Origin of the sequence: Nitratireductor pacificus pht-3B, from assembly GCF_000300335.1 — a bacterium.
Classification (GTDB): domain Bacteria; phylum Pseudomonadota; class Alphaproteobacteria; order Rhizobiales; family Rhizobiaceae; genus Nitratireductor; species Nitratireductor pacificus.
Genome location: NZ_AMRM01000003.1, coordinates 1 through 56,136, shown reverse-complemented (window position 1 = coordinate 56,136; position 56,136 = coordinate 1). Strand labels below are relative to the sequence as shown.

Below are 56,136 nucleotides of genomic sequence, written 5' to 3'. Positions count from 1 at the left end.
GGTGATGTCGGCGTGATCGTAGGCCGGGGCCACTTCGACCACATCCGCGCCGACCATGCGCAGCGCGCCGAGCTGGCGCAGAACGGAGAGCATTTTCGCGCTCGACGGGCCGCCCGCCACCGGGGTGCCCGTACCGGGTGCGAAGGCCGGGTCGAGGCAGTCGATGTCGAAGGTCACATAGGCTGGCCGGTCGCCGACGCGGGCGATGATGGCTTCGGCGATCTCGGCGGCCCGCATCTCCTCGACGGCATGCCCGTGCAGGATCGCGATGCCGCAATCCTCCGGCGCATGGGTGCGGATGCCGACCTGGATCGAGTGCGCCGGGTCGATCACCCCGTCGCGCACGGCGCGGCCGACGAAGGAACCGTGGTCGATGCGCCGCCCGTCGTCGAACCAGGTGTCCTGATGCGCGTCGAACTGCACCAGCGCCAGCGGACCGTGCAGCGCCGCATGCGCCTTTAGAAGCGGCCAGGTGACGAAATGATCGCCCCCGAGCGACAGGAGGAAGGCGCCCGATCTGAGGATTTTTGCCGCTTCCCGCTCGATCGTCGCCGGCGTCTTCTGGTGATTGCCGTAATCGAGCAGGCAGTCGCCATAGTCAATCACCGACAGCGCGGCGAAGAGATCGCGGTCGAAGGGGTATTGCGGATCATTGTCGAAGATCGCTGAGGCGCGCCTGATCGCCTGCGGGCCGAAGCGCGCGCCGGGCCGGTTGGAGACCGCCGCGTCGAAGGGAATGCCCCAGACGACGGCATCGGCGCCCTTGAGGTTCTTGGTGTATTTCCGCCGCATGAAGGAGAGCGCGCCCGCATAGGTCGGGTCGCTGGCCGCGCCGGTCAGGCTGCGGGCGGTGAAGGCGTGGTCGATGGCGTTCGACGGCATGGCGCTCGATCTTCTTGTTCTCCGCATTTGCGCGGACGTCGGGTGATCCACCGGACTGCAGAATGCTATGGCGTGTGCCCAATGGGTAGGGTGAACAACAGGCTTCGCGCAACAAAAAAGCGGACCCGAGGGCCCGCTTCTTCGTTCGGTCTTGTTCCGAAGCTTAGCGCTTCGAGAACTGGAACGAGCGGCGGGCCTTGGCCTTGCCGTACTTCTTACGCTCGACCACGCGGCTGTCGCGGGTCAGGAAACCACCCTTCTTGAGCACGGCGCGCAGGGCCGGCTCGTAATGGGTCAGCGCCTTGGAGATGCCGTGGCGCACAGCGCCCGCCTGGCCCGAAAGGCCGCCGCCGACGACGGTCGCGACGATGTCGTACTGACCGTTGCGGCTCGCCGCGATGATCGGCTGCTGCAGGATCATCTGCAGGACCGGACGGGCGAAATAGGCGTTGAACTCCTTGTCGTTGACCGTGATCTTGCCGGAGCCCGGCTTGACCCAGACACGGGCGATGGCGTTCTTGCGCTTGCCGGTCGCGTAGGCGCGGCCCTGGGCGTCGAGCTTCTGGACGTGGACGGGAGCCTGCTGCTCGCTCGTCTGCGCGGCGGTCGCCGCACCCAGCTCTTCGAGGGAATTGATTTCGGCCATGTTACTGGGCCCTCACATTCTTCTTGCTCATGGCGGCGACGTCCAGCGTCTCCGGGTTCTGCGCCGTGTGCGGATGCTCGGCGCCGGCATAGACGCGCAGATTCTTCATCTGGCGGCGGCCAAGCGGCCCGCGCGGGATCATGCGCTCGACGGCCTTCTCGAGCAGGCGCTCGGGGAAGCGGCCCTCGATCAGCTGGCGCGCGGTGCGCTCCTTGATGCCGCCGGGATGGCCCGTATGCCAGTAGTACTTCTTGTCGGTGTACTTCTTGCCGGTCAGCACGACCTTCTCGGCATTGATGATGATGACGTTGTCGCCATCGTCCACATGCGGGGTGAAGGTGGGCTTGTGCTTGCCGCGCAGGCGGTTGGCGACGATGGTGGCGAGACGGCCGACGACGAGACCTTCGGCGTCGATCAGAACCCACTTCTTCGTCACCTCCGCAGGCTTCTGCGAAAATGTCTTCATGGTCTTTTCCACTTACTGGACCCGGCCACAGGGCAGGGCGTTTCTTGTTGCTTGTCTTGCGGGCTTTCAGGGCGCGCAAGCGTCCGCGACGACACGCCGCCGCAGGCTCGTGCTGTCTACAGGGGTTGCAAGGCGCCGTCAAGCACAGGTATTGCGCAGTATCGAAAAATAACAAAGCAAAAACAGTGGTTTATATTTGCGGTATTTAGATACCGTATCTGCAAGTCGCTTTCCAGGAGTATTCCCAGCCGAAGCGGGATCGTTCCGGCCTCGGACAACGCGGAAAGAACAAGATCCAGCGCGTTCCCGATGCACCTGCTTTTACCGGAGATGTGCTACAGCGCCGCGCGTCTTGTAAGACGCGCGGCGCTGTAGCACTTTGAAACGATGCATGTTCGTTGTCTTTCAAATGAACTCACTTGAAAGCGACATGCATTAGGCGCCGCCGGTGGGCGGCAGCGAATAGGTGCCGGTCGCGTGGGCGACCGTTGCCTGCTTCTCACCGCTGAAAAGCTCGGCCTCGAACACCATCAGGCGCCTGCCGAGCTTGAGGATGCGACAGTGCCCGTCGACCGGCCCGGCCGTGGCCTTGCGCATGAAGTTGATGTTGAGATTGGTGGTGACGGCTAGCGCCTCGGGGCCGATATGCGAGAGGGCGCAGACATAGCCGCCGATATCGGCCAGCGCGAACAGCGACGGGCCGGAGACCGTGTCGCCCGGACGCAGGTGCTGGAAGCCGGCCTCTAGCCGCACGTGGCAGCCACCGGGCCAGATATCGAGCGCGCGGTAGTCGGGCGGTTCCCCGCCGCAGGCCTGCGGGAAGACTTCGCGCAGAAAGGCGTTCACCTCGCGGGCCTGCATGAGCGGCCGATAGGTTTCCGCTGCGCGTCTGGCATCCATCCCGGCAATCCTCCGCTGCTTGGTCCCGCGCGCGATGTCGCGCAGTCGAAACAATTGCCGGATTGCCGCGCGAAGACAAGCCGAACTATGCTGGCACCCCGATCGTGCATCAACCAGGACAGGAGAAGGCACATGGCCGAGGCCGCTGCAGGCATCGAAGAACCCGTAAGGGCGCCCGTGACGGCGGCGAGCGCCGGCGGCATCCTGACGCTGACGCTGTCCAGTCCGCCGGCCAATGCGCTGTCGATCGCCGTGATGCGGGCGCTGAAGGGAGCGCTCGACCGGGCGCGCGACGACGCCGGCGTGCGCGTCATCGTCCTGCGCTCGTCGGAAAAGGTGTTTTCTGCCGGCCACGACCTGAAGGAGCTGACCGCCCATCGCGGCGACGCGGACCGGGGGCGGGGATTCTTCGAGACGACGATGCAGTTGTGCGCCGAACTGATGCAGGCGGTGGTGCGCCATCCGAAACCGGTGATCGCCGAGGTGGACGGCGTGGCGACGGCGGCGGGCTGCCAGCTCGTCGCGTCCTGCGATCTGGCCGTGGCGAGCGAAACGGCCCGGTTTGCGACGCCGGGCGTGAACATCGGCCTGTTCTGCTCGACGCCGATGGTGGCGCTGTCGCGCAACGTCGCGCGCAAGCACGCCATGGAAATGCTGCTGACCGGCGAGATGATTGACGCGGAGACGGCGCACGGCATGGGTCTCGTCAACCGCGTGGTGCCGCGTGACGCGTTGAATCAGACTGTCGCCAAACTGGCGCAAACCATTGCTTCAAAATCGTCTTTGACGGTGAAGATCGGCAAGGAGGCGTTTTACGCGCAGGCGGAGATGGGCCTGTCGCAGGCCTATGACTATGCCGCCCGGGTGATGGTCGAGAACATGCTCGCCCGCGACGCCGAGGAGGGCATCGGCGCTTTCATCGAGAAGCGTTCGCCGGAATGGAAGGATGCCTAAGACATTGTTTAGTCCGGTGAAGGGAGACAGGCCTGACGGCCTGTCTCTGGCGGACCGGGAAGCCGCCGGTCGGAGGCGAGGCGCGCTCAGTCGTCGTTCCTGATCGCACAGACGAAGACCCGGCAGTTCGCGGTGTCCGCCGCCGGGATCGACCGCGGGACCCTGCTGTAGCCGGGCATGCAGGCTGCCCCCCGGGTCACGAAGCGATCATAGAGCGTCATCCCGGAGCCGGTCGGCGAGGGATACCGTATCGTGGCGCCGCGCGGCGCCGCGGCCTGCGCCTGGATCTGCCCGCAGCTCGGAGCTGCTGCGGCAGGGAGGGTGGGCAGGGCAAGGGCAAGCGCGCTCAGCGCAATAAGGGAACGTGTCGGCATGGGTTGTCCTTTCTTCTCTGCATGCTGGTTAGGCCGCATCAAGACCGCGCCCGGAGCCGTTCTCCGGGGTGCGGCAGGACATATACGCAGGGGTCCGTTTGCATAAAAAGCGCATGTTTATGCAAACAAACGATGATGAATACGATTAGTTTATTCTAGTTTTCCGGGCGTTGCGCGATTCGTTCGCTGGATGATGCATCAGTCGCCGAACAGCCAGAAACGCCGGTTCGAACGGTCGCGCATTTCGGGCTTGCAGTGAAGGACCGGGCAGGAGGCGCGGTCGGCGGTGGGGATATGGCTGCGCACCGCGCGATGGCCGGCGGGACAGAGATAGCCGTGCGCGACATAGCGGTCGTAGAGCGTCAGGCTGGGATTGCGCTGGGACCGGTAGCGCATGATGGCCGCGCCTTCCGCGGCGATCCTCCCTTGCACCGCGGCGCAGCTCATGGCAGTTGAATTGTAGCGAGAGATGGCCTCGGCCTGGCCCGTGAAGGCAAGGACGCCGGTGACAAGGACACCAAGGATCGGGGCGGCATATCGCAACATGATCGAGCACTTCGCTTTCGGCTTGCAACGCTGCGAAAGCATATCACGAACACGCGCCCGCCGATACAGTCCGGCGACCGCGGCGCGGCTTCCCGGGACCGGCAATGAATCACGATACCTATGACGACGCGTATATCTCCGCGATCCTGAACACGGTGAAGAGTGTCGCCATCGTCGGGGCCTCGGCAAACGAAGTCCGGCCGAGCTTCTTCGTCACCAAGTACCTGATCGACAAGGGCTATGCGGTGTATCCGGTCAATCCGGGCCAGGCGGGCAAGACGATCCTCGGCCGGCCGGTGGTGGCGCGGCTCGCCGACCTGCCGGAGCCGGTCGACATGATCGACGTGTTCCGCCCCTCCGCCGCCGTTCCCGGCGTCGCCGACGAGGTGCTCGCGATGGATCCGCTGCCGAAAGTCGTGTGGATGCAGCTCACCGTTCGCGACGACGCATCGGCGCGGCGCCTGGAGGAAGCCGGTATCCAGGTGGTGATGAACCGCTGCCCCAAGATCGAATATGCGCGCCTGTCCGGTGAGATCGGCTGGAACGGCATCAACAGCCGGGTCATCTCGTCGAAGAAGCCGCTGATGCGCAAGGGTTTCCAGAGTTTCGGCATCCGCCAGCGGTGATTTTTCCGCATGCGCCGCTGCCGTGGGGTCAAATCTCCTTTGCCTCGGTGGGTGACCCTCTGTATTGATGCCGGCACACCGAGTGAAACATGCCGAAATGCACGGAGGAAATAGCATGAGCGAGCGCACGCCTGGTTTCAACACGCTGGCCGTCCACGCCGGAGCCCAGCCGGATCCCGCCACCGGCGCGCGCGCCACGCCGATCTACCAGACAACTTCCTACGTGTTCGACGATGCCGATCACGCGGCGTCCCTGTTCGGCCTGAAGGCCTTCGGCAACATCTACACCCGCATCATGAACCCGACCCAGGCGGTGCTCGAGGAGCGCGTCGCCGCCCTCGAGGGCGGCACGGCCGCCGTCGCCACCGCTTCGGGCCATGCCGCGCAGCTCCTGACGTTCCATTCGCTGATGCGGCCGGGTGCGAACTTCATCGCCGCGAAGAAACTCTACGGCGGCTCGATCAACCAGTTCGGCCACGCCTTCAAGAATTTCGACTGGCATGTCCGCTGGGCCGATCCGGAGGATCTTTCGACCTTCGAAAGCCAGATCGACGACCAGACGCAGGCGATCTTCGTCGAAAGCCTCGCCAATCCGGGCGGCACCTTCGTCGACCTGGAGAAGATCGGCGATATCGCCCGCAAGCACGGGCTGCCCTTCGTCGTCGACAACACCATGGCCTCGCCCTATCTGGTCCGCCCGATCGAGCATGGCGCCGATCTGGTGCTGCATTCGCTGACGAAGTTCATGGGCGGTCACGGCAATTCGGTCGGCGGCGTTCTGGTCGACGGCGGCACGTTCGACTGGTCGAAGTCGGGCAAGTATCCGATGCTGTCGGAGCCGCGCCCCGAATATGGCGGCATGGTGCTGCACGAGACGTTCGGCAATTTCGCCTTCGCCATCGCGGCGCGCGTGCTGGGGCTGCGCGATTTCGGCCCGGCCATCTCGCCGTTCAACGCGTTCCAGATATTGACCGGCATCGAGACGCTGCCGCTCAGGATGCAGCGCCACTGCGACAACGCGCTGAAGGTCGCCGAGTGGCTGCGCGGGCACGAGGCCGTGTCCTGGGTCTCCTATCCGGGTCTGCCGGAAGATCCGAACCACGGGCTGATGCAGAAGTATGCGCCGAACGGTGCGGGCGCGGTGTTCACCTTCGGCCTGAAGGGCGGCTACGACGCCGGCATCAAGGTCGTGGAGGGCGTCGAGCTCTTCTCGCACCTGGCCAATATCGGCGACACGAAATCGCTGATCATCCATCCGGCGTCGACCACGCACCGCCAGCTCTCCGACGATCAGAAGGCGGCGGCGGGCGCCGGTGTCGACGTCATCCGCCTGTCGATCGGCATCGAGGACGCCGAAGACATCATCGCCGACCTGCAGCAGGCACTGGCGCAGATCTGAGGACGGTTTGCGGCGCGGGCTGGCGGCGCAAATGCCGCGGCCCGACGGCGCTCGGCGCCCGCTGCACTTGCGCGAGGGGAAGGCGGCATCCTATCTATCGGGCAGAACGAAACGATTCTGCCGCTTTGCGCGCCGTGCAGCTTCCGGCGCGCTGTTTCAAACCGAAAGGTGTTTTCATGCCGAATCCCGTCGATACCGCCATGAATCTGGTGCCCATGGTCGTCGAGCAGACGAACCGGGGCGAGCGGGCTTACGACATCTTCTCGCGCCTCCTCAAGGAGCGCATCATCTTCATCACCGGTCCGATCGAGGACGGCATGGCCTCACTCGTCTGCGCGCAGCTCCTGTTCCTCGAAGCCGAGAACCCGAAGAAGGAGATCGCGCTCTACATCAACTCGCCGGGTGGCGTGGTCACCTCCGGCATGGCGATCTACGACACGATGCAGTTCATCCGGCCGGCCGTATCCACCCTGTGCATCGGCCAGGCGGCGTCCATGGGGTCGCTGCTCCTGTGCGCCGGCCACAAGGACATGCGCTTTGCCACGCCGAACGCGCGCATCATGGTGCATCAGCCTTCGGGCGGCTTCCAGGGCCAGGCCTCCGACATCGAGCGCCACGCCCAGGACATCATCAAACTGAAGCGGCGCCTGAACGAGGTCTATGTCGAGCACACGGGGCAGGACTACGAGACCATCGAGAAGACGCTCGACCGCGATCACTTCATGACCTCCGATGAGGCCAGGGAATTCGGCCTGATCGACAAGGTGATGAGCTCGCGCGAAGCGGCCGAAAAGGTAGCCGGCTCCTGATTCTCCAGCCCGCGACGGAACCAGCGACGACCCATGATCGGCCGGGAATGGCGCCGTTCGGCGCGCATTCGCGGTCGATTGCGTCAATTCGGTCACAATTTTATGTTTGCAGCCGGTCTGTGAACGCCTACGTTAAGCCTATATTGAGTTTCCACCGCCAAGTTTTGCATGGGGGCTCGGTGTTGTTGCCGCGATTTCGGATTTGTGGTTCGCTCCGAAACGGAAGATGGATCGCCACGGAGGCGCTGGAACGGCGCCCGATGCGGTTCAACCGCCCGGCTGAGCGGGTCGGCGTGCCGGTGGTAGTGAAAGGACGTAAGACATGAGCAAGGTCAGCAGCGGCGGCGGAGATTCCAAGAACACGCTGTACTGTTCCTTCTGTGGCAAGAGCCAGCACGAGGTCCGCAAACTCATCGCCGGGCCGACGGTTTTCATCTGCGACGAATGCGTCGAACTGTGCATGGACATCATCCGCGAGGAAAACAAGACCTCGATGGTGAAGTCGCGCGAGGGCGTTCCGACACCGCAGGAGATCCTCGCTGTCCTCGACGACTACGTGATCGGCCAGCCCTACGCCAAGCGCGTCCTTTCGGTCGCCGTGCACAACCACTATAAGCGGCTCGCCCACGCGTCAAAGAGCGCCGATGTCGAGCTTGCGAAATCGAACATCCTGCTGATCGGCCCGACCGGCTGCGGCAAGACGCTTCTGGCGCAGACCCTGGCGCGCATCATCGATGTGCCCTTCACCATGGCCGACGCCACGACACTGACCGAAGCCGGCTATGTCGGCGAGGATGTCGAGAACATCATCCTGAAGCTGCTGCAGTCGGCCGACTACAATGTCGAGCGCGCCCAGCGCGGCATCGTCTACATCGATGAGATCGACAAGATCAGCCGCAAGTCCGACAATCCGTCGATCACGCGCGACGTTTCGGGCGAGGGCGTCCAGCAGGCGCTTCTCAAGATCATGGAAGGCACGGTCGCCTCCGTGCCGCCGCAGGGCGGCCGCAAGCATCCGCAGCAGGAGTTCCTGCAAGTTGATACGGCGAACATCCTGTTCATCTGCGGCGGCGCCTTCGCCGGCCTCGACAAGATCATCTCCGACCGCGGCCGCAAGACCTCGATCGGCTTCGCCGCCAATGTGGCTTCGCCCGAGGACCGGCAGACCGGCGAGCTTTTCCGCCAGGTGGAGCCGGAGGATCTCCTGAAGTTCGGCCTGATCCCCGAATTCGTCGGTCGCCTGCCCATCCTGGCGACGCTGGAAGACCTCGACGAGCCGGCGCTGGTGCAGATCCTGACCGAGCCGAAGAACGCGCTGGTGAAGCAGTATCAGCGCCTGTTCGACATGGAGAATGTCGAGCTGACCTTCCATGAGAACGCGCTTGCCGCGATCGCCCGCAAGGCGATCGAACGGAAGACCGGCGCGCGCGGCCTGCGCTCGATCATGGAATCGATCCTGCTCGACACCATGTTCGAGCTGCCGGCTCTGGAAGGCGTCCAGGAAGTCGTGATCTCCGACGAGGTCGTCGCCGGCAATGCCCGCCCGCTCTACATCTATGCGGAGCGCGAGAAGGAAAAGGGCAACGCCAGCGCGTAAGCCCGTTGCGCCGGTCCCGTTTCGGGCCGGCGCCGCCGCGTACAGGCGGTTTGTCCCGCGTCCGGACCGTGCGTATTGCGTAAGCCCTTGATCTTCTCGGTCCGTAACTCCAACTAAGGGGTTAACGAGGGCGGGGTGGTTTTCCGGGCACGCGTTGCGCAAAGTGCGGATGCTTCTGGCGGACAACCCTCTGGCCGGTTAGACTCTGTTCCACGGTCGGCTCCTGAGCGGCCGTGGTTTGAAAGGCTGAAAAATGACGCAATCCCCCAAGACTGCCGGTGAAACTCTGTATCCGGTGTTGCCGCTGCGTGACATCGTCGTGTTCCCGCACATGATCGTTCCGCTGTTTGTCGGCCGCGACAAGTCGATCAAGGCGCTGGAAGAGGTGATGGGGGCCGAGCGACAGATCCTTCTCGCCACCCAGATGAACGCCGCCGACGACGATCCGGAGCCGAACGGCATCTACGATCTGGGAACGCTCGCCAATGTCCTGCAATTGCTGAAGCTGCCCGACGGCACCGTCAAGGTGCTCGTCGAGGGAACCGGCCGCGCGCGCGTCAAGCGCTATACGGACCGTGAGGAGTATCACGAGGCCTATGCGGAACTGCTGCCCGAGCCGGAGGAGGACGAGATCGAGATCGAGGCGCTGGCCCGCTCGGTGGTCTCCGATTTCGAGAACTATGTGAAGCTCAACAAGAAGATTTCGCCCGAGGTCGTCGGCGCCGCCAACCAGATCGAGGACTACTCGAAGCTGGCGGATACGGTCGCCTCGCATCTGGCGATCAAGATCCCCGAGAAGCAGGAGATGCTCGCCACGCTTTCCGTGCGTGAGCGGCTCGAAAAGGCCATGGGCTTCATGGAAGCCGAGATATCCGTGCTGCAGGTGGAGAAGCGCATCCGCTCGCGCGTCAAGCGCCAGATGGAGAAGACCCAGCGCGAATACTATCTGAACGAGCAGATGAAGGCGATCCAGAAGGAGCTGGGCGAGGGCGAGGACGGCCGCAACGAAGCCGCCGAACTGGAAGAGCGCATCAAGAAGACGCGGCTCACCAAGGAGGCGCGCGAGAAGGCCGAGGCGGAGCTGAAGAAGCTCAAGACCATGTCGCCCATGTCGGCCGAGGCGACCGTCGTGCGCAACTATCTCGACTGGCTGCTCTCCATTCCGTGGAAGAAGCCGAGCAAGGTCAAGCAAGACCTCGAATTCGCCGAGGAAGTGCTCGACACGGATCATTTCGGCCTGGAGAAGGTCAAGGAGCGCATCGTCGAGTACCTGGCCGTGCAGAGCCGGCAGAAGAAGCTGAAGGGGCCGATCCTGTGCCTCGTCGGTCCTCCCGGCGTCGGCAAGACCTCGCTCGGCAAGTCGATCGCCAAGGCGACCGGCCGCGAGTTCGTGCGCATGGCGCTGGGCGGTGTGCGCGACGAGGCCGAGATCCGCGGTCACCGCCGCACCTATATCGGCTCGATGCCCGGCAAGGTCATCCAGTCGATGAAGAAGGCGAAGAAGTCCAACCCGCTCTTCCTGCTCGACGAGATCGACAAGATGGGCATGGATTTCCGCGGCGACCCGTCTTCGGCCCTGCTGGAGGTTCTGGACCCCGAGCAGAACGGCACCTTCATGGACCACTATCTCGAGGTGGAATACGACCTGTCGAGCGTGATGTTCGTCACCACCGCCAACACGCTGAACATTCCGCCGGCGCTGATGGACCGCATGGAGATCATACGCATTGCCGGCTACACCGAGGACGAGAAGGTGGAGATCGCCAAGCGGCATCTGCTGCCAAAGGCGATCCGCGAGCATGCGCTCGAGGCGAAGGAGTTCTCGGTCACCGACGGCGCGCTGCAGGCGATCATCCGCACCTACACGCGGGAAGCCGGCGTCCGTAACCTCGACCGCGAGCTGATGAAGCTGGCGCGCAAGGCGGTGACGGAAATCCTGCGCAACGCCAAGAAGGACGACGCCAAGGCTTCGGTCGAGGTGACGGAGGACAATCTCGCCGACTATCTCGGCGTGCCGCGCTTCCGTTTCGGCCAGGTCGAGGGCGAGGATCAGGTTGGCGTCGTGACGGGTCTCGCGTGGACGGAAGTGGGCGGCGAACTGCTCACGGTCGAAGGCGTGATGATGCCCGGCAAGGGCAAGATGACCGTCACCGGCAATCTGCGCGACGTGATGAAGGAATCGATTTCGGCGGCGGCATCCTATGTCCGCTCGCGCGCCGTCGATTTCGGCATCGAGCCGCCGGTCTTCGACAAGAAGGACATCCATGTGCACGTGCCGGAAGGCGCGACGCCGAAGGATGGTCCCTCCGCGGGCGTGGCCATGGCGACGTCGATCGTCTCGATCATGACCGGCATTCCGGTCCGCAAGGACATCGCCATGACGGGCGAGATCACCCTGCGCGGCCGCGTCCTGCCGATCGGCGGCCTGAAGGAGAAGCTGCTTGCAGCACTTCGCGGCGGCATCAAGAAGGTGCTCATTCCCGAGGAGAACGCCAAGGACCTGGCCGACATTCCGGAGAATGTGAAGAACGGCCTCGAGATCGTGCCGGTCAGCCGCGTCGGCGAGGTCCTCCAGCATGCTCTGGTTCGCATGCCGGAGCCGATCGAATGGGTCGAACCGGTCGAGCCGGCGAAGGTCGAGGTGGCCGACACGGCCGGCCAGACGGTCGCCCACTGAGTCTCCGGGCGGACCGCCCTGACGCCCGTCCGTCGCGGCGACCGGAAGGAAATTGCAGAAGCCGGGTCCCTGGACTCGGCTTTTCTGTCGAAAACCCCGGAAAACATGGGTTTCGAGCTGTCTTTCCGGCATTTCCCGCTTGGTGGCAGGCGCGCTAATCCCTAGAGTACGCCGAGCCGGGTGAGTCGCATCACTTTGGTCCTTATCAGGAAGGGGTAATCCACATGAACAAGAACGAGCTCGTATCCGCAGTCGCCGAAGAGGCCAATCTCTCCAAGGGTGACGCGCAGTCCGCGGTCGATGCGGTGTTTGCCGTCATCGAAGGCGAACTCAAGAAGGGTGGGGACGTGCGCCTCGTCGGCTTCGGCAATTTCTCCGTTTCGCGGCGTGAAGCCTCGACCGGTCGCAACCCGCAGACGGGTGCCGCCGTTCAGATTCCTGCCCGCAACGTGCCGAAGTTCTCGGCCGGTAAAGGCCTGAAGGATGCGGTCAACTGATCGCAGCCCTCATTGAATGCAAGAAAAGCCGGGTTCAAGCCCGGCTTTTCTTTTGGTCATAGTGCTTTGCGGACTGGCTTTCAGGCAATCGCGTCCTGCATGCCCGCGCCGATCTCGCTGGCGAGCTGGTCGCGGAACTGCAGCAGGACGGCGCTGCGCTTCTCCGCCAGGGCCCGGCCCGTCTCCGTTTGCATCGTCGCGGCAAGCCCGAGCAGTTTGCTCGCGAAATGGTCGAGCGCGAAGCGCTTGTCGTCCAGTGGCCGGTTGCCGGCCAGTGGGTCGTCGAAATCGAACAGGGACGCATCCATCTTGCCGGCGATGTAGAAGGTCCTGGCGATGCCGAGCGCTCCAAGGGCTTCCAGCCGGTCGGCGTCCTGCAACACACGCGCTTCCTGCGTCCGGGGTGCGATGCTGGCGGAGAAGCTGTGCGCCTCAATGGCATGCGCCGCGGCGCGGACGCGGTCCTCGTTCCAGCCATGTCCCGAAAGGATCGCCGAGGCGGCTTCCGCAGAGCGCCGTGAAGCCTGGCTGCGGTCGGGAGCGTTCTTCGGCAGATTGACCAGATCATGGAAGTAGGCCGACGCGAGCAGCACATGCGCGTCGCATGTCGCGGTCTCGCCGGCGTCGATGCGCCGGCAATTGAGCCAGACGCGCCGCACATGGCCGAGATCGTGGCTGCCGTCGATCGCATCGCCCCAGGCGTTCTGCAGGTCCTGCTCGAAGCGGGCTTGCCAGGCGGAGAGTGTGTCCATGGATTGCGTCATGCCTTCTGAACGCCTGCCTTGCCATGCTCGATGGCGAAGCGGGCCTGATTCGAGACCTTAGCCTGCGCGGATTCGATCGTATCCACAACGCGCATCGCGGTTGTCCAGCTTTCCGGCGTCACGTCGTGCAGCATGTAGCCGCGCTGGCTGGAATCGTAGTGATGGACATGCGGATTGTACGTCAGATTATCCTTCATCGGCGCATCCAGCGGCTGCGGCCAGCCGGAGCTGATCGAGGTCGCCAGCATTTCGGAGCCGATCGGAGCGCTCTCCGGTTCGTCGGGATCCTCGGGAATGTCGATGGCCCAGTTGGAGTGGATGTCGGCGGACAGGACGACGGGGTTCGACAGGCCGGTCTCCTTCATCGCGCCGATCAGCCGCTTGCGGTTCTCCGGGTAATAGTCCCAGGAGCTTTCGTAGCGGAAGGTGTCGCCCCCGTGCTGCATGGCGAACGGGGCGAACAGGACGCTCGACGCCGTGGCGTTCCAGCGCTGCCGTGACGTGGCGAAACGGTCGGCGATCCAGGCTTCCTGCGCCGCGCCGAGCGTGGTGCGGCCCGGCGCGGTGACATCCGCGCAGGCCGGACGGTAGATGGTGAAGCCATAGTCCGGGTCGGCGGCCTCGCGGCAAAGATCCTCGTTGTCGCGGAACTGGCGCGTGTCGAGGATGTTGAGGCGCAGGAGATCGCCGAAATCGAGGGATCCATGTGTATAGATCGACCGGCTGCCGGCCGTGTAACCGCCGGCCATCGGCATGTGCTCGAACCAGGCCTGATAGGCGGCCGCGCGCTGGGCCAGCGCCTCCGGCGTGAGGTCCACGTCCTTCAGGGCGTCGTGATTGTCCATCACCGCCATGAAGGGAAAGGAGGCATGCGCCTTCTGGAGATGCGGATCGGTCTTGTAGAGCGCGTGCCGCAGCCGGTAGTCCTCGAGCGTGACGGGAACGTCCTTGCGTGTGTGGTGGCGGAATTCGCCGCGCGAGACGCCATAGATATAGTCGCCCAGATGAAGCACGAAATCGACATCGTCTTCCACCATGTGATCGTAGGCGACGAACAGGCCCTGCTCGAAATGCTGGCAGGAGGCAGTGGCGAAACGGACCTGTCCGGTGCTGAGGCGCAGGTCGGGCAGGGTTTTCGTCCGCCCGGTGACGCTCGTCGCATCGCCGACGGTGAAGCGGTACCAGTAGTGACGGCCGGGCTGGAGGCCCTGCACGGTGACGCGCACGCTGTGCGCCATCTCCGGCGTGGCGATCGCCGTGCCGCGCGCCACCGGCGCCCCGAGGGCTTCGTCGGAAGCGAGGACCCAATCGACCGCATAGGGCCGTGGTTCGAGCCCGCCGCCCGGAACCAGCGGGTCAGGTGCGAGTCTTGTCCACAGCGTGATCGATGTGGAGGTCGGCTCGCCCGAGGAGACCCCAAGCTGGAAGGGGTCCCTGTCGAACCGCGCCGTCTGGCCGAAGGCAAGACGCGGCATTGCCAGGGTCGCGCCGAGGCCCATGCCGCCGATCAGTAAGTCACGCCGCTTCATTTTGATTTCTCTTTCTTTTCCGGATCTCAGTCGAGGGGTTCGCGGGGCAGGTAGCAGGGCAGCTTGAAGCGCATGTGACACGCTGGCGGGAGAAGAGGGCGGGCGGGAAACGCCCCGTTTCGCGGGACGCAGGCAGGCGCGCGTCGCGCCGGCCCGTGGCAGAAGATGCGGGAATCTCTCGATGGTTTCGCGGTCGGGTTCACCATCCGCGCTTGACGGTTTCGCGGTCTCGTGTAATTAGTTCGGTAATGGAACGAACTAAAAGAGAAGCCGTGAACGACGCCCCGCGCATTTCCCGCCAGTTCTCCCTCTGCATGGTGATGGAGGCGATCGTTCATTGCGGGCCGATTTCCCGCGCCAGCGTGGCCAAGCAGACCGGTCTTTCCAAGCAGACCATCTCGGAGATCGCCCGCCAGCTTGAAGACGACGGGTGGATTCGCGAGACGGGCCGCACCAGCGGCCATGTCGGGCGCTCCGCCGTCACCTACGAGATCGTGCCGGATGCCGCCTGCATCGCAACGATTGATCTGGGCGGCACGAAGGTGAGGGCGGCGATCGCCGACCTCTCGTGCCAGGTGCTGGCCGAGGTGACCGAGCCGACCGACGAGCGCGGGGGGCTGCACGTGGTGCGCCAGATCGCCCGCCTGTGTCGCGAGGCGGCGGAGCACAACGGCATCGCCTATGAGAAGCTGCGCATGGCGGTCGTCGGCGTGCCGGGCGTTCCCGACCCGCAGCACGGCCGCGTGGTCATGGCGCCGAACGTCTCGGGCTTCGACACGCTCGATGTGAAGGCGGCGCTTGGCGCTGAGCTGGGCGTCGAGATCCTGCTCGAGAACGACGTCAATCTCGCCGCCATCGGTGAGCACTGGATCGGCAGCGCCACGGGCGTCGATGATCTTGCCTATATCGCGCTCGGGACCGGTATCGGCGCCGGCGTCATGGTCGGCGGCACGCTCGTGCGCGGCTTCGGCAACGCGGCCGGCGAACTGGGCTTCCTGCCGTTCGGCACCGACCCGTTCGAGGCGGAATCCCTGAAGGTCGGCGCGCTGGAGCGGGTGACCGGCACGGTCGGCATCCGCCGGCGCTATCAGGAGATCGCCGGCAGGGGGCTCGATGTCCCCGGCATTTTCGACGCCGCCGGCAAGGGCGATGCGGCGGCCTTGCAGGTGCTGGAGGAAACGGCCCGCTATGTCGCCCGGGCCGTCGCCTCGATCTGCGCCATCACCAATCCCGGCAAGGTCGTTCTGGGCGGCTCTATCGGCGGCCGGGCCGAACTGGTCAACCGCGTTCGCGAATTCCTGCCGCAGTGCTTCCCCTATCCGGTCGAGATCGGCGTGTCGGAGCTCGGTTCGCGCGTTGCCATCGTCGGCGGCGCCGCCGTCGGTCTTACCCATCTGCACACGACGCTGTTCGCGGGCGGCGTTCCCGGCGCCGAAATCTCCCTGCCGCCGGCAAAGGTGGTCAAGCTGGTGGAGGCGGCGCAATGAAGCCCGTCGCGGCGCTCCTCGAGCGGCTGAACGCTCATCTCGACCGCGACGCCGCGCTCGACCTGTTCAGGGGCGCGGTGGCCTGCCAGAGCGTCACCGGCAACGAGGCGAATGTCGTCGCCTTTCTCGAAAAGCGGATGGCGGCGCTCGGCCTCGCGCCGCAGAAGGCGGATTTCCTGCCCGGTCGCCCCAATCTCTGGGGTGAGCGGCAGGGGGCAGGCGAGGGGCCGCGCCTGCTGTTCATCGGCCACACGGACACCGTGCATGTGCGCGGCTGGGAAGAGCACTGGAAGGGCACGGACCGCGAGGACCCGTTCGGCGGCGCGATCGTCGATGGCGAGATCTGGGGGCGCGGCACGGGCGATCTGAAGGCCGGCATCGCGGCCTCGCTGGCAGCGCTCCACCTCATCGACAGCGCCGGCCTTCGGCTCAAGGGCGATATCGCCTATGCCTTCGTCGGCGACGAGGAAAGCGGCGAGCCGGGCACCGGCGTCAGCGCCGGCATCAAGGACATGACGCGGCGTATTCTCTCCGGCGCCGTGGCGACGCCCGACTTCGCCGTCTATGTGGAGCCGACCCGGCTCGAGGTTTTCGCCGCGCAGATGGGTTTCTTCATCGCCGATGTGACCGTTACCGGCAAATCCGCGTATTTCGGTGTCCCGGAACAGGGCGTCGACGCGCTGAAGGCGACGCACCGCATTCTGGAAGAAGTCTGGCGCCATTCCGACGCCATCGCCGCCCGCGCCAGCCATCCCCTCGTGGGACGCGCCTTCGCGCTGGTGACGGGCATCGAGGGCGGCGGTTATATCGCCGTGCCCGGCGAATGCCGGTTCTCGCTGATCCGCAAGCTGCTTCCGGGCGAAAGCCTCGACGAAGCGGTCCGGGAACTGGAGGCGGCCATCCGGAGCGCTGCCAACGCGCCCGGCATCTCGGTCGAGATCGCCTATCCCGCCGGTCGTGACCACAGCCATGGCGGTTCGCCGGCGGAGACCGATCCCGATTCTGCCGAAATCCGTCTTCTGAGCACCGTGATGGACGGTGTCCTACCGGGCCGCGGCAGCATTGCGGGCGCCCCCTACTGGTCGGAATCGCCCTTCCTGATCAACCAGATCGGCTGCCCGGCCGTCTACTGCGCGCCGGGCGACATCACCAACTGCCACACGCTCGAGGAGCGGGTGAATCTCGAGGAGTATTTCGCCGGTGTCGTGGGCTTTGCGGCCTTCATCGCCGGGTATTGCGGAACTGAAGAAGCATAAGCGTCCGGAAGTCGGACGCCAGAACAGGGGAAAGAGGAGAACGTCATGTCTATCAGAAAAATGCTCTATGCCGCATCCGTCGCAAGCATGCTGCTTGGCTCTGCCGCTTATGCGCAGACCGTCGGCCCGCAGGGCGAGACGGCGACGCCGTCCGCCAGCATCACCGTCCCTGAGGACAAGGTCGCCACTTTGAAGGAGGGCAAGCATCGCGCCGCGCTTCTGTGGCACGACCAGTCCGACTTCGTGAACGCCGTGACGGCCGGCGCGACGGACGAGTTCACGCGCCTCGGCATCGAGGTGGTGGCGACGACCAGCGCCGGCTTCGACGCCGCCAAGCAGCGCAGCGACATCGAGACCGCGCTCGCCAAGAAGCCGGACATCGTCCTGTCCCTGCCGCTCGATCCGGTGACCTCGGCCGCCGCCTTCGAGCAGGCGAAGAGCGAGGGCGTCAAGCTCGTCTTCCTGTCGAACCTGCCGAAGGACTACAAGCATCCGGCCGACTACGCCGCGATCGTCACCGACGATCTCTTCCAGATGGGCAAGCAGGCCGCCGACGCGCTGGCCAAGGTCATGGGTGGCAAGGGCACGGTCGGCTGGATCTTCCACGATGCCGACTACTACGTCACCAACCAGCGCGACAACGCCTTCAAGACCACGGTGGAGAAGGACTATCCGGACATGAAGATCGTCGCCGAGCAGGGCATCAGCGATCCGGCGCGCGCCGAGGAGATCGCCAACGCGATGCTTCTGAAGAACCCTGATCTCGGCGGCATCTACGTCACGTGGGCCGGCCCGGCGGAAGGCGTTCTCGCCGCCCTGCGCGCCAATGGCAACAAGACCACCAAAGTCGTCACGCTCGACCTGTCGGAGCCGGTGGCGCTGGACATGGTGCGCGGCGGAAACGTCACGGCCCTCGTCGCCGATGAGGCCTACGAGCTCGGTCGCGCCATGGCCGCCACGGGAGCGCGCGCGCTTCTGGGCGAGGAAACGCCGCCCTTTATCGTGGCGCCCGCCGTCACCGCGACCGCGGACAACGTCAAGGAAGCCTGGCAGCAGTCCCTGCGTGTCGATGCGCCGAAGAGCGTGGTCGAAGCCGGGAAGTGAAGCCGGAACGGATCCGTGCGAGCCGGTCGCCATGCGGCGCCGGCTCCGATCCACATATTCGGGAGGAATGGACATGAAACTCAAGGCTCTGCTTGCCGCGATGCCGCTTCTCGCAACGAGCGCCGCCATCGCATTCGCCGATCAGCCAAAAACCGTCGGGCCGAATGGCGAGGCGCCGACGCCCGCCGCATCGCTCACCCTGAGCGACGCGGAGATCGAAACCGTCAGGTCCGGTAAGCACACGGCCGCGCTGGTCTGGCACGAGCTGTACGACTGGTCCAACGCCGTCGCCCAGGGCGCCAAGGACGAGTTCGCCCGGCTGGGCATCGAGGTCGTGGCGGAAACCGATGCCGGTTTCGACACCGCGCGCCAGAAGGCCGATGTCGAGACGGTGATGGCGCGCGATCCCTCGATCATCATCTCGCTGCCGATCGACCCGCCAACGGCGAAAACGGTCTACGGCCCGGCTAGGGATGCCGGTGTGGAACTGGTCTTCATCGACAATGCGGTTCAGGGTTTCACCCACGGCAAGGACTATACGACCGTGGTTTCCGCTGATCTCTTCCAGATCGGCAACAAGGCGGCGATCGCACTGGCCGACGCCATGGGCGGCAAGGGCAAGGTCGGCTACATGTTCCATGATGCCGACTTCCCGGTGACCAACCAGCGCGACGGCGCGTTCAAATGGACCATCGAGAACGCCTATCCGGAGATCGAGATCGTCATCGAATCGGGCATGACGGACCCGGCCAATGCCGAGGACATCGCCAGCGCCATGCTGTCGCGCAATCCCGATCTCGACGGCATCTACACGCCGTGGGCCGAGCCGGCGCTGGGCGTCCTGTCCGTCCTGCGCCAGCAGTCGAACGACCGCACCAAGGTGGTGACGATCGACCTCAACGAGCCGGCCGCGCTCGACATGCTGAAGGGCGGCAACATCGCCGCGATCGTCGCAGACGAGGCCTACCAGATCGGCGTCACCGCCGCGCGCGCCGCGGCCGCCGGCCTCCTCGACAAGCCGGTCGAGCCGTTCCTCGTCGTCGATGCGCTCGCGGTCGGTCCCGGCAATGTGGTCGATGGCTGGATGCAGTCGATGAACCGGCAGCCGCCGGACAGCGTCAAGGCAGCCGCCCAATAGCAATCCCGGCAGGGCGCGCCGGCGGCCTGCCCACCCGAAAAGTTCGTTCAGAGATACGACATGTTCCAGCGCACGCATGCGATTGCCAGAAAGTTCGATCTACAGGGCAGCGTCATCTATCTTGGCTTCATCGCGATCTTCCTCTTCTTCGCGGTCACGCTCGCCGATGACGGCTTCCTGACCACGCGAAACCTGTCGAACATCGTGCTCCAGACGGCGCCGGCGACGATCATGGCGATCGGCCTCGTCTTTGTCCTGTCGGCCGGTGAGATTGACCTCTCCTTCGGCTCCATCGTGGCGGTGGCAGCCCTTTCGGCCGCCGTGGTGATGCAGGAGCATTCCATGCTGCTCGGCATCCTGGCGGGCCTGGGAGCCGGGCTCGCCATCGGCTGGCTGAACGGTGCGCTGGTCGCCTATCTGCGCCTGCCGTCCTTCCTCGTCACCCTGGCGACGATGGGGCTGTTCGCCGGCGTCGCCCGCTCGATGACCGATCTGCGCTCCATCCCCGTCATCAGCGACGTCTTCACGGGCTTCTTCGGCTCGGGATCGCTGTTCGGCATTCCCTCGCTGATCCTGTGGACGCTGGGCGCGGTCATCATCGGCCACCTGATCTATCGCGAGACCCGGTTCGGCGCGCATGTGATCGCCACCGGCGACAATCCGCGCGCCGCGCAGGTCTCCGGCATCAAGGTGCCGCGCATCCGCCTGGCCGTGCTGATGGTCAGCGGCGGCTGTGCGGGCCTTGCGGGCCTGCTCTATGCCGGCCGCCTGCAGGCTGCGAAATACACGCTCGGCGAAAGCGACCTGATGACTGTCATCGCCGCCGTCATCGTCGGCGGTACGGCGCTGAACGGCGGCAAGGGGTCCGTCGTCGGCGCCCTGGTCGGGTCGCTGATGATGGGCATGCTCAACAACGGCCTGATCCTGATGGGCCTGTCGGTTTCCGACCAGATGATCGTCCGCGGTCTCATCATCCTGTTCGCCGTAGCCATTTCACTGCGTGGCACCAGCCGCGCCTGACGCCAGTTTCCGGGAGAAGTCCATGTTCCTCGACGTGCTGAGACGCCGAAATCCTTCCTTCATCGAGGCGGCGATCCGCCTGCATCAGGAAGGCCGCATCCCTGCCAATTCCTTCGTTCTCGATCTCGACGCCGTCGAGGAGAACGCGCGGCTGTTTCGCGCCGCAGCCGACCGGCACGGCCTGAAGGTCTTCGCCATGACCAAGCAGGTCGGGCGCAACAGCGGCTTTTGCCAGGCCATCATGCGGGGCGGGATCGATCGCGCGGTCGCTGTCGACATGGCCTGCGCCGTCGCCTGCGACAGGGCGGGGCTGAAGGTTGGCCATCTGGGGCATCTGGTTCAGATCCCCCGCTTCGAGGCCGACATGGCCGCTTCCCGGCTACGGCCCGACTACTGGACCGTGTTCAGCCGCGAGAAGGCCGGGGAGGCCGCCGCAGCCGCCAAGCGGGCAGGGCGCACGCAGGACCTCATGGCGCGCATCCAGACCGCCGGAGACACCTTCTATCGCGGGCATGAGGGCGGCTTCCCGGCGGACAAGGTCGCCGATGTGGCGGCGATGATCGATGCGCTCGACGGCGCCCGCTTCGCCGGGCTGACGACATTTCCCGCGCTTCTCTTCGATCAGGAGAAGAGGAAGGTCCTGCCGACCCACAATCTGACGACGCTGGCGCGCGCCGCGGCGGCGCTGGCGAAGGGCGGGCGCGGCGACATCGAGATCAACGCGCCGGGCACCACTTCTTCGATCGTGCTCGACATCCTGGCCGAGGCGGGCGCCACCCAGTGTGAACCCGGCAACGGCCTGCACGGCACCACCCCGCTGCACGCGGTGGAGGATCTGCCCGAACGTCCGGCCATGCTCTACCTGACCGAGGTGTCGCACCTGCACCAGGAGCGCGCCTATTGCTTTGGCGGCGGGCTCTACATCGACCCGGTTTTCCCGGACTATGACGTGAAGGCCATCGTCGCCGCCGAGCCGACCGCCTCGGCCGGCGCGCTCGCCAGCGTCGAGATCCCGTCCACCTCGGCAATCGACTATTACGGGATGATCGACACGACAGGCCAGGTCAAGCCGAAGACCGGCGACAGCGTCGTGTTCGGCTTCCGTGGGCAGGCCTTCGTCAAGCGCGGCTTCACGGTCGGCGTTTCGGGGATCGCGCGGGGCGAGCCGCGCGTCGAAACCATCGAGAACCCCTTCGGCGTCGCGCAAGACTGGCCGGAACTGAGGTAAGCCATGACCGGAACCGTAGAAGCGGCCGCAAGGCCAGTCCTGGAGCTGAACAACATCCACAAATCCTTCGGCGGCGTCGTCGCCATCGAGGATTTCTCGCTGGATCTGCGGGCCGGCGAGATCGTCGCGCTGGTCGGCGACAACGGCGCCGGCAAGTCGACCCTGATCAAGATCATCTCCGGCGTTCACGCGCCGACCTCCGGTTCCATCGCGCTCGACGGCGAGCCGGTGAGCTTTTCCGATGCCAGCAAGGCGCGCTCGAGCGGCATCGAGGTGGTCTATCAGGATCTGGCGCTGGCTGACCAGCAGCCGGTCTACATGAACCTGTTCCTCGGCCGCGAGAGGTTGCGTGGCCCCTTCGGCCTGCTCGACCGCAAGGCGATGATGCAGGAGACGCAGAAGCTGGTCGACGAGCTGGACGTGCGGATTCCCTCGGCCAGCGCCGTGATTCGCGATCTGTCGGGCGGCCAGCGTCAGGGCGTGGCGATCGCACGCGCCACCCATTGGGCGACAAAGCTCATTCTGCTCGACGAACCGACGGCGGCGCTCGGCGTCGCCGAGACGGCGAAGGTGGAGAAGATCGTGCTGGCGCTGAAGGAGCGCAACATGGCGACGCTCATCATCAGTCACAGCCTCGACCAGGTGTTCCGCCTGTCGGACCGCATCTGCGTCCTGCGGCGCGGCGTGCAGGTGGGCGTGCGCGAGACCGCGAAGACCGACAAGAACGAGATCGTCTCGATGATCACCGGCGTGGCGTGACGAGAGCCGCCCGCCGGCATGCATCATGCCGGTCCGCGCGCCGCCAAGCGCGGCATTTCCTGTGCAAAAGCCTGAGAAGAATGGTGGGCGATGACAGGCTCGAACTGCCGACATCTTCGGTGTAAACGAAGCGCTCTACCAACTGAGCTAATCGCCCATTCCACGCGGTCCGTTTAGGCGGTTCGCCGTCTCATCGCAAGCAAAAATGCCATTCGGGCGCGGCATTCGGGCCAATTGCAACAAACTGCGATAAAGCATGCCAACCCTGCTTGACACCTCCGTCAGAACCGCCTAATTCACCGCCCACGACGCGCTTCTGCTTCGGCGGAGCGCTTCAAGCGCGGGTGTAGCTCAGTTGGTTAGAGTGCCGGCCTGTCACGCCGGAGGTCGCGGGTTCGAGCCCCGTCACTCGCGCCACTTTCCTACGGAAAGTGGCCATCGCGCAAAGCGCAAAATCTTCAACCATTTAGCGGTTTCGCTTTCCCCGATCAGGTGTACCGACCGTCTTCCGGGTGAAGGCATCGGACGCTTCCGCGCCCGACACACCGGCCTCTGCGGTCTACAGGCGAAAGCTCCAATAGAGGCAGGCAAGGGTCGCCGCGCAGAAGCCGATGAAGGCGAGCGTGCGCAGCAGCGCGTTGCGGCGCAGCGCATCGAGGAACAGATGCGCTGCGATGACCGCGCCGGCAAAGCCGAACCGCCAGTCGAGAAGGACCCACAGCGCGCCGTCATTGCCGAAAGCAAAGCGGGCGATCTGCAGGCCGACGATCGTTGCCAGCAGGACCAGCGTCGTCGAATAGACGGGCGTGGCGGCGTTCGCGTGGACGAGGCCGGCGGCGCGCAGCGGCAGGATGGCGATCAACGCGCCCGCCAGGGCGTAGAGCGCGGCCAGCGGCACGAAGGTCGCGGAGCTGGCGACCTCGTCGAGGCGCGCGATGCCGAGGCTGCCGAAGCCGTAGCCCTTGACCTGCAGGGCGAAGCTGAGGGCGGCGAGCAGGCCGGTGAAGCCGGTGACGAGCAGGAAGGCTGAGGCTGTGCGGTTCATGGGTGGTCCTTTCCCGAATCGGGTTCGTTTCCACGGATAGGACGACGCTGCGTGTCTTCAAAGGGTGAATTGCGCGCGCGTGAACGGAAGGCACCTGGACGGCCGTCCGGCTTTCCCGCATCGGACCCTGCGACCCCGCGGGGAACGGCGAGGCAAAAAAAGCCCCGCGACGTCGGCCGCGGGGCAGGGTGGAGGTGCGGGTGACTGGTGGGAGAGGCCCGGCCGGCTACTGGACCAGCACCGGGCGCTCGCAATTGACGCCGGTAACGCGGATGTCGGCCTCGCCGACCTTCACCCCGACGAGCGCCAGCACGTTGTAGAGCAGCGTGTCGATCGGCTGGGCGACGCTGGACAGTGTGGCAGCCAGCGCGGCCTTGAGAAGCGGCTCGAGGCCGAGCGACAGCGTCAGGACGCGCACGTCCAGGTCCAGGTTCTGCAGCAGCGTCGCGGTGGTCGAACCGAGGATGTCCTTGGTCGAGACGCTCTTTATACGGCGCTGCGAAATGTCGGACCCCGAGAAGGTGAGGCGCGACATCTGCAGGTTCTTGGTTTCGACATGGGCCTTGCCGGAGATTTTGACCAGCCCGGCCGCATTGACGAGCTGCGCCTTGGTCACCCGCGCCTCGTCGGAGAAGTTCGACAGGACGGACGGATCGACGTCGCCGATAGCGATCTCAAGCACGCCGGGCACCGCATCGATCGCCACGGTGCCGCTGGTGGTCGATGCGGCGGAGCACTGGATGTCGGCGATACGCGCCTCCGCATGGGCCACCTCGACATAGAGTGGCAAATGGATTTTGGTGCCTGCGAGAAGCTGCAGACCGTTGATCTCCACGTCCAGCTTGAGCCGCGTCTGCGCCGTCCTGACCGCGGTGCCGATCGGCGCCAGCGCATGAGGCGGCGTGCCGACGGGTGGCTCGCCGATGGCGAGGCTGAGCTTAACGGCGCCAAGTCCGAGCAGGTTGATACCGCTGCCGATCTCGATCTGGTGACCGCCGTTCGACAGCGCTGCCGCCGCCGTGATCATTTCCAGCGCGCCGATCTTCATGTCCCAGGGCGCACCCGTGGCGACGGTCAGGGGACCCTTCGGATCGAGGTTCAGCAACTGCTCGAGCTTGAAGGTGCTGCTGGTCTTCGACGTGAGTGATTCCAGCGTCCGCAGCACCGCCTGCACGGTTCCCGGCACGCCGCTCGTCAGGCGCATAGCCGAGAGGAGTTGCGGCATGGTCAGGTCGGTCTGCAGGATCTCCTTATAGGTGAGGCCGGTCAGGCTGAGCCGCGTCGCCAGCGTGTTCACGAAGGACAGCACATTGACGTCGGCGTCGAGCAGGGCCTCGTAGTCCATGGCCTTGAGCGACACCGTGGTGCCGAGCATCTGCCCGAGGATGCCGTTCAGAATGCCGCCGTCGAGGCTGGCGAGGCGTGAGCCGATGGAGAAGCCCGCAAGCTTTTCCGCAGAAGCCGTGCCAACAACGCCGATCGGCGGTGGGTCGCTGAACAGCGATCCGAAGTACAGGACGCCTTCTTTTCTGATCGTTACTTTCGCGGCGTCCGGAGCGGTCGTCATTTCGACGAACCGCAGATTGCTGGCGACGGCTGGATCGGGGAAATACCGCCCGCGCACAAGGCGGGCGATTCCACGCTTCGCCTGCTCGATGTAGTTCTCCTGCGGCAGATAGTGGCCGTCGAGCAGCAGGCCGTCCGGTGTCTCGACGGCGATCTGCTCGTTGTTCAGGGAGAAGAACTGCGAGACCGCCGCTTCGGCGTTCTTGATGTCGGAAGCGGCGACGATGGAGGCGAGGTCCGCCGTCTTCTGCAGCTTTCGCTGCTGCAGCGTCAGGTTTCCGTAGTCCACGCCGAGCGCCAGACAGCCGATCATCACCGGCAGGATCAGGGCGAACAATGTCGCGACATTGCCGTTCCTGTCGCGCGTCAGCCCGCGCAAGCGTCTTGACAGGCGCGCCATGTCACAATCCCCCGATGCGGATCGTCGAAAAGCCACTGATCTCGCTGTCCGGCATCGCATAGGTATAGAGCGACCAGATCGGCAGATGCGAGGCGTCGTAGCTGACGCTCACCGTGAACTGGTTCGGATTTGCGCTGTCATCGGCGACGTCGACCTTGACCTGGTGCGCATCGATGAAGGGATGGCGCATCAGCGAGCGCTGGATGTAATCGCGGGCGAGGGTCTGCCGCTCCGCCTGAGACAGGCCCGCGACCGCAGCGCGTGCCGCGTCGGCGCTGACCTGTTGAACCGAATGGACCGCGCCCAGATAGATTCCATAAGCGATCATGGAGAAGACCGTCATGAAGAAGACGGGTGCGATGATCGCAAACTCCAGTGCGGCGGCGCCATTTGTTCGATGTAGGAAATTCCGAAAAACTGCTTTCTTCACGACACATACTCCCGAGCCCATGAGAAGCATCCGGCCCGAGGAATAAATAAAGTATAAACAAGAATATAAACTTATAGTCTTGATTTATGCAATCAAAGGTTACTTCAATGAATATTTTGCAACTATAGATTAATATGCGCATTCACCATACATGGCAACTTAGAGTTCTGCAAGTGCTGCTTGCAATTAACTTGTTTTCTGGCGGAGCTCGCTTTCCCAAGGGAAATGCAAGGGCTTTGGCGGCCATGCATGCACCCGAAAATTGTAAATCCATGAATTTTAGGTTTTAAGTACTTTTGGAGCAGTTGTAAGTCGAATGTTTCTTCGTCTCGCGGGAAACAATCCATGGGAGAGAACATTTATTTTTCAATTATGAGTGGATGCAAGACGTGACCCTAGGTCAATTGCGCGGTTTTCTGCCTGAAGCTTTGACTTGCTTGCCGGAAGGCGCGTTGCCTTGCAGGAGTGCGCGGCCGGATGGTCAGGCGGGTGCGCGGGTGAGATCGAGCAGCGCTCTGGAAAGATTGCCGCGTCCGGCGACCTCCACGCGTTCGAGGCCGAGCCAGCCGGCCATGATTTCGAGCTCCCGCAGCAGCGCCGCGCCTGTATGATCCGGTGCGCCCGGTTCCAGATGCGCGGCCTGCACCATGAGGCGCTTCCGCCCGCGATCGGCCTTCAGGTCGACACGCGCCACGATCCTGTCGCCGAGCAGGAAGGGCAGGACATAGTAGCCATGCACCCGCTTGTGCGCCGGCGTATAGATTTCGATGCGGTAGCGAAAGCCGAAGATCCGCTCGGCGCGCTGGCGTTCCCACACGACGGGATCGAAGGGAGCGAGCAGGGCGGCTCGGTTCAGCTTGCGCGGCAGCTGGGCGTCGCGATGCAGATAGGCCGGCTGCCGCCAGTTCCTGATCTCGACCTGCGTCAGTTCGCCTTCTTCGACGAGTTCGGCCACCCGCGCCTTTGAGGCGACCGGCGACAGGCGGAAATAGTCGCGCATGTCCGCTTCCGTCGCGACGCCGAGCGATCGCGCCGCGATGGCGATCAGCCGGCGCTGCGCGTCGACCTCGTCCGGTGTGGACGTGTTGACGACGGCTTCCGGCAGGACACGTTCCGGCAGGTCGTAGAGCCGCTCGAAGCTTGGCCGGCGCGAATGGGTGGTGATGCGCCCGCTCCAGAACAGCCATTCGAGGGCATGCTTGGTGGTGCTCCAGCCCCACCAGCCGCCGCTTCCTTTCTCGCCCTCGAAGTCGGACGCGGCGATCGGACCCCGCGCGGCAACCTCGTCGTGGACGCGGTTGATGAAGTCGCGCCTTTCCCGCCCGAACCGGGCGAGCTGCTTGTAGATGCCTTCGCCGCGCTCGGCGCGCGCCATCCGCCAGCGCAGCAGGGGCTGGGTCTCGACGGGCAGGAGGGAGGCCTCGTGCGCCCAGTATTCGAAAAGCATGCGCGGTTTGCGCGCCGCGGCTCGGTCGAGCAGGTCCGTCGCATAGGGGCCAAGCCGCGAGAAAAGCGGCATCAGATGCGCCCGCGCCACCACGTTGACGGAATCGATCTGCAGCAGCGCCGTCCGGTCGAGTGCGCGCCGCACATGCCGCCGCGTGACATCGCCGGCAGGGGTGCGGTCGGCAAAACCTTGTGCCGCAAGGGCTATTCGCCGCACCTCGCCGGGAGTGAGTCGTTCCCTGCGCATCATACCTCCACGAACCTCCAGGTGATTCCCGTTATGTTCCGTTGCAAAGGCGTAGCGGTTTCGCCGAGCCGCCGCCACCCGATTGCCCGTAAGGGGAGGGTTCTCCTGACATCCGCGCCGGGAGCGCGCCTCGGATCCGGCGTTCAGCGGCCGCCATGGCGTGGTTGTGAACAACGCGCCGATCGCCCGGTTTGCCGCGGCTTGCCGCCTGTCGGCGCTTGCACAATGCCGCAATCTGGCCAAGGTTTGACTTGCGTCCTCAAGCGCCCTGCGCTAACGCTCGCCGCATTGCAACATGAGCCTTGCCTTGCCGCTAAGGCTGACGGGTGTCCAGGCCCCGAATCGGGACCCAATACGCAGCCTCGCCCGCGGCGGGCAACGGAAAGTCGGACCATGAACGAGCTTCTGAGTTCATACCTACCCATAGTCATTTTCATCGGCGTGGCGCTGGTGGTGTGTCTTGCGCTGGTGGTCGCGCCCTTCATCGTCGCCTATCGCGATCCCGATCCGGAGAAGCTGTCGGCCTACGAGTGCGGCTTCAACGCCTTCGACGATGCGCGCATGAAGTTCGATGTGCGCTTCTATCTGGTGGCGATCCTGTTCATCATCTTCGATCTGGAAGTGGCGTTCCTGTTCCCGTGGGCCGTCTCCTTCGGCGAGATCGGTTGGCTCGGCTTCTGGTCGATGATGATCTTCCTGGGCGTTCTGACCATCGGCTTCATCTATGAATGGAAGAAGGGAGCGCTGGAATGGGATTGAGCGACCGCACCCTCATCGCCCCGCAGCCGAAGGGCCTTGTCGATCCGCACACCGGCAATCCGCTCGGGGCGGACGATCCGTTTTACGCCGGCATCAACAGCGAACTCTCCGACAAGGGTTTTCTGGTCACCTCCTCGGAAGCGCTGATCACCTGGGCGCGCACCGGCTCGCTGATGTGGATGACCTTCGGTCTCGCCTGCTGCGCCGTCGAGATGATGCATGTCTCGATGCCGCGCTACGACGCCGAGCGTTTCGGCATCGCGCCGCGCGCCTCACCGCGCCAGTCGGACGTGATGATCGTCGCCGGCACGCTGACCAATAAAATGGCGCCGGCGCTGCGCAAGGTCTACGACCAGATGCCCGAGCCGCGTTACGTCATCTCGATGGGGTCCTGCGCCAATGGCGGCGGCTACTACCACTATTCCTATTCCGTGGTGCGCGGCTGCGACCGCGTGGTGCCGGTCGATATCTATGTGCCGGGCTGCCCGCCCACGGCCGAGGCCCTGCTTTACGGCATTCTTCTTCTGCAGAAGAAAATCCGGCGCACCGGCACGATCGAACGTTAGAGGCGAATGATGAGCGAAGCGCTGAAGGACCTGGCGGCCTACGTCACGGAAAAGCTCGACGCGCAGATTCAGGATGCGGTCGTTGCTTACGGCGAACTGACCTTCCTGGTCGAGCCGGGCGACATCGTCGATGTCCTGACCTTTCTGAAGAACGACGTGCAGTGCCAGTTCTACGCCTTCATCGATATTTCGGGCGCCGACTACCCGGCGCGCGCCAAGCGTTTCGAGGTGGTCTACCACCTCCTGTCGCCGCGCCAGAACCAGCGGGTACGCGTCAAGGTGTCGACCGACGAGGACACGCCGGTCCCCTCGACAGTCGAGGTCTTCCCGGCCTCCGACTGGTTCGAGCGCGAGATCTACGATCTGTACGGCGTACTCTTCACCGGCCATCCGGACTTGCGCCGCATCCTGACCGACTACGGCTTCGAGGGGCATCCGCTGCGCAAGGATTTTCCGCTGACGGGCTTTGTCGAGGTGCGCTACGACGATGACGCCAAGCGCGTCGTCTACGAGCCGGTCGAACTGCGCCAGGAGTTCCGCGACTTCGATTTCCTCTCGCCCTGGGAAGGGACGGATTACGTCCTGCCGGGCGATGAAAAGGCGAAAGAGTGAATGAAGCGAATAGGGAGTAGCGAATAGCGAATAGAGGGGCGGGGTTGGTGATCAACTCGTATCGGGACCTTCTGGTATGGAAAGCGGCGATGGATCTGGCGACGGAGTGCTATCGCGCTACTAGCGGCTTCCCTGCCTCAGAGACCTACGGTCTTACGAGCCAGATTCGAAGGTCGGCGAGCTCGATACCTGCGAACATCGCCGAAGGGCATGGTCGCAAACTAACCGGCCCCTTTGTTCAGTTTCTGCGCATTGCGCAGGGTTCGCTAAAAGAGCTTGAGACGCATCTGATGCTGGCGTCGCGGTTGAGTTTCTTGGAAGAAAACAGGCTGCAGGATTTGCTCCAGGCTGCCGAAGAGATTGGAAAGATGATTAGATCAATGATCCGGCGGTTACAGGAAAAATCGGCATGATGGGATCGCTTTCTATTCGCTATTCGCTATTCGCTATTCGCTCTGGCCGCGAAGGGGCCATGCGTCATGCCTGAAGCATCCGTTCGTAACTTCAACATCAATTTCGGCCCGCAGCACCCGGCCGCGCACGGTGTTCTGCGTCTGGTGCTGGAACTGGACGGCGAGGTCGTCGAGCGCGTCGATCCGCATATCGGCCTTTTGCATCGCGGCACCGAGAAGCTGATCGAGGCCAAGACCTACCTGCAGGCCGTGCCCTATTTCGACCGGCTCGACTATGTCGCGCCGATGAACCAGGAGCACGCCTTCGCGCTCGCTGTCGAGCGGCTTCTGGACATCGAAGTGCCGATCCGCGGCCAGTTGATCCGCGTCCTCTTCTCCGAGATCGGCCGCATCCTGTCGCATCTCCTCAATGTCACCACGCAGGCGATGGACGTCGGCGCGCTGACCCCGCCGCTCTGGGGCTTCGAGGAGCGCGAGAAGCTGATGGTGTTCTATGAGCGCGCCTGCGGCGCGCGCATGCACGCCGCCTATTTCCGTCCCGGCGGCGTCCATCAGGACATTCCCGACCATCTGGTCGAGGACATCGGCAAGTGGATCGACCCGTTCCTGGTGACGGTGAAGAACCTCGACGACCTCCTGACCGGCAACCGCATCTTCAAGCAGCGCAACGTCGACATCGGCGTCGTCAGCCTGGAGGACGCCTGGGCCTGGGGGTTCTCCGGCGTGATGGTGCGCGGCTCGGGCGCGGCCTGGGACCTGCGCAAGAGCCAGCCCTACGAATGCTATCCGCAGATGGAGTTCGACATCCCCATCGGCAAGAACGGCGATTGCTACGACCGCTATCTGATCCGCATGGAAGAGATGCGCCAGTCGGCGAAGATCATGCGCCAGTGCGTCGATCGCCTTCTGGGCGCGCAGCGCACCGGTCCGGTCTCCAACATGGACGGCAAGGTCGTTCCGCCCAAGCGCGGCCAGATGAAGCGCTCGATGGAAGCGCTGATCCATCACTTCAAGCTCTACACGGAAGGCTATCGCGTTCCTGAGGGCGAGGTGTATGCCGCCGTCGAAGCGCCGAAGGGCGAGTTCGGCGTCTATCTCGTCTCCGACGGGTCCAACAAGCCCTACCGCTGCAAACTGCGCGCGCCGGGCTTCGCGCATCTCCAGGCCATGGATTTCCTGTGCCGCGGCCATCTCCTGGCCGACGTCTCCGCCGTCCTTGGCTCCCTCGACATCGTGTTTGGTGAGGTAGACAGATAAATGTCAGTCCGCCGTCTCGCAGACGAAGCCGTCCAGCCGGCATCCTTCGCCTTCTCCCGCGCCATGGGCACGGAGGCGAAGCGCTGGATCAAGAAATACCCCAAGGGGCGCGAGCAGTCGGCAGTCATCCCGCTGCTGATGCTGGCGCAGGAGCAGGACGGCTGGGTCACCCGCGCCGCCATCGAGCACGTGGCCGACATGCTCGACATGCCGCTGATCCGCGTTCTCGAGGTGGCGACCTTCTACACCCAGTTCCAGCTGGCCCCGGTCGGCACCCGCGCGCATATCCAGGTCTGCGGCACCACGCCCTGCATGCTGCGCGGCGCCGGCGAGCTGATCGAATTGTGCAAGTCGAAGATCCATCCGGAACCCTTCCACACCAATGAGGGCGGCACGCTCTCCTGGGAGGAGGTCGAGTGCCAGGGCGCCTGTGTCAACGCGCCGATGGTGATGATCTTCAAGGACACCTATGAGGATTTGACGCCGGAGCGTCTCGACGAGATCATCGACGAGTTCGAGGCGGGCAGGGGCGATAGTGTCAGGACCGGCCCGCAGGTGGACCGCATCTTTTCCGCCCCGATGGGCGGCCTGACCGCGCTGACCGACGAGAAGGCGGTCACCGGCAAGGGCCGCGCCAAGGCCACCGCAGCCGGGGCAACGGGCGCCAGGGTGCCGCCGTCGAAGGCCGCCAGGCCGAAGACCGATGCCGTCGAGACGGCCAAGGCCATCGCATCGCCGTCGCCGGTGAAGGCTGACGAGGGATCGGCCGGGAAGGCGCGGGCAAAGAAGGCGGCCAAGCCGAGCCTCGAGGACAAGAACCGTCCGCAGGGCATCGCCCGGCCGTCCGCCGTCGACGACCTCAAGATGATCTCCGGCGTCGGCCCGAAGATCGAGGGCATCCTGCACGATCTCGGCATCTTCACCTTCGCGCAGGTCTCGAAGTGGAAGAAGGCCGAGCGTGAATGGGTCGACGGCTACCTGAGTTTTCACGGCCGCATCGAGCGCGAGGACTGGGTCAGGCAGGCCAAGGCGCTCGCCAAGGGCGGCGAGGCCGAATACATCAAAGTCTTCGGCAAGAAGCCACGGTGAGGGACTAGAGCATGCTCGCTGACAAGGACCGCATCTTCAACAATATCTACGGCCAGTTCGACCGCTCGCTCAAGGGCGTCATGGCGCGCGGCCACTGGGACAACACCAGGGGCCTGATCGACAAGGGCCGCGACTGGATCATCAACGAGATGAAGGCGTCCGGCCTGCGCGGCCGCGGCGGCGCCGGCTTCCCGACCGGCCTGAAATGGTCGTTCATGCCGAAGGATCCGGGCGACCGGCCGCATTATCTGGTCGTCAACGCCGACGAGTCCGAGCCCGGCACCTGCAAGGACCGCGACATCATGCGCCACGACCCGCACACGCTGGTCGAGGGCTGCCTGATCGCCGGCTTCGCCATGGGCGCACACGCGGCCTACATCTATGTGCGCGGCGAGTTCATCCGCGAGCGCGAGGCGCTGCAGCGCGCCATCGATGAGTGCTACGACGCGGGCCTGATCGGCAAGAACAACAAGAACGGCTGGGACATGGACGTCTACGTCCATCACGGCGCGGGCGCCTATATCTGCGGCGAGGAAACCGCACTTCTGGAAAGCCTGGAGGGCAAGAAGGGCCAGCCGCGCCTCAAACCGCCGTTTCCGGCCAATGTCGGTCTCTATGGCTGCCCGACCACCGTCAACAACGTTGAGTCCATCGCCGTCGCGCCGACAATCCTGCGCCGCGGCGCCTCGTGGTTCTCCTCCTTCGGGCGCGAGAACAACAAGGGCACGAAGCTGTTCTGCATCTCAGGCCACGTGAACAACCCGTGCACGGTGGAAGAGGAGATGTCGATCCCCTTCCGCGAGCTGATCGAGCGCCATTGCGGCGGCATCAGGGGCGGCTGGGATAATCTTCTGGCGGTGATTCCGGGTGGCTCCTCGGTGCCACTGGTTCCCGCGCACGAGATCATCGACACGCCGATGGATTTCGATGCCCTGCGCGAGCTGAAATCCGGCCTCGGCACCGCCGCCGTGATCGTCATGGACAAGTCCACCGACATCGTGAAGGCGATCGCCCGGCTCTCCTATTTCTACAAGCACGAGAGCTGCGGCCAGTGCACGCCGTGCCGCGAGGGTACGGGCTGGATGTGGCGCGTGATGGAGCGCCTCGTCGTCGGCCAGGCGCAGAAGCACGAGATCGACATGCTGCTCGACGTGACCAAGCAGGTGGAAGGCCACACGATCTGCGCGCTGGGCGACGCGGCCGCATGGCCGATCCAGGGGCTCGTGCGCCATTTCCGACCGGAGATCGAACGGCGCATCGACGAATTCAGCCGCAACGCCCACCAGGCACCCCCGGTGCTGGTGGCGGCGGAGTAAGAGCGAAGTTTTTTGCTCCGGAAGGGGCGAGAGGTAAGCGGACAGCGACCATGGCAAAATTGAAAGTCGACGGCACGGAGATCGAGGTACCCGATCACTACACGCTGTTGCAGGCCGCCGAGGAAGCGGGCGCGGAAGTGCCGCGCTTCTGCTTCCATGAGCGCCTGTCGATCGCCGGCAATTGCCGCATGTGCCTGGTCGAGGTGAAGGGCGGACCGCCCAAGCCGGCGGCCTCCTGCGCCATGGGCGTGCGCGACCTGCGCCCCGGCCCGAACGGCGAGCCGCCGGAAGTCTTCACCAACACGCCGATGGTCAAGAAGGCCCGCGAAGGCGTGATGGAGTTCCTGCTCATCAACCACCCGCTCGATTGCCCGATCTGCGATCAGGGCGGCGAATGCGACCTGCAGGACCAGGCGATGGCCTTCGGTGTCGATTCCTCGCGCTATCACGAGAACAAGCGCGCGGTGGAGGACAAGTATATCGGGCCGCTGGTCAAGACGATCATGACCCGCTGCATCCACTGCACGCGCTGCGTCCGCTTCACCACTGAAATCGCAGGCATTTCCGAGCTTGGCCTGATCGGCCGCGGCGAGGACGCCGAGATCACCACCTATCTCGAGCAGGCGATGACCTCCGAGCTGCAGGGGAACGTCATCGACCTGTGCCCGGTCGGCGCGCTGACCTCGAAGCCGTATGCCTTCCAGGCGCGCCCGTGGGAACTGAACAAGACCCAGTCCATCGACGTGATGGACGCCGTCGGCTCGGCCATCCGCGTCGACACGCGCGGCCGCGAGGTGATGCGCATCATGCCGCGCATCAACGAGGCGGTGAACGAGGAGTGGATTTCCGACAAGACCCGCTTCATCTGGGATGGCCTCAGGACCCAGCGCCTCGATCGTCCCTATGTGCGCAAGGGCAAGCGCCTGCAGCCGGCAAGCTGGGCGGAGGCGTTCGATGCCATCGCCAAGGCGGTCGGCAAGGCGGCGCCCGAGAAGGTCGGCGCCATCGCCGGCGACCTGGCGAGCGTCGAGGAGATGTATGCGCTGAAGGCGCTGATGCAGTCGCTCGGTTCGCAGAACATCGACTGCCGTCAGGATGGCACGGCGCTCGACCCGGCCGCCGGCCGCGCCTCCTACCTGTTCAACCCCGGCATCGAGGGCATCGAGCAGGCCGATGCGCTGCTCATCGTCGGCGCCAATCCGCGTTTCGAGGCCTCCGTGCTGAACGCCCGCATCCGCAAGCGCTGGCGCATGGGCGATTTCCCCATCGGCGTCATCGGCGAGATGGGCGATCTGCGCTACGACCACGAGATGCTCGGCGCCGGCCCGGAGACGCTGAAGGAGCTTGTCGACGGCACGCACAAATTCGCGTCGGTCCTGAAGAAGGCGAAGCGTCCGATGATCATCGTCGGGCAGGGGGCGCTCACCCGCAGCGACGGCGCGGCCATTCTCGGCCTTGCCGCCCGGCTTGCCGATGGCGTCAAGGCCGTTACCGGCGACTGGAACGGTTTTGCCGTGCTGCACACGGCGGCTGCCCGCGTCGGTGGCCTGGACCTCGGCTTCGTGCCGGGCAAGGGCGGCAAGGACGTGGCCGGCATGATGGGCGCGATGGACGTCCTGTTCCTGCTCGGCGCGGACGAGATCGACATGAACGCCATCGGCGATGCCTTCACGGTCTATGTCGGAACCCATGGTGATGCGGGCGCGCACCGCGCCGACGTGATCCTGCCGGGCGCCACCTATACGGAGAAATCCGGCACTTACGTCAACACCGAGGGCCGCGTGCAGGTGACCAACCGCGCCGGTTTCGCGCCGGGCGAGGCGAAGGAAGACTGGGCCATCCTGCGCGCCCTGTCGGACGTGCTGGGCCACAGGCTGCCCTTCGATTCGCTCACCGCGCTGCGTGCTGCGCTTTACGCCGAGCACAAGCATTTTGCGGCGATCAACACGGTCGCGGCGGCCGACGCTTCGGCTGTTGCCGGTCTCGCCAAGCTCGGCGGACGCCTCACCAAGGCTCCCTTCGCCTCGGCGGTGAAGGATTTCTATCTCACCAACCCGATTGCGCGCGCTTCGGCCGTCATGGCCGAATGCTCGGCGCTGGCGCGGGGCGAACTGAAACAGGCGGCCGAGTAGAGACGCATGGAACTTTTCTTCGCAACTTACGTCCTTCCCGGGCTGATCATCCTGCTGAAATCGGTGGTGATGATCGTCGTCCTGCTGATCTTCGTCGCCTATATCCTCTATGCCGACCGCAAGATCTGGGCGGCGGTGCAACTGCGCCGTGGCCCGAACGTCGTCGGTCCCTGGGGTCTGTTCCAGGCCTTTGCCGACCTGTTCAAGTTCGTCTTCAAGGAACCGGTCATCCCGTCCGGCGCCAACAAGGGCGTGTTCCTCCTGGCGCCCGTGGTGGCCGCCGTCCTGGCGCTGGCCGCCTGGGCGGTGATCCCGGTCGATGAAGGCTGGGCGATCGCCAACGTCAATATCGGCATCCTCTATGTCTTCGCCATCGCCTCGCTGGAAGTCTACGGCGTCATCATGGGCGGCTGGGCGTCGAACTCGAAATACCCGTTCCTCGGCGCGCTGCGCTCCGCCGCGCAGATGGTGTCCTACGAAGTCTCCATCGGCTTCGTCATCGTCACCGTGCTCCTGACGGTCGGCTCGCTCAACCTGACCGATATCGTTCTGGCGCAGGGCGACGGCCTCGGCACCATGCTCGGCCTGCCGAACACCTTCCTGGACTGGAACTGGCTGGCGCTGTTCCCGATGTTCATCGTCTTCTTCATCTCGGCGCTCGCCGAGACGAACCGTCCGCCCTTCGACCTCGTGGAAGCAGAATCCGAACTCGTCGCCGGTCACATGATCGAATACTCCTCGACGCCGTTCCTGCTCTTCTTCCTGGGCGAGTATGTCGCCATCGTCCTGATGTGCGCGCTGACCACCATCTTGTTCCTCGGTGGCTGGCTGCCGCCTTTCGATTTCGCGCCGTTCACCTGGCTGCCGGGCATCGTCTGGTTCGTCCTCAAGGTGTGCATGGTCTTCTTCATGTTCGCCCTGGTGAAGTCCTTCGTGCCGCGCTACCGCTACGACCAGCTCATGCGCCTCGGCTGGAAGGTGTTCCTGCCGCTGTCGCTGTTCATGGTCGTCGCGACGGCTGCGTTCCTGAAATTCACCGGGATGGCGTGACGATGTCGATGCCCGTTCCCACCACGCGCGCTGGAGAAAAGTGATGTCTGCGCTCGCTCAAGCCGCCAAGTCGCTGCTTCTGAAAGAGTTCGTCGGGGCCGTGATCCTGTCCATGCGCCAGTTCTTCGCGCCCAAGGCGACGCTGAACTACCCGCACGAGAAGGGACCGGTCAGCCCGCGCTTCCGCGGCGAACATGCGCTGCGCCGTTATCCGAACGGCGAAGAACGCTGCATCGCCTGCAAGCTGTGCGAGGCGATCTGCCCGGCGCAGGCCATCACCATCGAGGCGGGGCCGCGCCGCAATGACGGCACGCGCCGCACGGTCCGCTACGACATCGACATGGTGAAGTGCATCTATTGCGGCTTCTGCCAGGAGGCCTGCCCGGTCGACGCCATCGTCGAGGGGCCGAATTTCGAGTTCGCGACGGAAACCCGCGAGGAACTCTACTACGACAAGGAAAAGCTGCTGGCCAACGGCGATCGCTGGGAGCGCGAACTGGCGCGCAACATCGCCCTGGACGCACCGTATCGGTGAGCTTGACAGAGAGTGGACGGGGGCAGGGCGCTCGTCTAAGAGACACGCGAATTTGACGGCCGGCACGGCGCCGGGCGGAAATCCGAAGCCGGACATGTCTGCCGGCCCGGGCTAGGGACCGAGGGAACCATGCTGACAGGACTTGAGGCGATTTTCTTCTATCTGTTCGCCTTCCTAACCGTGGCGGCGGCCTTCATGGTCGTGTCCGCGCGCAATCCAGTGCACTCGGTGCTTTACCTGATCGTGGCCTTCTTCAATTCCGCCGGCCTGTTCCTGCTGACAGGCGCCGAGTTTCTGGCGTTCATCATGCTGGTGGTCTATGTCGGCGCGGTCGCCGTGCTGTTCCTGTTCGTCGTCATGATGCTCGATGTCGACTTCGCCGAGCTGAAGCGCGGCGCCCTGCAATATGCGCCGGTCGGCGCGCTGGTCGGCATCATTCTGGCGGCCGAACTGGTGATCGTGCTCGGCGGCTATGCCTTCGCGCCGGAGCTTGCCGGCGATATCGCCAAGCCCGCGCCGCCGCCTTCGGTGCGGCACAATACCGCCGCGCTCGGCGACATCCTCTACACGGATTACATCCACTACTTCCAGATCGCCGGCATGGTGCTGCTGGTCGCCATGATCGGCGCCATCGTTCTGACTCTGCGCCACAAGGAAGGCGTCAAGCGCCAGAACATCTCGGTCCAGGTGGCGCGTACGCCCGAGACGGCGATCGAGATCAAGAAAGTCGAAACGGGCGAGGGAATCTGACCATGCTGGAAATCGGCATCGCACACTATCTGACCGTTTCGGCGATCCTTTTCACGCTCGGCGTGTTCGGCATCTTCCTGAACCGCAAGAACGTCATCATCATCCTGATGTCCGTCGAGCTGATCCTGCTCGCGGTGAACCTGAACTTCGTCGCCTTCTCGTCGGTGCTCGGCGATCTGGTGGGCCAGGTCTTCGCCCTGTTCGTTCTCACCGTCGCGGCGGCGGAAGCCGCGATCGGCCTCGCCATTCTCGTCGTCTTCTTCCGCAATCGCGGCACCATCGCCGTCGAAGACATCAACATGATGAAGGGCTGAGAGCCGCGCCATGTATCACGCGATCGTTTTCCTTCCGCTCGTCGGATTTCTGATTGCCGGGCTCTTCGGCCGCTCCATCGGCGCCAAGGGATCCGAGCTGATCACCTCCGGCCTGCTGGTGATTTCGGCCCTCCTGTCCTGGGTTGCCTTCTTCCAGGTGGCGCTGGGTAGCGGCGAGGCCTTCTCCGTGCCGGTGCTGCGCTTCATCACCTCCGGCAGCCTTGACGTCTACTGGGCGCTGCGGATCGACACGCTGACGGCGGTCATGCTGGTCGTGGTCAACACGGTCTCGGCGCTGGTGCACATTTATTCCATCGGCTACATGCACCACGACCCGCACCGGCCGCGCTTCTTCGCCTATCTGTCGCTGTTCACCTTCGCCATGCTCATGCTGGTGACCTCCGACAACCTGATCCAGATGTTCTTCGGCTGGGAGGGCGTCGGTCTCGCCTCCTACCTGCTGATCGGCTTCTGGTTCAAGAAGCCCTCGGCCAACGCCGCAGCGATCAAGGCCTTCGTCGTCAACCGCATCGGCGATTTCGGCTTCCTGCTCGGCATCTTCGGCTTGTTCATGCTGTTCGGCTCGGTCAATTTCGACACGATCTTCGCCAATGCGGCGACCTATCTGCCGGCGGAAGGCGCAGAATCCAGCGAGACGGTCCTGACCTTCCTCGGCTATGCGCTCGACAAGTCGACGGCCATCACCGTGGTCGCGCTGCTCCTTTTCATGGGTGCCATGGGCAAGTCGGCGCAGGTGCCGCTGCACACCTGGCTGCCGGATGCCATGGAAGGCCCGACGCCCGTCTCGGCGCTGATCCACGCGGCGACGATGGTCACCGCCGGCGTCTTCATGGTGGCGCGCCTGTCGCCGATCTTCGAATTGTCGCACACGGCGCTCACCGTGGTGACCTTCGTCGGCGCCTTCACGGCCTTCTTCGCTGCCACCGTCGGTCTCGTGCAGAACGATATCAAGCGCGTCATCGCCTATTCCACCTGCTCGCAGCTCGGCTACATGTTCGTGGCGCTCGGCACCGGCTTCTACGGCGCGGCGATCTTCCACCTCTTCACGCACGCCTTCTTCAAGGCGCTGCTGTTCCTCGGCTCCGGCTCGGTCATCCATGCCGTTTCCGACGAACAGGACATGCGCAAGATGGGCGGCCTGCGCACGCTGATACCGAAGACCTACTGGATGATGATCATCGGCACGATCGCACTGACCGGCGTCGGCATTCCGATGACCGTCATCGGCACCGCCGGTTTCTTCTCCAAGGACGCGATCATCGAAGGCGCCTTCGCCGGCGAGAACGCCATGGCGGGGATCGCCTTCGTGCTCCTCACGCTGGCCGCCGTCTTCACCAGCTTCTATTCCTGGCGCCTGATCTTCATGACCTTCCACGGCAAGGCCCGGGCGTCCGCCGACGTCATGCATCACGTGCATGAATCGCCGATGGTCATGCTGCTTCCGCTCTTCATCCTGGCCGCCGGCGCGCTGTTCGCGGGCGTCATCTTCAAGGGCGCGTTCATCGGGGAGGGCTACGAGGCCTTCTGGAAGGGAGCGCTGTTCACGCTGCCGGACAATCACATGCTCGAGGAATTCCACCATGTGCCCGTCTGGGTGAAGCTGGCGCCGTTCGTCGCCATGCTGATCGGTCTCTACGTCGCATGGGTGTTCTACATCCGCTCGCCCGAGCGGCCGAAGGCGCTCGCCCGCCAGTTCAGCGGCCTCTACGCCTTCCTGCTCAACAAGTGGTATTTCGACGAGGCCAACGACTTCCTGTTCGTCCGCCCCGCCAAGCGTCTCGGCCACTTCCTCTGGAAGAAGGGCGACGGCTGGCTCATCGACGGTTTCGGCCCCGACGGCGTGTCGGCCTGGGTGGTCGACGTCACCAACCGGATCGTCCGGCTTCAGAGCGGCTATCTCTATCACTATGCCTTCGCCATGCTCATCGGCGTTGCGGCTCTCGTTACCTGGATGATGCTCGGAGGCGCATTCTAAAATGACCGACTGGCCCATTCTCTCCACGGTTACGTTCCTGCCGCTGGTCGGTGCGTTCCTGATCCTGCTGATCCGCGAGGACGGACCGGGCGCGCGCCGCAACATCCGCAACGTCGCGCTGCTGACGACGGTGTTCACCTTCGTCCTGTCGCTGTTCATCTGGCTGGGCTTCGATGCTTCGGTTCCCGGCTTCCAGATGGTCGAGAAGCGGGAATGGCTGGATTCGGGGATTTCGTATCACATGGGCGTGGACGGCATCTCGATGCTGTTCGTCATCCTGACCACGTTCCTGATGCCGTTCTGCATCCTGGCCAGCTGGGAGGCGATCGACAAGCGCGTCAAGGAATACATGATCGCCTTCCTGATCCTGGAAACCTTGATGATCGGCGTGTTCTGCGCGCTGGACGTCGTTCTGTTCTACGTCTTCTTCGAGGCGGGCCTGATCCCGATGTTCATCATCATCGGCGTGTGGGGCGGCAAGCGGCGCGTCTATGCGAGCTTCAAGTTCTTCCTCTACACGCTGCTGGGCTCGGTCCTGATGCTGCTCGCCATGATGGCGATGTTCTGGCAGGCCGGCACGACGGACATCCCGACGCTGCTGACGCACGTCTTCCCGACAGGCATGCAATACTGGCTGTGGGTGGCCTTCTTCGCCTCCTTCGCCGTCAAGATGCCCATGTGGCCGGTCCACACCTGGCTTCCCGACGCGCATGTGGAAGCGCCGACGGCCGGTTCGGTGATCCTGGCCGGCATCCTCCTGAAGATGGGCGGCTACGGCTTCCTGCGCTTCTCGCTGCCCATGTTCCCGGTCGCCTCCATCGACCTGGCGCCGCTGGTCTTCACCCTGTCGGTGGTCGCCATCATCTACACCTCGCTGGTGGCGCTGATGCAGGAGGACATCAAGAAGCTGATCGCCTATTCCTCGGTCGCCCATATGGGCTTCGTCACGATGGGCATCTTCGCGCTCAACGAGCAGGGCGTGCAGGGCGCCATCTTCCAGATGATTTCGCACGGCCTCGTCTCCGGCGCGCTGTTCCTCTGCGTCGGCGTCATCTATGACCGCATGCATACCCGCGAGATCGCAGCCTATGGCGGCCTGGTCAACAACATGCCGAAATACGCCACGGTGTTCCTGATCTTCACCATGGCCAATGTCGGCCTGCCGGGCACGAGCGGCTTCGTCGGCGAGTTCCTGACGCTGCTGGCCGTCTTCGAGGTCAACACCTGGGTGGCGCTGTTCGCGGCCACCGGCGTGATCCTGTCGGCCGCCTATGCGCTGTGGCTCTACCGCCGCGTGGTCTTCGGCTCGCTGACCAAGGAAAGCCTGAAGAGCCTGCTCGATCTCTCGACGCGCGAGAAGCTGATCCTCTATCCGCTGGTCGTGCTCGTCATCTTCTTCGGTGTCTATCCCGCCCCGCTGCTCGACGCGACGGCGGTTTCCGTCGAAGCGTTAGTCAACAATGTCGCCCTTTCCGCCGATGCGGCGCGTCAGGCGGCGACGGCAGCCGCCCAGTAAACGGACGAAAATGAAATGACGCCTGATCTGACGATAAGCCTGATCCTTGCCACGCCGGAGCTGCTCTTGGCGGTGGGCGCCATGGCGCTCCTGATGGTCGGCGTCTTCTCCGGGGCGCGTGCCAACACCACTGTGACCGGCCTGGCCGTCGCGCTCATGGTGGCGGTGGTCGCGCTGATGGTGATCTTCCCGTCGGACGGCCGTGCCTTCGGCGGCGCCTTCGTCAGCGATGCATTCTCGCGTTTCATGAAGATCCTGACCGTGATCGGTTCCGTGGTCACGCTGATCATGTCGGTCGGCTTCGCCAAGGCGGAGAAGTTCGACAAGTTCGAATATCCGGTGCTGATCATGCTGGCGACGCTCGGCATGATGCTGATGGTGTCCGCCAACGACATGATCGCGCTCTATCTCGGTCTCGAACTGCAGTCGCTGGCGCTCTACGTCGTGGCGGCGATCAATCGCGACAGCGCACGTTCAACGGAAGCGGGCCTGAAGTATTTCGTCCTCGGCGCGCTCTCCTCGGGCATGATGCTCTACGGCATCTCGCTGGTCTACGGCTACACCGGCAACACCGGCTTCGACGTGATCGCCGCGTCCCTGACCGGCGCCGAACGCCAGCTCGGCCTCGTCTTCGGCCTCGTCTTCGTGCTCGCCGGCCTCGCCTTCAAGATCTCTGCGGTGCCGTTCCACATGTGGACACCGGACGTCTACGAGGGCGCGCCGACCCCGGTCACCGCCTTCTTCGCCGCGGCGCCCAAGATGGCGGCCATGGCGCTGCTGGTGCGCATCACCATGGGCGCTTTCGAGCCCATCGCGCTCGACTGGCAGCAGATCATCGTCTTCATCTCCATCGCCTCGATGGCGCTCGGTGCCTTCGCCGCGATCGGCCAGCGCAACATCAAGCGCCTGATGGCCTATTCGTCGATTGGCCATATGGGCTACGCGCTCGTCGGCCTGGCTGCCAATTCGGAAGCAGGCGTGCGTGGCGTGGCGATCTACATGCTGATCTACCTGGCGATGACGCTGGGCACCTTCGCCGTCATCCTCGCCATGCGCCGCCACGAAGGCAATGTCGAGCAGATCGACGATCTGGCGGGCCTGTCCTCGACCAACCCGATGATGGCGACCATCATGACGATCCTGATGTTCTCGCTGGCCGGCATCCCGCCGCTCGCGGGCTTCTTCGGAAAATGGTACGTCTTCATGGCCGCCATCAACGCGGAACTCTATGCGCTTGCCGTGATCGGCGTGCTCGCCTCCGTCGTGGGCGCCTACTACTATCTGCGCGTCATCAAGATCATGTGGTTCGACGAATCCGCGGGCGGCTTCCAGCCGATGGCCGGCGAACTGCGCCTGGTGATGCTGATCTCCGCCGCCTTCGTCCTGTTCTATGCCCTGATCGGCGGTCCCGTCGGCCGGTTCGCCGAGGCCGCCGCCAAGACGTTCTTCTGATCGGATGGGATTCCGCCTGGCGCCTTCCGCCATCCAGGCCGGCTACCGCCTGGAAGCGCATGACAGCGTCGGGTCGACCAACGCCATGGCGCTCGACCGCGCCCGCGACGGCGATCCCGGCGCTCTCTGGATCACGGCCCTTCAGCAGTCAAGCGGCCGGGGCCGGCGCGGCCGCCAGTGGGCGACGCCGCACGGCAATCTGGCGGCCACGCTCCTGACGGTCGGCGATCTGGCTCCGGGCACCGCCGCCACGCTGGGCTTCGTCGCCGGTCTTGCCCTGTCGGATGCGCTCACCGCCATCGTCCCCGAGGCGCGGGTGGCCATTGCCGCCGACGGCGCCGACACCAGGCGTGGCCGTTTCGAACTCAAATGGCCGAACGACGTTCTGGCGGGCGGCGCCAAGCTTGCCGGCATCCTGCTCGAATCCGGCCTGTTGGCCGATGGACGCTTCGCCATCGCGCTCGGCATCGGCGTGAACGTCGTCGCGCATCCCGAGGATGTGCCTTATCCGGCGATCTCGCTGCGCGGACTGGGGTTTCAGGGAGACGCGAAAGACCTGTTCCTTGCGCTTTCCGATGCCTGGGTCGATAACAGTCGCCTCTGGAACGCCGGGCGCGGTCTCCAGCAGGTCCGGGAGCGCTGGCTGGAGCGCGCCGCCGGGCTGGGCGCACAAGTATCCATTCGTCTGGATGGCCGCGTGGCGCGCGGTACCTTCGAGACCATCGACGAGGATTGCCGGTTCGTCATCCGCGAGGCGGATGGCTCATTGCTCAAGGTCGCTGCCGGCGATGTTCATTTCGGCGCCGTTGCCTCGGCGCAATCAGATTGAGAAAAGGGGAACCAATGGCGCGTTCCAGCAAGAAGGACATCAACGAACAAGCCGGCGAGGCGGAACTCGTCTTCTGCCCCTTGGGCGGCGTCGGCGAGATCGGCATGAATTTCGGTCTCTACGGCTTCGGCCCGAAGCACAAGCGCGAATGGATCATCGTCGATTGCGGCGTCACCTTTCCGGGCCCCGACCTTCCCGGCGTCGATCTGGTCCTGCCGGACATCCGCTTCATCGAGGGCGAAGTCGGCAATTTGCGCGGCATGATCATCACCCATGCCCATGAAGACCACTATGGCGCAGTGCTGGATCTCTGGCCGCGCCTCAAGGTCGATGTCTGGATGACACCCTTCGCCGCCGGCCTGCTGGAGGCCAAGCGCCAGTCGGAATCGAACGCGCCGAAAGTCCCGGTGAAGGTCTTCCGCGCCGGCGAGACCTTCGAGGTCGGCCCGTTCAGCATCGAGGCCGTCGCTGTTGCGCACTCTATCCCCGAACCGGTGTCGCTCGCCATCACGACCGCGGCCGGCACGGTGATCCACACGGGCGACTGGAAGATCGACCAGGCGCCGGCGATCGGCCCCAAGACCGACGAGGCGCGTTTCCGCGCCATCGGCGATGCCGGTGTTCTGGCGCTGGTCTGCGATTCCACCAACGCGATGCGCGAGGGCGAATCGCCCACCGAGCAGGCTGTCGGCGAAGGCCTGAAGGAGGTCATCGCCGCCGCCCGGGGACGGGTGGCCGTCACCACCTTCTCGTCCAATGTCGGGCGCATCCGCTCCATTGCCGAGGCCACCCGCGATGCCGGGCGGCAGCTTCTGGTGCTCGGGCGCTCGCTGAAGCGGGTGATCGACGTCGCCGGCGAGCTCGGCTATCTCGACGGCCTGCCGGGCTTCCTGGCGGAAGAGGATTTCCAGAGCGTGCCGCGCGACAAGGTGGTGATCCTGTGCACGGGCAGCCAGGGCGAGGGGCGGGCCGCACTCGCCAAGCTCGCCCGCGACGAGATGCGCAACGTGGCGCTCTCGCCCGGCGATACCGTGGTCTATTCCTCGCGCGTCATTCCCGGCAATGAGAAGGCGATCCTCGAGACGCAGAACCTGCTGATCGAGCAGGGGATCAGGATCATCGAGGACGATGACGCGCTGGTGCATGTGTCGGGCCATCCCCGGCGCAGCGAACTTAAGCGCATGTATGCCTGGACGCGGCCGCGGATCCTCGTGCCCGTGCATGGCGAGGCGGCCCATCTGGTGGCGCAGGGATCGCTCGGCGCGATGGAAGGCATTCCCGAAGTGGCGCAGGTGCGCAATGGCGACATGCTGCGCCTCGCCCCCGGCCCCGCCGAGATCGTCGGCGAGGTGCCGCATGGGCGCTTCTTCAAGGACGGAAAGCTGCTCGGCTCCGACGAGGAGATGGGCATTCGCGACCGGCGCAAACTGTCCTTCGCCGGCCATGTCGCCGTCAATGTCGTGCTCGACGAGCGCCACGATCTCGACGGCGATCCGGACATCGTCGCCATCGGCGTCGCCGAGGCGGATGCGAGCGGCAAGCTGCTGGAGGAGATCATGCTCGAGGCGGCGGTCAGCGCCGTCCGGGGCATCCCGCGGGCGCGCCGCAAGGACCTCGATCTGGTGCTCGAGGCGGTCCGCCGCGCCGTGCGCAATGCCGCCAACAATGCCTGGGGCAAAAAGCCCATTGTGACGGTCTTCGTCACGCAATAAGCAGGGGAGCTGACCGGTTGCGGTCTCCCTTGCCTGCCGACGGAAGAAGAAGCCGATGCTCGGACGATTGAACCATGTGGCGATTGCGGTGCCCGATCTGGCGAAGGCGGCCGCTCTCTATCGCGACACGCTGGGCGCGCGCGTCTCCGCACCGCAGGCTCTGCCCGAGCATGGCGTGACGGTCGTTTTCGTCGAGCTCGGCAACACCAAGGTCGAGTTTCTGGAGCCGCTGGGCGAGGGGTCTCCCATCGCCGCTTTCCTCGCCCGGAACCCCGATGGCGGCATGCACCACATCTGCTATGAAGTGGATGACATCGTCGCCGCGCGGGACCGGCTGAAGGCCGGCGGGGCGCGGGTGCTCGGTGACGGCGAGCCGAAAACCGGCGCTCATGGAAAGCCGGTGCTGTTCCTTCACCCGAAGGACTTTACCGGCACGCTCGTCGAACTCGAACAGGTCTGAGGTTTCCGATGGGCTGGCTTTCGCTTCTCGCTGTGTTCTTCATCATCTGGTGGACGGTCCTGTTCGCCGCGATCCCCTTCGGACTGCGGACGCAGGACGAGGACGGCGAGGTGACGCTCGGCACCACCGAAAGCGCGCCGCGCGGGCCGCACATGCTGCGCGCGCTGATCCGCACGACAATCATCGCGCTCATCATCTTCGGCATCCTGTATTTCGTGACCCGCGGTCTCGGATGGTCGTTCGACGACATCCCGCGCATCGTCCCGACCTTTGACTAGAGCAATTCCAGGAAAAGTGGGGACCGGTTTTCCGTCCGGAATTGCGGAAAAACAATAAGTTTGAGCGTTTTGCAGTCAGGTGGAATCACCTGACGCCCGCATAAACGCGGTAGAACAATGAGATAGGCCCGTTCAGCGTTTCTGTGAAACGCTGAACGGGCCTAAAGACGCTTCCGATGGCGGCGACCGGTCCGTTGCCGCCCACCTGACCGTCAGTCCCCTGAGGGAAAAAAGCCAAAAAAAAATGCAAGGCCGAGGCCTTGCTAACTCAACGCGTCCGATCCTTAACCGTATCACTGTCGGCGGCTGCGTATAACCGCGCCTGGACCGCATCCTCCCAAGACTTTGACCGCGTGGTGAGGATGAATTTGGCTCCATCCTCTTGTTATGGGAGCGCACTCTAGATCATGTTGAGACGAAATGTCACGAGGAAAAATGCATTTGAAATGCATTGTTACCGTCGGGACTTCGGGTGCGCCTCTTGAAAACGCGGGCCGGCCTTCCATGCCTGCGTCGGGTCGCGGGCGTGGGTTTCCAATCCCTTGCGAAATGGTTAAAGAAACCGGGCTCTAGCAGCACGAAACTGTGATTCCGAACAGGCTCCCCGAGCCGCCTTTATGGATGCGTCTATGCGACTGTCGCGCTACTTCCTGCCGATCCTGAAAGAAACACCGCGCGAGGCCGAGATCGTCTCGCATCGCCTGATGCTGCGCGCCGGCATGATCCGCCAGCAGGGTGCCGGCTCGTTCTCCTGGCTGCCGCTGGGCAAGCGGGTGCTCGAGAAGGTCAACGGCATCGTGCGCGAGGAACAGGACCGCGCCGGCGCGCAGGAGATCCTGATGCCGACCATCCAGTCGGCGGATCTGTGGATGGAGAGCGGCCGCTACGACGATTACGGCAAGGAGATGCTGCGCATCGTCGACCGGCACGAGCGCCAGATGCTGTACGGCCCGACCAATGAGGAGATGGTCACCGACATCTTCCGCTCCTATGTCCGGTCCTACAAGGACCTGCCGCTGAACCTCTATCACATCCAGTGGAAGTTCCGCGACGAGGTGCGCCCGCGCTTCGGCGTCATGCGCTCGCGCGAGTTCCTGATGAAGGACGCCTATTCCTTCGACCTCGATTTCGAGGGAGCGAAGGCTGCCTACAACCGCATGTTCGTTGCCTATCTGCGCACCTTCTCGCGCATGGGGCTGCAGGCCATCCCGATGCGCGCCGACACCGGCCCGATCGGCGGCGATCTCAGCCACGAGTTCATCATCCTCGCCTCGACGGGCGAGAGCGAGGTCTTCTGTCACAAGGACTTCCTGAAGTTCGAGGTGCCCGGCGCCGACGTGGACTTCGCCGATGATGCGGAGATTGCTGGGATCGTCGAGGCCTGGACGACCCCCTACGCGGCGACGGACGAGATGCACGACGAGGCCGCCTGGACCGCCATCGCCGAGGGCGAGAAAGTTTCCGCGCGCGGCATCGAGGTCGGCCATATTTTCCACTTCGGCACCAAGTATTCAAAGCCCATGAACGCCACGGTCACCGGACCGGACGGCAAGGAGCACTTTGTGTCCATGGGATCCTACGGCATCGGCCCGAGCCGCCTCCTGGCGGCGATCATCGAGGCAAGCCATGACGAGAACGGCATCATCTGGCCGGAAAGCGTGGCGCCGTTCGACGCCGTGCTGATCAACATGAAGGCCGGCGACGAAGCGTGTGACCAGGCCTGCGAAACGCTCTATGAGCAGTTGCAGGCGGCCGGAAAGGACGTGCTCTACGATGACACGGATGCCCGTGCCGGCGGCAAGTTCGCCACGGCCGACCTGATCGGCGTTCCCTGGCAGGTCATCGTCGGCCCGCGCGGCGTGGCCGGCGGCGAGGCGGAAATCAAGAACCGGGCCACCGGCGCGCGCGAAACCCTGCCGCTCGAAGCGGTGGTCAACCGTCTGAACGCCGGGCGTCCATGACGCGACCGCGCAGGCTTCAGCCCACGAGGTGTGATGATGAGTGACGCCGCCACCAGCCAGCCGGCTGCCGCCACGGCGCAGGCGACGCCGAAGGGCGCCGGACCTTTTTCGCACTTCGAACGGCTGATCGCCTGGCGCTATCTGCGCTCGCGGCGCAAGGAGACGGTGATCTCCGTCATCGCCTCCATCTCCTTTGTCGGCATCATGCTCGGCGTCGCCACGCTGATCGTGGTGATGGCTGTGATGAACGGCTTTCGCGCCGAACTCCTGACGCGCATTCTGGGCGTCAACGGCCACCTGATCGTCCAGCCGGTGGACATGCCGCTCAGCGACTACGACGCCGTCGCCAAGCGCATCGAGGGCGTGGACGGCGTGCGGCTCGCCCTGCCCATGGTGCAGGGACAGGTGCTCGTTTCCGGCCGCTCGGGCGCCGGCACCGGCGCCTTCGTCCGTGGCGTGCGGGCCGACGATCTTACCCGCCTCGATCTTATCTCGAAGAACATCCGCGACGGTTCGCTGGTTGGCTTCGCAGCCGGTGAAGGGGTCGCGGTTGGCACACGCATGGCGGAGAATCTCGGTCTGGCGATCGGCGATTCGGTCACCCTGGTGGCGCCGGAGGGCGACATCACCCCTTTCGGCACGACCCCGCGGGTGAAGACCTATCCAGTCTCCGCCACCTTCGAGAGCGGCATGTCCGAATATGACAGCTCGATCATCTACCTGCCGCTCGAGGAAGCGCAGCTCTTCTTCAACGCTGAGGGTCTTGTGCAGTCGATCGAACTGTTCGTCGACGATCCGGATGCCGTGGAGGCGATCCGCCCGGCGGTGGAGGAAGCCGCCCAGAGGCCGGTCCTCCTGTCCGACTGGCGGCAGCGCAACAGCACCTTCTTCTCCGCGCTCGAGGTGGAGCGGAACGTGATGTTCATGATCCTGACCATGATCGTCCTCGTGGCGGCCCTGAACATCATCTCCGGCCTCGTGATGCTGGTGAAGGACAAGGGGCACGACATCGCCATCCTGCGCACCATGGGCGCGACCAGCGGCGCCATCATGCGCATCTTCCTGATGACGGGGGCGGCTATTGGCGTGGCCGGCACGATCGCCGGCGTCGTGCTCGGCGTCGTCATCTGCATGAACGTCGAGTCGATCCGCCAGTTCTTCTCCTGGCTCTCCGGCACGACCATCTTCAACCCCGAGATCTACTTCCTGAGCCGCCTGCCGGCCAAGATGGAGGCCGGCGAGACGATCTATGTGATCGTGATGGCGCTGGCGCTGTCTTTCCTGGCGACCCTGTTTCCGGCATGGCGCGCCTCGCGCCTCGATCCGGTCGATGCGCTGAGGTACGACTGATGGCCGCCGCCGTTCTCGAACTGAAGAAGATCGAGCGCAGCTATCGTCAGGGCGCCGACCGCCTGACCATCCTGCAGGATGCCGATTTCGCGCTGGTGCCGGGCGAGATGGTGGCGCTGGTCGCGCCGTCGGGCGCCGGCAAGTCGACGCTGCTGCATCTGGCCGGTCTGCTGGAGGCGCCGGACGCCGGCGAGGTCGTCATCGGGGGCAGGGCCTGCGGCCGCCTCAACGATGATCAGCGCACGGCGATCCGCCGCAACGAGATCGGCTTCGTCTACCAGTTCCATCATCTCCTGCCGGAGTTCACCGCCGAGGAGAATGTGATGATCCCGCAGATGGTGACTGGAATGGCCCCCGGCGAGGCGAAGGGCCGCGCCCTGCAACTGCTGGACTATCTGCGCGTCGGCCATCGCGCCGGACATCGACCGGCCGAGCTTTCGGGCGGCGAACAGCAGCGCGTCGCCATCGCCCGCGCCGTCGCCAATGCGCCGCGCGTCCTGCTCGCCGACGAGCCGACCGGAAACCTCGACCCGGTCACCGCCGGCTATGTCTTCGATGCACTGGAGGCGCTGGTGCGCCAGTCGGGTCTGGCCGCGCTCATCGCCACCCATAATCACGATCTCGCCAGGCGCATGGACCGGGTGGTGACGCTCGAGGGGGGGAAGGTCGTTCCGTTCAGGCACTGAGCGCCAGAAGCGCGGCCGCGCGGTCGGCCGGAAACCCCGGCGTCTATGCCGATGCGGAAGATGAAGCCGGGCGGCATTTCCCCGAAACGATGAACCCGTCTGGAGCGTCCGTGCGCCGGCGCGGACCGGTTAACTTTACGTCAACCCTGTTGTTCCGATGCGACCGCCCGGCCTCCGCATGCGCTTGACGATGGAACAAAAATAGAACATAAACGGCTCATAAAGAGATCAGGAGAGAGTTATGACCGAACTTGTTCAGGATGTCGCCTCGCTTGTTGCCGTCAGTTCCTTCATCGTCGTCGCCGCCGCGTTGATCGGCGCGTTCTGAGAGTGGCCGTGAAAGAGGCGGGATGATCCCGCCTCGAGAGCCGCTTTGTGCACTGCGCGTCCCGTCTTCTGTAGGCGTACCGCTCAGTCGCCGATGGCGACGCCTTCGCGGCGCGGGTCCGCCCCGCCTTCCAGCCCGTCCGGCAGGATGGATATCCCATGCAGGCCCGAGTTCAGTTCGCCGACCGACGTCTTGAAGCCCAGCGCGTCGAGATCGTCGGTCAGGTCTTCCGCCGCCGTTCCGGACTCGATCGTATAGGTCCCGAATCGGTTGGTCAGATGCGGCAGGTCTATCGCCTGCTGCATGTTCATCTGCCAGTCCGCGAGGGCTATGATCGTGTTCGCCACATAGGGGATGATGTTGCTTCCGCCTGGCGAACCCAGTGCATGGAGCGGCTTGCCGTCCTTCATGATGATGGTCGGCGACATCGAGGAGCGCGGGCGCTTGCCCGGCTCCACCCGGTTGGCCACCGCCTCGCCGTCGCTTTCAGGCGCGAAGGAGAAATCGGTGAGCTGGTTGTTGAGGATGAACCCACCCGCCATCTGCCGTGAGCCGAAGGCGCTTTCCACGGATGTGGTCATGGAGGCGATGTTGCCGTCCTTGTCGACGATGACGAAATGCGAGGTGGAGGGCTGCGTCAGGCTGGTGCCGTCGATGCGCAGCTCCGCCTTGTCCCAGGGCGGCGTGCCGGCCTTGACCGCGTCGTCCTCCAGGGCGGTCGGTCGCCGGATCAGCGCGGCGCGCTCCTTCAGATAGTCGGCGTCGAGCAGGCCGCTCGGCATTTTGACGAAGTCGCTGTCGGCCATGTAGAGGCCGCGGTCGGCGAAGGCGAGGCGCGTCGCGTCGCCGATGATGCGCCAGCTCTCCGGATCGTCCGGACCGAGGCCCGCCAGGTCGAATTCGGCGACCATGCCGAGGATCTGGCCGACGGTCAGCGCGCCGGAGGAGGGCGGTCCCATGCCGCACACGTCGAGGCCGCGATAGGGCGCGCAGACGGCCTCCCGCTCCTTGACCTCATAGGCGGCGAGATCGTCCAGCGTGAGCAGGCCGGGATTCGTCTCGTGCGCCTTGACCGCCGCGACGATCTTTTCCGCCACGGCCCCCTTGTAGAAACCGTCGGCCCCTTCCGCGGCAATTACCTTCAGGGTTTCCGCGTAGTCGGGATTCCGGAGAAGGCTGCCGGCAGCGAGCGGTTCGCCCGCGGCGTCGTAGAAATAGGCGCGGGCCGCGGCCTGCGTGGCGAGCTTGTCCTTGTCTCCGGCCAGAAGCGCGTTGAGGCGTGGCGACACCGCGAAGCCGGCCTCGGCCAGAGCAATCGCCGGCTGGAGCGTCTCCGCCCAGGCGAGCCTGCCGGCCTTTTGATGCACGGCTTCCATCAGGCGCACCACCCCGGGCGCGCCGACCGAACGGCCGCCGACCACCGCATCGAAGAAGGCGAGGGGTTCTCCCTTCCCGTCGAGGAAGAGGGCCGGGGTGGCCGCGGCGGGTGCCGTCTCGCGGCCGTCGAACGTGGTGACCGCGCCGCTTGCCGCGTCGTACCAGACGAGAAAGGCGCCGCCGCCGATGCCGGACGATTGCGGCTCCACCAGGCCGAGCACGGTCTGCACCGCGACGAGCGCGTCGGCGGCGCTGCCGCCTTTGCGCAGGATTTCAAGACCGGCCTCGGCGGCCAGCGGATTGGCGGCGGCCACCATCTGCTCCTTGGCGCGGACGGCCGCCTTGCTGGTGATGCCGCTGGCCATTTCGGGGGCGTGGGCGTCCGTCGCCTGCTGTGCGAAACCGGTGCTTCCGGCAAGAAGCAGGGCCGATAAGGCGGCGGCGGATGTCATTGCGTGGGGAAAGCGCATGCCTGGCACTCCTCTGCTGGGCGGGAGCGCATCGGAAGATGCTCCCTCGTGTGCATTGGGTCGGTGCCGTCAGCGGCGTTCGGTGGGACCGAACGTTTTCTCGAAGGCCGCCTTCAGCGCCAGATCGAAGTCCTCCATCGTCACCGGCAGGCCGAGATCGACCAGGCTTGTGACGCCATAGCCGCTTATACCGCAGGGCACGATGCCGTTGAAATGTGCCAGTTCCGGTTCGACATTGACCGCGATGCCGTGGAAGCTGACCCAGCGGCGCACGCGAATCCCGATGGCGGCGATCTTGTCCTCCGCCGGCAGGCCGCCGGGTAGGGGGGGCTTGTCGGGGCGGCGGACCCAGACCCCGACCCGGTCCTCGCGCCGCTCGCCCGTGACGTTGAAGCGTCCGAGCGTATCGATGATCCAGTGCTCGAGCGCCGCGACGAAGGCCCGCACATCCTCGCGCCGCGACTTGAGGTCGAGCATCACATAGGCCACCCGCTGGCCCGGTCCGTGATAGGTGTATTCGCCGCCGCGCCCGGCCTTGAAGACCGGAAAGCGAGCGGCGTCGAGCAGGTCTTCCTGCCGGGCGCTGGTGCCGGCGGTGTAAAGGGGCGGATGCTCCACCAGCCAGACCATCTCGCCGGCCAGGCCCTCGCGGATCTGCCCGGCGCGCTCTTCCATGAAGGCGAGTGCCGCAGCATATTCCGTCAGCCCCGGCTCGACGCGCCATTCGACGGGCGGGGCTGTGTCGCGCGGCTGGAAAGCGGTGTCGATCTGGCTGCGTTCGCTCATCAGGGATCTGTCTCTTCACGGGCGTTGCTGTGGCACATATGGCGATAAACGTCGCCCGGGTCCAGTCGCTCGCGGACCATGCCGCAAGCCGCGCCGGGACCAGTTTCAGAACCTCGTGGACGCGCCGTTCGATTTTGCGAAGATTTGCGTCTGTCGCACTTGTCTCTGAATAACCGATTTGCTACACGCCCTCTGGCCGGTGCGAGCCGGCCTTTCGTTGCGTGCGGTCGTGGCGGAATTGGTAGACGCGCAGCGTTGAGGTCGCTGTGGGGCAACCCGTGGAAGTTCGAGTCTTCTCGACCGCACCAATTTTCCCTCATCGGAAATCCTCTAGTGCATTGAAATCAAAAGGCTTTCGCCTTTTGATCGCTTCGCGCTATTGACCAATTCTTCGTTATCGTGCCCTATACTGTGACCTCTAACGGGGCCTTTCGCCGGAAAGGCAAGGGTTTGGAAGGGTGCGGTAGTGGGGCGGCAGCGAAAGTCGAAGGCCGATCAGGATCGATATCTTCAGCTGCGCGACGGCTGGTATTATTACAAGCGCAACGTTCCAACGGCCGTCCTTCTGCTCGACGAGCGCGCGCCGCGCATCCGCGTTTCCCTGAAGACCGACGATCTGGCCATTGCCCGCGCCAAGCGCAACCTTCTGGAGGCGGGCGATGAAGCTCTCTGGGCCTCTCTCGTCGAGGGCGACGAATCGAATCTCGCCAGGGCGCGGCATCAGGCCGTCATGCGGCGCGTCGAGGCGCTCGGCTTTTCCTTCCGGTCGTCCCAGGCACTTGCCGATTCGCCATCCTTCAATGAGATCGCCGAGCGCGTGGAGGTTCTTCTCTCCGACAGGATCGAGAAGGAGACCGCCGTCGGCCTGCTTGGCATGACGCCCGTTCCGGCCACATCGGTCAGCGAGGCGTTCGGCGTTTACTGCGACGAGATCGTCGCCGACGAACTGGTCAACAAGTCGGCCGTCCAGAAGGCGCAGTGGAAGAAGGTCAAGCAGCGGGCGGTCAACAATTTCATCGCGATCGTCGGCGACAAGGCCATGGCGGAGATCACGCGCGACGACGCGCAGCGGATCTACCGCTACTGGCTCGAGCGGATCGCGCCGAAGGAAGGGCGGGCGACGCATTCCGCCTCGTCCGGAAACCGCGATATCGGAAACATGCGCGTGCTCTACGACGCCTATTTCCAGCATATGGGCGACGAGGAGCGAAAGAACCCGTTTGCCGGGCTGAACTTCTCCACGCGCAAGAAGCGCTCCCGCCCGCCATTCCCGTCCGAGTGGATCACGGGCACCATCATGAAGCCGGGCGCGCTCGCCACGCTTAACGACGAGGCGCGCGGCATCGCGCTCGCCCTGATCGAGACAGGGGCGCGGCCGAGCGAGATTGCCAATCTGCAGCCGTCTTCGATCCGGCTGACACACAAGATTCCGCATCTGGCCATCGAGCCGCGTACCGATCCGGACGATCCGCGCGAGATCAAGACGGCGTCTTCTGAACGACTGGTGCCGCTGGTCGGGATCGCGCTGGAAGTGTTCAGGCGCCACAAGGCGGGGTTTCCACGCTATCGCAATCGAGAGAACGAGCTCTCCGCGGCGCTCAACAAGTTCTTTCGCGCGAACAAGCTGTTTCCGACGGCGCAGCACAAGATCTACTCGTTCCGCCACACATTCGAGGACAGGATGAAGGAAGGCGGGCTCGACGAGGAGCTGCGCCGGATCCTGATGGGGCACACGATCGACCGGCCGCGCTACGGTGCGGGCGGATCGCTGGAATGGCGGGCGAAAGAACTCAGGCGGATTGCCCTGCCGTTCGATCCGTCGATCGTGTGAGGCGCGCCCTGGCGGCGTCGACGACAGCCTCTTCTTCGCGCAGGCGCTCGAGCTCCTTCTCGAGCCGCTTCCAGAGCGGGACGCCGAGATGGGCATTCTCGCCGGCCCACGACATCACCTCCGCTAGCTTGTCGAGATAGAGCTCGACACGGGCCGCCGTGACCTTTGGTGGAGTTCTGCGCCGTCGCGCCATTGTCAGTTGACCTCGACCGGCTCGCCGTCGACGAGGCGATAGAAGGTCTCCGGCTTGATGGCGCCTCGGCCCGCTATGCCGGCCCAGACATTGACAATTTCACCGGTGTCCGAGCGCTCGACGAGAAAGAGGGCGCAGCCTTCCTTGCCGCGGACCTTGCCTTCATATCCGGTTGCGGTGGCAGCGCCCCAGTCGCCCGATGCGGTGGCAGCGCCCCGGTGGCCCGATGCGGTGGCAGCGCCCCGGCTGCCCGATGCGGTGGCAGCGCCCTGGCTGCCCGATGCGCTGGCAGCGCCCTGGATGCCCGATGCGGTGGCAGCGCCCCC

Annotated in this window: 52 protein-coding genes, 3 tRNA genes and 1 pseudogene (1 of these 56 only partly in view); 39 read left to right on the top strand and 17 right to left on the bottom strand. The window is 64.7% G+C overall.

Annotated features, from left to right (window positions below):
• The 4 genes from speB to NA2_RS03265 form a co-directional block, all read right to left on the bottom strand.
• On the bottom strand, nt 1-882 hold the 5' portion of the coding sequence (speB, locus tag NA2_RS03280; RefSeq protein WP_008594150.1) for an agmatinase. It extends 66 nt beyond the left edge of the window; the window shows 882 of its 948 coding nt (coding positions 1-882); its start codon is at nt 880-882; its stop codon lies off the left edge, out of view.
• A 163-nt stretch (nt 883-1,045) separates the two neighbouring features.
• Nucleotides 1,046-1,528 (bottom strand): 30S ribosomal protein S9, encoded by a 483-nt coding sequence (gene rpsI / locus NA2_RS03275; RefSeq protein WP_008594147.1) that lies wholly within the window; start codon nt 1,526-1,528, stop codon nt 1,046-1,048.
• Between the two features lies 1 nt (nt 1,529).
• Nucleotides 1,530-1,994, bottom strand: a complete 465-nt coding sequence (rplM, locus tag NA2_RS03270) for a 50S ribosomal protein L13 (RefSeq protein WP_008594145.1) — start codon at nt 1,992-1,994, stop codon at nt 1,530-1,532.
• Nucleotides 1,995-2,429: 435 nt separating this feature from the next.
• On the bottom strand, nt 2,430-2,894 hold the full coding sequence (locus NA2_RS03265) for a PaaI family thioesterase (RefSeq protein ID WP_008594143.1): 465 nt from the start codon (nt 2,892-2,894) through the stop codon (nt 2,430-2,432).
• 132 nt (nt 2,895-3,026) lie between these two features.
• Between NA2_RS03265 and NA2_RS03260 the strand changes: the two genes are divergently transcribed.
• On the top strand, nt 3,027-3,848 hold the full coding sequence (locus NA2_RS03260; RefSeq protein ID WP_008594141.1) for an enoyl-CoA hydratase: 822 nt from the start codon (nt 3,027-3,029) through the stop codon (nt 3,846-3,848).
• 86 nt (nt 3,849-3,934) lie between these two features.
• Here NA2_RS03260 and NA2_RS03255 read toward each other — a convergent pair whose 3' ends face one another.
• Nucleotides 3,935-4,222: a hypothetical protein gene (locus tag NA2_RS03255; RefSeq protein WP_008594138.1), complete on the bottom strand. Its 288-nt coding sequence runs from the start codon at nt 4,220-4,222 to the stop codon at nt 3,935-3,937.
• A 198-nt stretch (nt 4,223-4,420) separates the two neighbouring features.
• Nucleotides 4,421-4,768 (bottom strand): hypothetical protein, encoded by a 348-nt coding sequence (locus tag NA2_RS03250; protein ID WP_040676686.1) that lies wholly within the window; start codon nt 4,766-4,768, stop codon nt 4,421-4,423.
• A 104-nt stretch (nt 4,769-4,872) separates the two neighbouring features.
• On the opposite strand from NA2_RS03250, the gene NA2_RS03245 reads away from it, so the two are divergent.
• From NA2_RS03245 to hupB, 6 genes are all read left to right on the top strand, one after another.
• The gene (locus NA2_RS03245) at nt 4,873-5,394 is read left to right on the top strand and encodes a CoA-binding protein (protein WP_008594134.1); all 522 of its coding nucleotides are present in this window, start codon (nt 4,873-4,875) and stop codon (nt 5,392-5,394) included.
• Between the two features lie 115 nt (nt 5,395-5,509).
• Nucleotides 5,510-6,793, top strand: a complete 1,284-nt coding sequence (locus NA2_RS03240; protein ID WP_008594132.1) for an O-acetylhomoserine aminocarboxypropyltransferase — start codon at nt 5,510-5,512, stop codon at nt 6,791-6,793.
• 176 nt (nt 6,794-6,969) lie between these two features.
• A complete protein-coding gene (gene clpP / locus NA2_RS03235) occupies nt 6,970-7,602 on the top strand; it encodes an ATP-dependent Clp endopeptidase proteolytic subunit ClpP (protein WP_008594128.1) in 633 nt (210 codons plus the stop codon).
• Between the two features lie 322 nt (nt 7,603-7,924).
• On the top strand, nt 7,925-9,199 hold the full coding sequence (gene clpX / locus NA2_RS03230; RefSeq protein ID WP_008594127.1) for an ATP-dependent Clp protease ATP-binding subunit ClpX: 1,275 nt from the start codon (nt 7,925-7,927) through the stop codon (nt 9,197-9,199).
• Between the two features lie 253 nt (nt 9,200-9,452).
• Nucleotides 9,453-11,876 (top strand): endopeptidase La, encoded by a 2,424-nt coding sequence (gene lon, locus NA2_RS03225; protein WP_008594124.1) that lies wholly within the window; start codon nt 9,453-9,455, stop codon nt 11,874-11,876.
• 224 nt (nt 11,877-12,100) lie between these two features.
• Complete coding sequence (gene hupB, locus NA2_RS03220; RefSeq protein WP_008594123.1) at nt 12,101-12,373, top strand: DNA-binding protein HupB; 273 nt, start codon at nt 12,101-12,103, stop codon at nt 12,371-12,373.
• A gap of 80 nt (nt 12,374-12,453) precedes the next feature.
• Here the strand turns inward: hupB and NA2_RS03215 are convergent, their stop codons facing one another.
• A complete protein-coding gene (locus NA2_RS03215) occupies nt 12,454-13,125 on the bottom strand; it encodes an HD domain-containing protein (RefSeq protein WP_040676685.1) in 672 nt (223 codons plus the stop codon).
• 8 nt (nt 13,126-13,133) lie between these two features.
• On the bottom strand, nt 13,134-14,666 hold the full coding sequence (locus NA2_RS03210) for an alkaline phosphatase D family protein (RefSeq protein WP_008594119.1): 1,533 nt from the start codon (nt 14,664-14,666) through the stop codon (nt 13,134-13,136).
• Nucleotides 14,667-14,938: 272 nt separating this feature from the next.
• On the opposite strand from NA2_RS03210, the gene NA2_RS03205 reads away from it, so the two are divergent.
• The 7 genes from NA2_RS03205 (at nt 14,939) to NA2_RS03175 (ending at nt 22,658) form a co-directional block, all read left to right on the top strand.
• Nucleotides 14,939-16,153: an ROK family transcriptional regulator gene (locus NA2_RS03205; RefSeq protein WP_008594116.1), complete on the top strand. Its 1,215-nt coding sequence runs from the start codon at nt 14,939-14,941 to the stop codon at nt 16,151-16,153.
• The gene (locus tag NA2_RS03200; protein ID WP_008594112.1) at nt 16,150-17,409 is read left to right on the top strand and encodes a M20 family metallopeptidase; all 1,260 of its coding nucleotides are present in this window, start codon (nt 16,150-16,152) and stop codon (nt 17,407-17,409) included. The genes NA2_RS03205 and NA2_RS03200 overlap by 4 nt, the downstream gene beginning before the upstream one ends.
• A gap of 45 nt (nt 17,410-17,454) precedes the next feature.
• Nucleotides 17,455-18,513: a substrate-binding domain-containing protein gene (locus NA2_RS03195; RefSeq protein WP_040676607.1), complete on the top strand. Its 1,059-nt coding sequence runs from the start codon at nt 17,455-17,457 to the stop codon at nt 18,511-18,513.
• Between the two features lie 73 nt (nt 18,514-18,586).
• A complete protein-coding gene (locus NA2_RS03190) occupies nt 18,587-19,651 on the top strand; it encodes a substrate-binding domain-containing protein (RefSeq protein WP_040676682.1) in 1,065 nt (354 codons plus the stop codon).
• Between the two features lie 60 nt (nt 19,652-19,711).
• Nucleotides 19,712-20,671: an ABC transporter permease gene (locus NA2_RS03185; RefSeq protein ID WP_008594104.1), complete on the top strand. Its 960-nt coding sequence runs from the start codon at nt 19,712-19,714 to the stop codon at nt 20,669-20,671.
• A gap of 22 nt (nt 20,672-20,693) precedes the next feature.
• Nucleotides 20,694-21,899: an alanine racemase gene (locus tag NA2_RS03180; RefSeq protein WP_008594102.1), complete on the top strand. Its 1,206-nt coding sequence runs from the start codon at nt 20,694-20,696 to the stop codon at nt 21,897-21,899.
• A gap of 3 nt (nt 21,900-21,902) precedes the next feature.
• Nucleotides 21,903-22,658 (top strand): ATP-binding cassette domain-containing protein, encoded by a 756-nt coding sequence (locus tag NA2_RS03175; protein ID WP_008594100.1) that lies wholly within the window; start codon nt 21,903-21,905, stop codon nt 22,656-22,658.
• 81 nt (nt 22,659-22,739) lie between these two features.
• Here NA2_RS03175 and NA2_RS03170 read toward each other — a convergent pair.
• A tRNA-Val gene (locus NA2_RS03170) sits at nt 22,740-22,815 on the bottom strand.
• 183 nt (nt 22,816-22,998) lie between these two features.
• Here NA2_RS03170 and NA2_RS03165 point away from each other — a divergent pair.
• A tRNA-Asp gene (locus NA2_RS03165) sits at nt 22,999-23,075 on the top strand.
• A 142-nt stretch (nt 23,076-23,217) separates the two neighbouring features.
• Here NA2_RS03165 and NA2_RS03160 read toward each other — a convergent pair.
• The 4 genes from NA2_RS03160 to NA2_RS03145 all read right to left on the bottom strand — a co-directional run bounded on the left by NA2_RS03160 (nt 23,218) and on the right by NA2_RS03145 (nt 27,795).
• A complete protein-coding gene (locus tag NA2_RS03160) occupies nt 23,218-23,703 on the bottom strand; it encodes a hypothetical protein (protein ID WP_008594099.1) in 486 nt (161 codons plus the stop codon).
• A 226-nt stretch (nt 23,704-23,929) separates the two neighbouring features.
• Nucleotides 23,930-25,669, bottom strand: a complete 1,740-nt coding sequence (locus NA2_RS03155) for a pilus assembly protein TadG-related protein (RefSeq protein ID WP_040676604.1) — start codon at nt 25,667-25,669, stop codon at nt 23,930-23,932.
• Nucleotide 25,670: 1 nt separating this feature from the next.
• Nucleotides 25,671-26,120 carry a TadE/TadG family type IV pilus assembly protein gene (locus NA2_RS03150; protein ID WP_051011531.1) on the bottom strand — a complete coding sequence of 150 codons (450 nt, stop codon included), beginning with the start codon at nt 26,118-26,120 and terminating at the stop codon, nt 25,671-25,673.
• A gap of 460 nt (nt 26,121-26,580) precedes the next feature.
• Nucleotides 26,581-27,795, bottom strand: a complete 1,215-nt coding sequence (locus tag NA2_RS03145) for a winged helix-turn-helix domain-containing protein (protein ID WP_008594092.1) — start codon at nt 27,793-27,795, stop codon at nt 26,581-26,583.
• Nucleotides 27,796-28,185: 390 nt separating this feature from the next.
• On the opposite strand from NA2_RS03145, the gene NA2_RS03140 reads away from it, so the two are divergent.
• The 22 genes from NA2_RS03140 (at nt 28,186) to NA2_RS03035 (ending at nt 50,825) form a co-directional block, all read left to right on the top strand.
• A complete protein-coding gene (locus NA2_RS03140; protein ID WP_008594089.1) occupies nt 28,186-28,551 on the top strand; it encodes an NADH-quinone oxidoreductase subunit A in 366 nt (121 codons plus the stop codon).
• On the top strand, nt 28,542-29,117 hold the full coding sequence (locus NA2_RS03135) for a NuoB/complex I 20 kDa subunit family protein (RefSeq protein WP_040676601.1): 576 nt from the start codon (nt 28,542-28,544) through the stop codon (nt 29,115-29,117). The genes NA2_RS03140 and NA2_RS03135 overlap by 10 nt, the downstream gene beginning before the upstream one ends.
• A gap of 9 nt (nt 29,118-29,126) precedes the next feature.
• Nucleotides 29,127-29,729 carry an NADH-quinone oxidoreductase subunit C gene (locus NA2_RS03130; protein ID WP_008594085.1) on the top strand — a complete coding sequence of 201 codons (603 nt, stop codon included), beginning with the start codon at nt 29,127-29,129 and terminating at the stop codon, nt 29,727-29,729.
• Between the two features lie 44 nt (nt 29,730-29,773).
• Nucleotides 29,774-30,142 carry a four helix bundle protein gene (locus NA2_RS03125; protein WP_081582597.1) on the top strand — a complete coding sequence of 123 codons (369 nt, stop codon included), beginning with the start codon at nt 29,774-29,776 and terminating at the stop codon, nt 30,140-30,142.
• 66 nt (nt 30,143-30,208) lie between these two features.
• The gene (locus tag NA2_RS03120; RefSeq protein WP_008594081.1) at nt 30,209-31,399 is read left to right on the top strand and encodes an NADH-quinone oxidoreductase subunit D; all 1,191 of its coding nucleotides are present in this window, start codon (nt 30,209-30,211) and stop codon (nt 31,397-31,399) included.
• Complete coding sequence (nuoE, locus tag NA2_RS03115) at nt 31,400-32,488, top strand: NADH-quinone oxidoreductase subunit NuoE (RefSeq protein WP_008594079.1); 1,089 nt, start codon at nt 31,400-31,402, stop codon at nt 32,486-32,488. It abuts the gene before it with no gap.
• Between the two features lie 11 nt (nt 32,489-32,499).
• A complete protein-coding gene (gene nuoF, locus NA2_RS03110) occupies nt 32,500-33,804 on the top strand; it encodes an NADH-quinone oxidoreductase subunit NuoF (protein ID WP_008594076.1) in 1,305 nt (434 codons plus the stop codon).
• Between the two features lie 50 nt (nt 33,805-33,854).
• The gene (gene nuoG, locus NA2_RS03105) at nt 33,855-35,936 is read left to right on the top strand and encodes an NADH-quinone oxidoreductase subunit NuoG (protein ID WP_008594073.1); all 2,082 of its coding nucleotides are present in this window, start codon (nt 33,855-33,857) and stop codon (nt 35,934-35,936) included.
• Nucleotides 35,937-35,942: 6 nt separating this feature from the next.
• On the top strand, nt 35,943-36,986 hold the full coding sequence (gene nuoH / locus NA2_RS03100) for an NADH-quinone oxidoreductase subunit NuoH (RefSeq protein ID WP_008594071.1): 1,044 nt from the start codon (nt 35,943-35,945) through the stop codon (nt 36,984-36,986).
• 43 nt (nt 36,987-37,029) lie between these two features.
• Entirely contained in the window at nt 37,030-37,521 is a 492-nt protein-coding gene (nuoI, locus tag NA2_RS03095; protein WP_008594069.1) for an NADH-quinone oxidoreductase subunit NuoI, read from the top strand.
• 129 nt (nt 37,522-37,650) lie between these two features.
• A complete protein-coding gene (locus NA2_RS03090) occupies nt 37,651-38,271 on the top strand; it encodes an NADH-quinone oxidoreductase subunit J (protein ID WP_008594067.1) in 621 nt (206 codons plus the stop codon).
• Nucleotides 38,272-38,276: 5 nt separating this feature from the next.
• Nucleotides 38,277-38,585, top strand: a complete 309-nt coding sequence (gene nuoK / locus NA2_RS03085) for an NADH-quinone oxidoreductase subunit NuoK (RefSeq protein ID WP_025030250.1) — start codon at nt 38,277-38,279, stop codon at nt 38,583-38,585.
• Nucleotides 38,586-38,595: 10 nt separating this feature from the next.
• Complete coding sequence (nuoL, locus tag NA2_RS03080; protein ID WP_008594060.1) at nt 38,596-40,581, top strand: NADH-quinone oxidoreductase subunit L; 1,986 nt, start codon at nt 38,596-38,598, stop codon at nt 40,579-40,581.
• A 1-nt stretch (nt 40,582) separates the two neighbouring features.
• Complete coding sequence (locus NA2_RS03075) at nt 40,583-42,097, top strand: NADH-quinone oxidoreductase subunit M (RefSeq protein WP_008594059.1); 1,515 nt, start codon at nt 40,583-40,585, stop codon at nt 42,095-42,097.
• Between the two features lie 15 nt (nt 42,098-42,112).
• Nucleotides 42,113-43,549, top strand: a complete 1,437-nt coding sequence (nuoN, locus tag NA2_RS03070; RefSeq protein ID WP_008594057.1) for an NADH-quinone oxidoreductase subunit NuoN — start codon at nt 42,113-42,115, stop codon at nt 43,547-43,549.
• Nucleotides 43,550-43,553: 4 nt separating this feature from the next.
• Complete coding sequence (locus NA2_RS03065) at nt 43,554-44,378, top strand: biotin--[acetyl-CoA-carboxylase] ligase (RefSeq protein ID WP_008594054.1); 825 nt, start codon at nt 43,554-43,556, stop codon at nt 44,376-44,378.
• Nucleotides 44,379-44,392: 14 nt separating this feature from the next.
• Nucleotides 44,393-46,090, top strand: a complete 1,698-nt coding sequence (locus NA2_RS03060; RefSeq protein ID WP_008594053.1) for a ribonuclease J — start codon at nt 44,393-44,395, stop codon at nt 46,088-46,090.
• Between the two features lie 55 nt (nt 46,091-46,145).
• Nucleotides 46,146-46,550, top strand: coding sequence for a methylmalonyl-CoA epimerase (mce, locus tag NA2_RS03055; RefSeq protein WP_008594052.1), 405 nt, complete (start codon nt 46,146-46,148; stop codon nt 46,548-46,550).
• A gap of 8 nt (nt 46,551-46,558) precedes the next feature.
• A complete protein-coding gene (locus NA2_RS03050) occupies nt 46,559-46,828 on the top strand; it encodes a DUF1467 family protein (protein ID WP_008594050.1) in 270 nt (89 codons plus the stop codon).
• A gap of 629 nt (nt 46,829-47,457) precedes the next feature.
• On the top strand, nt 47,458-48,789 hold the full coding sequence (gene proS / locus NA2_RS03045; protein WP_008594047.1) for a proline--tRNA ligase: 1,332 nt from the start codon (nt 47,458-47,460) through the stop codon (nt 48,787-48,789).
• Between the two features lie 36 nt (nt 48,790-48,825).
• On the top strand, nt 48,826-50,139 hold the full coding sequence (locus NA2_RS03040) for a lipoprotein-releasing ABC transporter permease subunit (protein WP_008594045.1): 1,314 nt from the start codon (nt 48,826-48,828) through the stop codon (nt 50,137-50,139).
• Complete coding sequence (locus tag NA2_RS03035) at nt 50,139-50,825, top strand: ABC transporter ATP-binding protein (protein WP_008594043.1); 687 nt, start codon at nt 50,139-50,141, stop codon at nt 50,823-50,825. The genes NA2_RS03040 and NA2_RS03035 overlap by 1 nt, the downstream gene beginning before the upstream one ends.
• Nucleotides 50,826-51,236: 411 nt before the next feature.
• Here the strand turns inward: NA2_RS03035 and ggt are convergent, their stop codons facing one another.
• Together ggt and lipB are read right to left on the bottom strand one after the other, a co-directional pair.
• Nucleotides 51,237-53,000 carry a gamma-glutamyltransferase gene (gene ggt / locus NA2_RS03030; protein ID WP_008594040.1) on the bottom strand — a complete coding sequence of 588 codons (1,764 nt, stop codon included), beginning with the start codon at nt 52,998-53,000 and terminating at the stop codon, nt 51,237-51,239.
• 69 nt (nt 53,001-53,069) lie between these two features.
• Nucleotides 53,070-53,786, bottom strand: coding sequence for a lipoyl(octanoyl) transferase LipB (gene lipB / locus NA2_RS03025; RefSeq protein ID WP_008594038.1), 717 nt, complete (start codon nt 53,784-53,786; stop codon nt 53,070-53,072).
• 223 nt (nt 53,787-54,009) lie between these two features.
• Between lipB and NA2_RS03020 the strand changes: the two genes are divergently transcribed.
• Both NA2_RS03020 and NA2_RS03015 read left to right on the top strand, forming a co-directional pair.
• A tRNA-Leu gene (locus NA2_RS03020) sits at nt 54,010-54,094 on the top strand.
• A gap of 158 nt (nt 54,095-54,252) precedes the next feature.
• Nucleotides 54,253-55,617, top strand: a complete 1,365-nt coding sequence (locus NA2_RS03015; RefSeq protein ID WP_008594036.1) for a DUF6538 domain-containing protein — start codon at nt 54,253-54,255, stop codon at nt 55,615-55,617.
• On the opposite strand, the gene NA2_RS21870 is transcribed toward NA2_RS03015, so the two are convergent.
• Entirely contained in the window at nt 55,577-55,810 is a 234-nt protein-coding gene (locus tag NA2_RS21870) for a hypothetical protein (protein WP_157188121.1), read from the bottom strand. The genes NA2_RS03015 and NA2_RS21870 overlap by 41 nt on opposite strands.
• Nucleotides 55,811-55,812: 2 nt before the next feature.
• Nucleotides 55,813-56,136, bottom strand: a pseudogene (locus NA2_RS03010) (DUF7666 domain-containing protein); the annotation flags it as partial.

Excerpts from the sequence above, each read along its gene's own strand:
- rpsI (WP_008594147.1), bottom strand. The coding sequence starts at position 1,528 with ATGGCCGAAATCAATTCCCTCGAAGAGCTGGGTGCGGCGACCGCCGCG.
- rplM (WP_008594145.1), bottom strand. The coding sequence starts at position 1,994 with ATGAAGACATTTTCGCAGAAGCCTGCGGAGGTGACGAAGAAGTGGGTT.
- NA2_RS03265 (WP_008594143.1), bottom strand. The coding sequence starts at position 2,894 with ATGGATGCCAGACGCGCAGCGGAAACCTATCGGCCGCTCATGCAGGCC.
- NA2_RS03260 (WP_008594141.1), top strand. The coding sequence starts at position 3,027 with ATGGCCGAGGCCGCTGCAGGCATCGAAGAACCCGTAAGGGCGCCCGTG.
- NA2_RS03255 (WP_008594138.1), bottom strand. The coding sequence starts at position 4,222 with ATGCCGACACGTTCCCTTATTGCGCTGAGCGCGCTTGCCCTTGCCCTG.
- NA2_RS03250 (WP_040676686.1), bottom strand. The coding sequence starts at position 4,768 with ATGTTGCGATATGCCGCCCCGATCCTTGGTGTCCTTGTCACCGGCGTC.
- NA2_RS03245 (WP_008594134.1), top strand. The coding sequence starts at position 4,873 with ATGAATCACGATACCTATGACGACGCGTATATCTCCGCGATCCTGAAC.
- NA2_RS03240 (WP_008594132.1), top strand. The coding sequence starts at position 5,510 with ATGAGCGAGCGCACGCCTGGTTTCAACACGCTGGCCGTCCACGCCGGA.
- clpP (WP_008594128.1), top strand. The coding sequence starts at position 6,970 with ATGCCGAATCCCGTCGATACCGCCATGAATCTGGTGCCCATGGTCGTC.
- clpX (WP_008594127.1), top strand. The coding sequence starts at position 7,925 with ATGAGCAAGGTCAGCAGCGGCGGCGGAGATTCCAAGAACACGCTGTAC.
- lon (WP_008594124.1), top strand. The coding sequence starts at position 9,453 with ATGACGCAATCCCCCAAGACTGCCGGTGAAACTCTGTATCCGGTGTTG.
- hupB (WP_008594123.1), top strand. The coding sequence starts at position 12,101 with ATGAACAAGAACGAGCTCGTATCCGCAGTCGCCGAAGAGGCCAATCTC.
- NA2_RS03215 (WP_040676685.1), bottom strand. The coding sequence starts at position 13,125 with ATGGACACACTCTCCGCCTGGCAAGCCCGCTTCGAGCAGGACCTGCAG.
- NA2_RS03210 (WP_008594119.1), bottom strand. The coding sequence starts at position 14,666 with ATGAAGCGGCGTGACTTACTGATCGGCGGCATGGGCCTCGGCGCGACC.
- NA2_RS03200 (WP_008594112.1), top strand. The coding sequence starts at position 16,150 with ATGAAGCCCGTCGCGGCGCTCCTCGAGCGGCTGAACGCTCATCTCGAC.
- NA2_RS03195 (WP_040676607.1), top strand. The coding sequence starts at position 17,455 with ATGTCTATCAGAAAAATGCTCTATGCCGCATCCGTCGCAAGCATGCTG.
- NA2_RS03190 (WP_040676682.1), top strand. The coding sequence starts at position 18,587 with ATGAAACTCAAGGCTCTGCTTGCCGCGATGCCGCTTCTCGCAACGAGC.
- NA2_RS03185 (WP_008594104.1), top strand. The coding sequence starts at position 19,712 with ATGTTCCAGCGCACGCATGCGATTGCCAGAAAGTTCGATCTACAGGGC.
- NA2_RS03180 (WP_008594102.1), top strand. The coding sequence starts at position 20,694 with ATGTTCCTCGACGTGCTGAGACGCCGAAATCCTTCCTTCATCGAGGCG.
- NA2_RS03175 (WP_008594100.1), top strand. The coding sequence starts at position 21,903 with ATGACCGGAACCGTAGAAGCGGCCGCAAGGCCAGTCCTGGAGCTGAAC.
- NA2_RS03160 (WP_008594099.1), bottom strand. The coding sequence starts at position 23,703 with ATGAACCGCACAGCCTCAGCCTTCCTGCTCGTCACCGGCTTCACCGGC.
- NA2_RS03155 (WP_040676604.1), bottom strand. The coding sequence starts at position 25,669 with ATGGCGCGCCTGTCAAGACGCTTGCGCGGGCTGACGCGCGACAGGAAC.
- NA2_RS03150 (WP_051011531.1), bottom strand. The coding sequence starts at position 26,120 with ATGGGCTCGGGAGTATGTGTCGTGAAGAAAGCAGTTTTTCGGAATTTC.
- NA2_RS03145 (WP_008594092.1), bottom strand. The coding sequence starts at position 27,795 with ATGATGCGCAGGGAACGACTCACTCCCGGCGAGGTGCGGCGAATAGCC.
- NA2_RS03140 (WP_008594089.1), top strand. The coding sequence starts at position 28,186 with ATGAACGAGCTTCTGAGTTCATACCTACCCATAGTCATTTTCATCGGC.
- NA2_RS03135 (WP_040676601.1), top strand. The coding sequence starts at position 28,542 with ATGGGATTGAGCGACCGCACCCTCATCGCCCCGCAGCCGAAGGGCCTT.
- NA2_RS03130 (WP_008594085.1), top strand. The coding sequence starts at position 29,127 with ATGAGCGAAGCGCTGAAGGACCTGGCGGCCTACGTCACGGAAAAGCTC.
- NA2_RS03120 (WP_008594081.1), top strand. The coding sequence starts at position 30,209 with ATGCCTGAAGCATCCGTTCGTAACTTCAACATCAATTTCGGCCCGCAG.
- nuoE (WP_008594079.1), top strand. The coding sequence starts at position 31,400 with ATGTCAGTCCGCCGTCTCGCAGACGAAGCCGTCCAGCCGGCATCCTTC.
- nuoF (WP_008594076.1), top strand. The coding sequence starts at position 32,500 with ATGCTCGCTGACAAGGACCGCATCTTCAACAATATCTACGGCCAGTTC.
- nuoG (WP_008594073.1), top strand. The coding sequence starts at position 33,855 with ATGGCAAAATTGAAAGTCGACGGCACGGAGATCGAGGTACCCGATCAC.
- nuoH (WP_008594071.1), top strand. The coding sequence starts at position 35,943 with ATGGAACTTTTCTTCGCAACTTACGTCCTTCCCGGGCTGATCATCCTG.
- nuoI (WP_008594069.1), top strand. The coding sequence starts at position 37,030 with ATGTCTGCGCTCGCTCAAGCCGCCAAGTCGCTGCTTCTGAAAGAGTTC.
- NA2_RS03090 (WP_008594067.1), top strand. The coding sequence starts at position 37,651 with ATGCTGACAGGACTTGAGGCGATTTTCTTCTATCTGTTCGCCTTCCTA.
- nuoL (WP_008594060.1), top strand. The coding sequence starts at position 38,596 with ATGTATCACGCGATCGTTTTCCTTCCGCTCGTCGGATTTCTGATTGCC.
- NA2_RS03075 (WP_008594059.1), top strand. The coding sequence starts at position 40,583 with ATGACCGACTGGCCCATTCTCTCCACGGTTACGTTCCTGCCGCTGGTC.
- nuoN (WP_008594057.1), top strand. The coding sequence starts at position 42,113 with ATGACGCCTGATCTGACGATAAGCCTGATCCTTGCCACGCCGGAGCTG.
- NA2_RS03065 (WP_008594054.1), top strand. The coding sequence starts at position 43,554 with ATGGGATTCCGCCTGGCGCCTTCCGCCATCCAGGCCGGCTACCGCCTG.
- NA2_RS03060 (WP_008594053.1), top strand. The coding sequence starts at position 44,393 with ATGGCGCGTTCCAGCAAGAAGGACATCAACGAACAAGCCGGCGAGGCG.
- mce (WP_008594052.1), top strand. The coding sequence starts at position 46,146 with ATGCTCGGACGATTGAACCATGTGGCGATTGCGGTGCCCGATCTGGCG.
- NA2_RS03050 (WP_008594050.1), top strand. The coding sequence starts at position 46,559 with ATGGGCTGGCTTTCGCTTCTCGCTGTGTTCTTCATCATCTGGTGGACG.
- proS (WP_008594047.1), top strand. The coding sequence starts at position 47,458 with ATGCGACTGTCGCGCTACTTCCTGCCGATCCTGAAAGAAACACCGCGC.
- NA2_RS03040 (WP_008594045.1), top strand. The coding sequence starts at position 48,826 with ATGAGTGACGCCGCCACCAGCCAGCCGGCTGCCGCCACGGCGCAGGCG.
- NA2_RS03035 (WP_008594043.1), top strand. The coding sequence starts at position 50,139 with ATGGCCGCCGCCGTTCTCGAACTGAAGAAGATCGAGCGCAGCTATCGT.
- ggt (WP_008594040.1), bottom strand. The coding sequence starts at position 53,000 with ATGCGCTTTCCCCACGCAATGACATCCGCCGCCGCCTTATCGGCCCTG.
- lipB (WP_008594038.1), bottom strand. The coding sequence starts at position 53,786 with ATGAGCGAACGCAGCCAGATCGACACCGCTTTCCAGCCGCGCGACACA.
- NA2_RS21870 (WP_157188121.1), bottom strand. The coding sequence starts at position 55,810 with ATGGCGCGACGGCGCAGAACTCCACCAAAGGTCACGGCGGCCCGTGTC.